Annotated in this window: 47 protein-coding genes; 9 read left to right on the top strand and 38 right to left on the bottom strand. The window is 45.7% G+C overall.

Going from position 1 to position 53,102, the window contains the following annotated elements; all coding sequences use genetic code 11:
- Window positions 1-184 precede the first annotated feature (184 nt).
- Together fadJ and fadI are read right to left on the bottom strand one after the other, a co-directional pair.
- Window positions 185-2,305 (bottom strand): fatty acid oxidation complex subunit alpha FadJ, encoded by a 2,121-nt coding sequence (gene fadJ / locus QTN94_RS10070; protein WP_331427567.1) that lies wholly within the window; start codon window positions 2,303-2,305, stop codon window positions 185-187.
- A complete protein-coding gene (gene fadI, locus QTN94_RS10065) occupies window positions 2,305-3,612 on the bottom strand; it encodes an acetyl-CoA C-acyltransferase FadI (RefSeq protein ID WP_331427566.1) in 1,308 nt (435 codons plus the stop codon). The genes fadJ and fadI overlap by 1 nt, the downstream gene beginning before the upstream one ends.
- Window positions 3,613-4,210: 598 nt before the next feature.
- On the opposite strand from fadI, the gene QTN94_RS10060 reads away from it, so the two are divergent.
- From QTN94_RS10060 to QTN94_RS10045, 4 genes are all read left to right on the top strand, one after another.
- Window positions 4,211-4,786 (top strand): sigma-70 family RNA polymerase sigma factor, encoded by a 576-nt coding sequence (locus tag QTN94_RS10060; protein WP_269377902.1) that lies wholly within the window; start codon window positions 4,211-4,213, stop codon window positions 4,784-4,786.
- Window positions 4,779-5,507 (top strand): DUF3379 domain-containing protein, encoded by a 729-nt coding sequence (locus QTN94_RS10055; protein WP_331427565.1) that lies wholly within the window; start codon window positions 4,779-4,781, stop codon window positions 5,505-5,507. Before QTN94_RS10060 ends, QTN94_RS10055 begins: the two co-directional genes overlap by 8 nt.
- A gap of 265 nt (window positions 5,508-5,772) precedes the next feature.
- Window positions 5,773-7,068: an outer membrane protein transport protein gene (locus QTN94_RS10050; protein WP_331427564.1), complete on the top strand. Its 1,296-nt coding sequence runs from the start codon at window positions 5,773-5,775 to the stop codon at window positions 7,066-7,068.
- 318 nt (window positions 7,069-7,386) lie between these two features.
- Window positions 7,387-8,694: an outer membrane protein transport protein gene (locus QTN94_RS10045; RefSeq protein ID WP_331427563.1), complete on the top strand. Its 1,308-nt coding sequence runs from the start codon at window positions 7,387-7,389 to the stop codon at window positions 8,692-8,694.
- 71 nt (window positions 8,695-8,765) lie between these two features.
- Here QTN94_RS10045 and QTN94_RS10040 read toward each other — a convergent pair whose 3' ends face one another.
- The 23 genes from QTN94_RS10040 to sixA all read right to left on the bottom strand — a co-directional run bounded on the left by QTN94_RS10040 (window position 8,766) and on the right by sixA (window position 30,049).
- Window positions 8,766-9,527, bottom strand: a complete 762-nt coding sequence (locus tag QTN94_RS10040) for an MlaA family lipoprotein (RefSeq protein WP_331427562.1) — start codon at window positions 9,525-9,527, stop codon at window positions 8,766-8,768.
- Between the two features lie 66 nt (window positions 9,528-9,593).
- The gene (gene ccmI / locus QTN94_RS10035) at window positions 9,594-10,811 is read right to left on the bottom strand and encodes a c-type cytochrome biogenesis protein CcmI (RefSeq protein ID WP_331416378.1); all 1,218 of its coding nucleotides are present in this window, start codon (window positions 10,809-10,811) and stop codon (window positions 9,594-9,596) included.
- Window positions 10,811-11,293: a cytochrome c-type biogenesis protein gene (locus tag QTN94_RS10030; RefSeq protein WP_269377806.1), complete on the bottom strand. Its 483-nt coding sequence runs from the start codon at window positions 11,291-11,293 to the stop codon at window positions 10,811-10,813. Before QTN94_RS10030 ends, ccmI begins: the two co-directional genes overlap by 1 nt.
- Window positions 11,290-11,844 carry a DsbE family thiol:disulfide interchange protein gene (locus QTN94_RS10025; protein WP_331416380.1) on the bottom strand — a complete coding sequence of 185 codons (555 nt, stop codon included), beginning with the start codon at window positions 11,842-11,844 and terminating at the stop codon, window positions 11,290-11,292. The genes QTN94_RS10030 and QTN94_RS10025 overlap by 4 nt, the downstream gene beginning before the upstream one ends.
- Window positions 11,844-13,802, bottom strand: a complete 1,959-nt coding sequence (locus QTN94_RS10020) for a heme lyase CcmF/NrfE family subunit (protein WP_331416381.1) — start codon at window positions 13,800-13,802, stop codon at window positions 11,844-11,846. The genes QTN94_RS10025 and QTN94_RS10020 overlap by 1 nt, the downstream gene beginning before the upstream one ends.
- Window positions 13,799-14,284 (bottom strand): cytochrome c maturation protein CcmE, encoded by a 486-nt coding sequence (gene ccmE / locus QTN94_RS10015; RefSeq protein ID WP_269377811.1) that lies wholly within the window; start codon window positions 14,282-14,284, stop codon window positions 13,799-13,801. The genes QTN94_RS10020 and ccmE overlap by 4 nt, the downstream gene beginning before the upstream one ends.
- The gene (gene ccmD, locus QTN94_RS10010) at window positions 14,281-14,487 is read right to left on the bottom strand and encodes a heme exporter protein CcmD (RefSeq protein ID WP_331416382.1); all 207 of its coding nucleotides are present in this window, start codon (window positions 14,485-14,487) and stop codon (window positions 14,281-14,283) included. Before ccmD ends, ccmE begins: the two co-directional genes overlap by 4 nt.
- Window positions 14,488-14,489: 2 nt before the next feature.
- Complete coding sequence (locus QTN94_RS10005; protein WP_331427561.1) at window positions 14,490-15,242, bottom strand: heme ABC transporter permease; 753 nt, start codon at window positions 15,240-15,242, stop codon at window positions 14,490-14,492.
- Between the two features lie 102 nt (window positions 15,243-15,344).
- The gene (gene ccmB / locus QTN94_RS10000; protein ID WP_331427560.1) at window positions 15,345-16,013 is read right to left on the bottom strand and encodes a heme exporter protein CcmB; all 669 of its coding nucleotides are present in this window, start codon (window positions 16,011-16,013) and stop codon (window positions 15,345-15,347) included.
- 2 nt (window positions 16,014-16,015) lie between these two features.
- Window positions 16,016-16,636 carry a cytochrome c biogenesis heme-transporting ATPase CcmA gene (gene ccmA / locus QTN94_RS09995; protein WP_269377817.1) on the bottom strand — a complete coding sequence of 207 codons (621 nt, stop codon included), beginning with the start codon at window positions 16,634-16,636 and terminating at the stop codon, window positions 16,016-16,018.
- 193 nt (window positions 16,637-16,829) lie between these two features.
- Window positions 16,830-17,324, bottom strand: coding sequence for a DUF2802 domain-containing protein (locus tag QTN94_RS09990; RefSeq protein WP_331416386.1), 495 nt, complete (start codon window positions 17,322-17,324; stop codon window positions 16,830-16,832).
- Window positions 17,324-17,818: a chemotaxis protein CheW gene (locus QTN94_RS09985; RefSeq protein ID WP_004413313.1), complete on the bottom strand. Its 495-nt coding sequence runs from the start codon at window positions 17,816-17,818 to the stop codon at window positions 17,324-17,326. Before QTN94_RS09985 ends, QTN94_RS09990 begins: the two co-directional genes overlap by 1 nt.
- A gap of 37 nt (window positions 17,819-17,855) precedes the next feature.
- Window positions 17,856-18,863, bottom strand: a complete 1,008-nt coding sequence (locus QTN94_RS09980) for a chemotaxis protein CheW (RefSeq protein WP_331427559.1) — start codon at window positions 18,861-18,863, stop codon at window positions 17,856-17,858.
- Window positions 18,856-19,632, bottom strand: a complete 777-nt coding sequence (locus QTN94_RS09975) for a ParA family protein (RefSeq protein ID WP_331427558.1) — start codon at window positions 19,630-19,632, stop codon at window positions 18,856-18,858. Before QTN94_RS09975 ends, QTN94_RS09980 begins: the two co-directional genes overlap by 8 nt.
- A 9-nt stretch (window positions 19,633-19,641) precedes the next feature.
- The gene (locus tag QTN94_RS09970) at window positions 19,642-20,760 is read right to left on the bottom strand and encodes a protein-glutamate methylesterase/protein-glutamine glutaminase (protein ID WP_331427557.1); all 1,119 of its coding nucleotides are present in this window, start codon (window positions 20,758-20,760) and stop codon (window positions 19,642-19,644) included.
- A 24-nt stretch (window positions 20,761-20,784) separates the two neighbouring features.
- Entirely contained in the window at window positions 20,785-22,980 is a 2,196-nt protein-coding gene (locus QTN94_RS09965; RefSeq protein WP_331427556.1) for a chemotaxis protein CheA, read from the bottom strand.
- 9 nt (window positions 22,981-22,989) lie between these two features.
- Window positions 22,990-23,709, bottom strand: a complete 720-nt coding sequence (locus QTN94_RS09960; protein WP_331416390.1) for a protein phosphatase CheZ — start codon at window positions 23,707-23,709, stop codon at window positions 22,990-22,992.
- 39 nt (window positions 23,710-23,748) lie between these two features.
- On the bottom strand, window positions 23,749-24,117 hold the full coding sequence (gene cheY / locus QTN94_RS09955; RefSeq protein ID WP_006879571.1) for a chemotaxis response regulator CheY: 369 nt from the start codon (window positions 24,115-24,117) through the stop codon (window positions 23,749-23,751).
- Window positions 24,118-24,162: 45 nt separating this feature from the next.
- Window positions 24,163-24,897: an RNA polymerase sigma factor FliA gene (locus QTN94_RS09950; RefSeq protein WP_331416391.1), complete on the bottom strand. Its 735-nt coding sequence runs from the start codon at window positions 24,895-24,897 to the stop codon at window positions 24,163-24,165.
- Window positions 24,890-25,777, bottom strand: a complete 888-nt coding sequence (locus QTN94_RS09945; protein WP_269377827.1) for a MinD/ParA family protein — start codon at window positions 25,775-25,777, stop codon at window positions 24,890-24,892. Before QTN94_RS09945 ends, QTN94_RS09950 begins: the two co-directional genes overlap by 8 nt.
- A gap of 13 nt (window positions 25,778-25,790) precedes the next feature.
- Entirely contained in the window at window positions 25,791-27,266 is a 1,476-nt protein-coding gene (flhF, locus tag QTN94_RS09940) for a flagellar biosynthesis protein FlhF (RefSeq protein ID WP_331416392.1), read from the bottom strand.
- A gap of 29 nt (window positions 27,267-27,295) precedes the next feature.
- Window positions 27,296-29,389, bottom strand: a complete 2,094-nt coding sequence (flhA, locus tag QTN94_RS09935) for a flagellar biosynthesis protein FlhA (protein ID WP_331427555.1) — start codon at window positions 29,387-29,389, stop codon at window positions 27,296-27,298.
- A 195-nt stretch (window positions 29,390-29,584) separates the two neighbouring features.
- Window positions 29,585-30,049: a phosphohistidine phosphatase SixA gene (gene sixA, locus QTN94_RS09930; RefSeq protein ID WP_331427554.1), complete on the bottom strand. Its 465-nt coding sequence runs from the start codon at window positions 30,047-30,049 to the stop codon at window positions 29,585-29,587.
- Window positions 30,050-30,361: 312 nt separating this feature from the next.
- Between sixA and QTN94_RS09925 the strand changes: the two genes are divergently transcribed.
- Window positions 30,362-33,136 carry an insulinase family protein gene (locus QTN94_RS09925; RefSeq protein ID WP_331427553.1) on the top strand — a complete coding sequence of 925 codons (2,775 nt, stop codon included), beginning with the start codon at window positions 30,362-30,364 and terminating at the stop codon, window positions 33,134-33,136.
- Here the strand turns inward: QTN94_RS09925 and QTN94_RS09920 are convergent.
- Window positions 33,128-33,727 (bottom strand): VOC family protein, encoded by a 600-nt coding sequence (locus QTN94_RS09920; protein ID WP_331427569.1) that lies wholly within the window; start codon window positions 33,725-33,727, stop codon window positions 33,128-33,130. The genes QTN94_RS09925 and QTN94_RS09920 overlap by 9 nt on opposite strands.
- Window positions 33,728-33,972: 245 nt before the next feature.
- Between QTN94_RS09920 and argS the strand changes: the two genes are divergently transcribed.
- Both argS and QTN94_RS09910 read left to right on the top strand, forming a co-directional pair.
- Window positions 33,973-35,706, top strand: coding sequence for an arginine--tRNA ligase (gene argS, locus QTN94_RS09915; RefSeq protein ID WP_331427552.1), 1,734 nt, complete (start codon window positions 33,973-33,975; stop codon window positions 35,704-35,706).
- A 146-nt stretch (window positions 35,707-35,852) separates the two neighbouring features.
- Window positions 35,853-36,281, top strand: a complete 429-nt coding sequence (locus QTN94_RS09910) for an HIT family protein (RefSeq protein WP_331416398.1) — start codon at window positions 35,853-35,855, stop codon at window positions 36,279-36,281.
- Window positions 36,282-36,351: 70 nt separating this feature from the next.
- Here QTN94_RS09910 and QTN94_RS09905 read toward each other — a convergent pair whose 3' ends face one another.
- From QTN94_RS09905 to znuA, 5 genes are all read right to left on the bottom strand, one after another.
- Window positions 36,352-36,582, bottom strand: a complete 231-nt coding sequence (locus QTN94_RS09905; RefSeq protein ID WP_331427551.1) for a FeoC-like transcriptional regulator — start codon at window positions 36,580-36,582, stop codon at window positions 36,352-36,354.
- Window positions 36,579-38,855, bottom strand: coding sequence for a Fe(2+) transporter permease subunit FeoB (gene feoB, locus QTN94_RS09900; protein WP_331427568.1), 2,277 nt, complete (start codon window positions 38,853-38,855; stop codon window positions 36,579-36,581). Before feoB ends, QTN94_RS09905 begins: the two co-directional genes overlap by 4 nt.
- Window positions 38,855-39,082, bottom strand: coding sequence for a FeoA family protein (locus tag QTN94_RS09895; protein ID WP_138973777.1), 228 nt, complete (start codon window positions 39,080-39,082; stop codon window positions 38,855-38,857). Before QTN94_RS09895 ends, feoB begins: the two co-directional genes overlap by 1 nt.
- 513 nt (window positions 39,083-39,595) lie before the next feature.
- Window positions 39,596-42,898 (bottom strand): helix-turn-helix domain-containing protein, encoded by a 3,303-nt coding sequence (locus QTN94_RS09890; RefSeq protein WP_331427550.1) that lies wholly within the window; start codon window positions 42,896-42,898, stop codon window positions 39,596-39,598.
- A gap of 205 nt (window positions 42,899-43,103) precedes the next feature.
- Window positions 43,104-43,982 (bottom strand): zinc ABC transporter substrate-binding protein ZnuA, encoded by an 879-nt coding sequence (znuA, locus tag QTN94_RS09885; protein ID WP_331427549.1) that lies wholly within the window; start codon window positions 43,980-43,982, stop codon window positions 43,104-43,106.
- Between the two features lie 81 nt (window positions 43,983-44,063).
- Between znuA and znuC the strand changes: the two genes are divergently transcribed.
- Complete coding sequence (znuC, locus tag QTN94_RS09880; protein ID WP_331427548.1) at window positions 44,064-44,849, top strand: zinc ABC transporter ATP-binding protein ZnuC; 786 nt, start codon at window positions 44,064-44,066, stop codon at window positions 44,847-44,849.
- Complete coding sequence (gene znuB / locus QTN94_RS09875; RefSeq protein ID WP_138973774.1) at window positions 44,842-45,627, top strand: zinc ABC transporter permease subunit ZnuB; 786 nt, start codon at window positions 44,842-44,844, stop codon at window positions 45,625-45,627. The genes znuC and znuB overlap by 8 nt, the downstream gene beginning before the upstream one ends.
- Before the next feature lie 127 nt (window positions 45,628-45,754).
- Here the strand turns inward: znuB and purF are convergent, their stop codons facing one another.
- The 7 genes from purF to QTN94_RS09840 all read right to left on the bottom strand — a co-directional run.
- A complete protein-coding gene (purF, locus tag QTN94_RS09870; RefSeq protein ID WP_331416403.1) occupies window positions 45,755-47,269 on the bottom strand; it encodes an amidophosphoribosyltransferase in 1,515 nt (504 codons plus the stop codon).
- A 35-nt stretch (window positions 47,270-47,304) separates the two neighbouring features.
- Window positions 47,305-47,796, bottom strand: coding sequence for a CvpA family protein (locus tag QTN94_RS09865; RefSeq protein WP_138973772.1), 492 nt, complete (start codon window positions 47,794-47,796; stop codon window positions 47,305-47,307).
- A gap of 63 nt (window positions 47,797-47,859) precedes the next feature.
- Window positions 47,860-48,399: an SPOR domain-containing protein gene (locus tag QTN94_RS09860; protein ID WP_331427547.1), complete on the bottom strand. Its 540-nt coding sequence runs from the start codon at window positions 48,397-48,399 to the stop codon at window positions 47,860-47,862.
- Window positions 48,400-49,665 (bottom strand): bifunctional tetrahydrofolate synthase/dihydrofolate synthase, encoded by a 1,266-nt coding sequence (gene folC, locus QTN94_RS09855; RefSeq protein WP_331427546.1) that lies wholly within the window; start codon window positions 49,663-49,665, stop codon window positions 48,400-48,402.
- A gap of 44 nt (window positions 49,666-49,709) precedes the next feature.
- Window positions 49,710-50,636, bottom strand: a complete 927-nt coding sequence (gene accD, locus QTN94_RS09850) for an acetyl-CoA carboxylase, carboxyltransferase subunit beta (protein ID WP_138973769.1) — start codon at window positions 50,634-50,636, stop codon at window positions 49,710-49,712.
- Between the two features lie 175 nt (window positions 50,637-50,811).
- Window positions 50,812-51,606, bottom strand: a complete 795-nt coding sequence (gene truA / locus QTN94_RS09845; RefSeq protein WP_331427545.1) for a tRNA pseudouridine(38-40) synthase TruA — start codon at window positions 51,604-51,606, stop codon at window positions 50,812-50,814.
- Between the two features lie 97 nt (window positions 51,607-51,703).
- Window positions 51,704-53,102: FimV/HubP family polar landmark protein (locus QTN94_RS09840; RefSeq protein ID WP_331427544.1), on the bottom strand; the 1,399-nt coding region annotated here is incomplete at its 5' end.

Here is a 53,102-nt window from a genome sequence, read left to right as displayed (position 1 = left end):
TTGATTGTATCTACTCATGTTATTTGTCCTCTTTGACTTCTGGAAAAATCAAAGACGCATTTAGCATGAGTAGTTTTACAGGCAAAGCCGAAACGGATGATAACCACCTACTGAAGTAGGTGGTTTAGGGCTGAAAATAAAAAAGGCGAACCTCTCGGTTCGCCTAGCGTAAATTTCTTGATAATCAGTAGAATGCTTGGTCAAGACCCGCTCGTGTGAGCAGCCCATCACACGGTGCAAAGCGATCGCCATATTTCTGTGCGTGTTCGTTCATGATTTCAACCAGCTTCTTAATGCCGATTTGATCCATGTAACGGAATGGACCACCTAAGAATGGAGGGAAACCAATGCCGAAGATCGCGCCGATGTCGCCATCTCTTGGACTACGGATGATGCCTTCATCAAGACAGCGCACCGCTTCATTGAGCATTGGTAACACGCAGCGTAGAGCCATCTCTCTTTCAGCCAGTTTGGATTCTGGCTTGAGTGCGAGCAATTTATACACCGATTTATCGACTTCTTTCTTCTTACCCTTATAGGTGTAGAAGCCTTTACCACTCTTACGCCCTTTACGGCCATCATTCAGTAGCTTGTCAAACACATCAGGCCCTTGGAAGCGCTCACCCAGCTCTTTGACCAATATAGGCATGATTTTAGCGCCAATATCGACACCAACTTCGTCAAGAAGTGTAATTGGGCCAACTGGGAAGCCGAAATTAAGCAGTGCTGTATCAAGCTGTTCAATAGGCTCACCAGCCATTAGAACTTGTGCAGCTTCGTTCATGTAAGGAGCGAGAATGCGGTTTACATAGAACCCTGCGCAGTCCTTAACAACGATCGGCGTTTTACCTTGCTTACGAGCGAACTCAACTACGCTAGAGATGGTTTCATCCGACGTCCCTTGATGAGGGATAACCTCTACCAAAGGCATCTTCTCTACTGGGCTAAAGTAGTGGAGACCAACAACATTTTCAGGTCGCGCCGCCTTCTGAGCAATTTGATGGATCGGCAATGAAGAAGTATTAGTGGCGAAAATGGTGCTATCTTTCGCGTTCTCTTCAACATCAGCAACCATCTGCTGCTTAAGTTGCAAATCTTCGAATACTGCTTCAATAACAATGTCAGTATGGTTGAATGTGGTGAAATCTGTACCACCAGACAACTGTAGCATCTTGTCCTGAAGCTGAGCTTTCGACAAAATCTTGCGTTTTCTCTGCTTTTCAAACAAGTTGTAGTTGTATTTTAGTGCGTTCAATACACCGTCGTTAGACACATCTTTAATACGTACCGGTACTTTTGCTTTGGCTACGCTTACGTGGCTAATACCAGCCCCCATTAAGCCACCACCCAGTACCGCCGCACGTTGTAGTTTTTTCGGTTCAGCGTCACTACCGTGCTCTTTTTTCATCTCTGTTGTGGCAAAGAATATTGAGCGCAGTGCTTTTGACTCTGGAGTCATAACCAGTTCACCAAAACGCTCAGCTTCTTTCTTCTGACCTTTCTCAAAGCCATTTTCTAGGCCAAAACGAATAACTTCTAGGATGGCGTCAGCAGCTGGGTAGTTGCCACGAGTCTTCGCGCGTGTTTTCTTTGCTGCCTGCTCAAAGATCACTTTACGGCCAAGACCCGTATTTGCCATCAACTTCTCTTTGGTTGACGCTTTACGTTTTGTCTTGCTTTTGCCTGTATGTTTCTCAACAAAGCTTTTTGCAACGTCTAACAGAACCGTCTTCGGCACAACGGCATCAGCGACACCTAGCTTCTTCGCCTTTTTCGCTCTTAACTGCTTACCCGTTAAGATCAAATCTAATGAAGGCAGCAAACCAATCAGGCGAGGTAAACGCTGAGTACCACCAGAACCTGGTAGCAAGCCAAGTTGTACTTCGGGTAGACCAAGGCGCGTTTTATCAGAATCGGTACAGACGCGATAATCACACGCCAACGCAAGTTCCAACCCCCCTCCCAAACACGGGCCATGAATCGCCGCCACTACCGGATAAGGTAGATCAACGAGCTGCTGAAACATTTGCTGACCTTTTTCAGCCAACGCTTGCGCCTCGGCCGCACTGGTGCACGCGTCCAACATGCGGACATCGGCACCCGCGATAAAGTTGTCTGGCTTGAGGGAGTGAACAATCAGACCTTTCAGTGACGACTGTTTTTCAGCCAACTGCGTGAATATTGACTCCATTTCTTCAGCAAACGCTGCTTGAAGTGTATTCATTTTTTCGCCCGGTACGTCGATAGCTAACCAAGCAATGCTTTGTTCATCAATTGATAAGTTAAATGCGGTTTGTTCACTCATTATTCTACCTCCAATACCATTGCCGCGCCCAAACCACCTGCAGCACAAGCGGTGTTAAGAGCAAGACCTCCACCACGACGTTGCAGTTCTCTCAAAGTTTGAGTAATCATACGTGCGCCTGTTGCAGCAAATGGGTGACCATAAGCAATTGAACCGCCAAGTACGTTGAACTTATCCATATCAATCTCACCGATTGCTTTAGATCGACCTAGCTTTTGTTGAGCAAATTTATCGCTGGCAAACATCTTCACATTGGATAGCGCTTGAGCTGCAAATGCTTCATGCATATCAATTAGGGTGAGATCAGAAAGCTGAATTCCTGCTCTATCGAGTGCCATTGGCGTCGCATAAGATGGCCCCATCAGCATGTCGCTTTCAACTCCAATTGCAGAGAAAGCATATGAGCGAATATAACCCATGATGTCTAAGCCAAGCTCCTTCGCTTTGCCTTCACGCATCAACATGATGGCGGCAGCACCGTCCGTTAGAGGGGTACTGTTCGCCGCTGTAACACTACCGTATTGGCGGTCAAAAGCGGGACGCAGCTTCGCGTAGCCTTCAATCGTAGAATCTTCACGGATATTGTTATCTTTCGCGATCCACTTTTTATAAGGTTCAGGGAAAGCGGTCATCACTTCACCGGCAATTTTTCCTTCATTCCAAGCTTGCGCAGCTAAGGTATGAGAGCGATGGGCAAGCTCATCCTGCGCCTGACGTGTAATACCATGAGATTTTGCCATTTGTTCGGCAGTCTGGCCCATAGACAAACCCGTCGAATATTCAGCAACGGCAGGCGGTACTGGCATCAAGTCTTTAAGAGAAAGTGTTTTTAGGATATTGAGCTTCTGGCTAAGCGTTTTGGTTTTGCTCAGAGCAAGTAGATTTGCAGCTAGCTTCTTAGACACACCAATTGGCAAGACAGATGAAGAGTCGGCACCACCAGCAATACCTACATCGATTGTGCCAGCCATAATGCTTTCGGCAACATTCACCGTAGACTGAAAGCTTGTCGCACATGCTCGAGTGACACTGTAAGCATCGGTATGGATGTGCATACCGGTACCCAATACAATTTCACGAGCGATATTGGGCGCTTCTGGCATTTGCACCACTTGGCCAAACACCACTTGCTCAATCAGCTTAGGATCGATTTCAGTGCGGGCCAGCATTTCGCTCACCACCATTTTGCCTAGGTCCACCGCTGGAACTTGGCTAAATTCTGTACTTTGACGTGCAAAAGGCGTTCGCAATCCTGCGACAATCGCCACGCGTTCTCCTGAGCGAGTTTTCACTTCCTGCTTGCCCATTGTTGCTCCTTAATAGATAGAGGTCTGACCAGAATCATTGTAACGAGATTGTTAATTCAATCAAACGCTCGTTTGAATAAACGTGACTCAAGCCAGATTCCACATTCACTGTGTTTAGATGAGACAATTAATACAGCATAGGTAGGTCGATAAGTCAGGGCCAAGTGAAATCAAAGCTAACAGCCATCTCTGACTAAGATTTTAGGCAAAAAAAACCACACAAAACTGTGTGGTTGGAATATATAAAAAGCAATTAACTTACGCCAATTGAAATAATCAGTTTCCTGATTAGGAGAAAGTAAAGTCAGCCTTCAAAAGGAAGTGTCATCTTGCTCAACTTATCGATGTAAACACCGACTAGATGACAGGTGTTACTATAACCGTTAGAGTTAGCTAGATTTTGAAGTAGATCAATTTTAGTTCGATTTCTATGTCGTTGGACTTATATATCTCCCAATATAGTTGTGAGGTCACGTCTAATCCGGCGATGAATAACACCAAACATGCGCAATTACGGTAAAAACGCAGTGGCCAGTAACCGCTCATTGGACATGATTGTGGCATGGATAAAACAAAAATAAGAAATCACATGGCAACAATGGAGGCACATGTGTCAATTATTCAATTTTTTGGAAAGAAAAAGTCCAAAGATCCGGTCAACTCGGATATGGACAAGCAAAGAAAATATGAAGCTCTTGTAAGAGCCTATCACCGTGACTTATATCGATACGCATATTGGCTGTGTAAAGATCCCACTATTTCTGAAGATTTGGTTCAGGAGACTTGCTTAAGAGCCTGGAAGTCACTCGATAGCTTACAAGATGAAAAAGCCGCTAAGTCTTGGCTCATTACGATTTTGAGACGAGAGAATGCGCGCCGCTTCGAACGTAAACAATTTGATCTGGTTGATATCGAAGATCATGGTAATGACGCCAAGACCTCTGATGATCCCCATCATCAAACTCAATGGGTTCAAGCACAAATAATGAAGCTTGAAGAAGAGTACCGCGAACCACTGTTTCTTCAAGTTGTTGGTGGATTTAGTGGCGAAGAAATCGGTGACATTCTTGGCCTTAATAAGAATACCGTTATGACACGCCTCTTTAGGGCACGCAATCAACTGAAAGAGTTATTAGATTCAGACAATACACAAAGGGGGCAGCAAAATGGATGAACTCGAATTCCGTCGACGCATTATGTCCGACCCTAAACAGCGAGATGAGTCAATTAATGCGGCTATCTCAGCAAGCGATCAAAACCGCCAATTTGCTGATGAGATTCTTGATCTTGATAAACGCATTGCAAAAGCAATGGCGGTTGAAGTTCCTGAAGATTTGGCTGATAGAATTTTGTTCAACCAAAGCTCTGCACTGGAAGACAAGATTGTTAGACCGAATTTCGCTCGCAAAGCGATGGCAATGGCCGCTTCAGTCGCCTTTGTTGCGGGCCTGCTCGTGGGACAACTAAACTGGGGTAATCTTATCATCACACCAGCGCAAGCTAGTCTGGCCAATACAGCGATTAAACACGTAATCGATGAAAAGCCGTTTGTCGCTAAGTTGGATGAACGCGTCGAGTCCTCACAGATCAACGCCAAGATGATACCTTTTGACCATCAACTGTCTGACACCTTCCCTTATCACGTTTATTACCTTAATCACTGTGGGTTCGGAAAATCAAACGCAGTGCACATGGTATTTCAAGGTGAAAAAGGCAAAGTCACGATGTTCTTAACAGGCATCGCATCAGATAAAGCAATCAACTTTGAAAAAGATGGTATGGCTGGGGTTGTCGAACCTATGGGAAAAAACAGTTTAATCCTTGTCGGTGAAGAGGGTGAAAACGTGGCTAAGATCGCTGAAAGTCTGTCAAATATCATCAAACCTCAAAATTAACAAACTGGCAACATTTTGTGACCTACATCATGGCTTGAGCAACGCGCTCAGGCCATTTTTTTAGCATAAAAGTAGAGCACTAACTCTAAAAAGGTGCATTTGTCAGTATTTTCCTGCCAGATAGCCATCATTTACACAATTTTATTGCCAAAGTACCTAATGGTCGGATTTCTATATCATATACTTGGGTCTAGTATCAGCCACCACTGAGCTTTTGCTCAAATAATATCGTCCACTAGAGACGAACCAAAAAGGAAAAGCAAAAATGAACAAGACGCGTCTGTTTAAAAAATCACTTTTAGCAGTGACTATCACAACCGCAACTCTAGCTTCGCAACACGCTCTCGCTGCAGGCTTCCAACTTAACGCTCAATCAGCAACAGGTATTGGCCGTGCATTTGCTGGTGATGCAGCAATTGCTGATAATGCTGCTGTTATGGCTCGTAACCCAGCTGCAATGGCTCTATTTGATAAAATGGAACTATCGCTAGGTTTCGAAAGCATTACTTCAATGATTGAAGTTAAAGATGTAAGCTACTGCGGTACTACTTGTCAGTTTGTACCTTCTCTTGCTCAAAACGCGAATTACGACGATGCAGGTGACACCTCTATTGCACCGAATATTCATCTAATCGTACCAGTAAATGAACAGTTTGCTTGGGGTGTGAATGCCTACACCAATTTTGGTACCAAAACTGAGTTTGACACTAACTACGTTGCCTCTGAGTTTGGCGGCCTTACTGATGTTAAAAGCTTTAACCTAGGTCTTGCTGGTTCATACCGCTTAGACGAACAATGGAGCTTCGGTATTGGTTTAGACCTGATCTACGGTGAAGGTACTATGAAACGTACTGCTAGCTCTAGCGTGGCAACTATCGGCGGTATGGATTTAGTAAATGTCGACAAAGCAGATGGTTGGGCTGTAGGTTTCAACGTTGGTGCTGTATACGAGCTTGATGAAAACAATCGTTTCGGTCTAGCTTACCACTACAGCCCTGAGTTCAAAGCACAAGATGATCGTGGTCAAGAAATTAACTTACCTTTACCTGACATTGCTGAATTCTCTGGTTACCACAAGATCGAAGATACAAAGTTTGCTGTGCATTACAGCATTCAATACATTGGCTGGAAAGACTTCGACCAAATCGAATTCCGCAACCTACAAGGTTCTCCTTTAGGCTCAAGCTATGATAAGCCTTACCAATGGCAAGATGGTTGGCACTACGCTATTGGTGGTACTTATTACCTAAACAACGATTGGACTCTACGCACAGGTTATATGTATGACACGAGCGCTCAAGATAGCCTAACGTCAATCTCTGTACCTGATTCAGATCGTCAATGGTTATCGGCGGGTTTCACTTACCACATTGACTCATCGTCCAATGTAGACTTTGGTTTCACTTACCTGATGGGTGATGACGTAAACGTAACTGAAGGCACACCTAACCCTACTTACGATCCAACAAACCCTACGAGCCCACAATATTTATCTACTCTAACTGCAACAACACATGCAGACGCAATATTGTTGGGTCTACAATACAGCCGCAGCTTCTAATTTAAGCTAACGCACTAATACCAAGGGTCAGTAATTACTGGCCCTTTTTATTGCGTTAAATTCCCCTTCCAGCAATACTTTATCAATTAACCACGCCGATTTAAGCTTACACCTGTATCCGAAAAACGTTTGTCTACAACACATGTGTTCGCTGAGTTTTAGAAACACACTCTTAACATCCAGCATTTTCATCTACCTACGCATTATAGTTAGCATTTAACTCTAAAATCCATCTGTACATTGTTTTTAATTTTTAAAGTAATAACTCTAACCCTATGATCGCTCGACTGATATCAAATCAACTCAGCGAACATTACAATGAAAATGAATAAGACTCTCCTATCTATCGCAGTGGCGGGTAGCCTATTATCAACATCAGCGGCAGTAAACGCAGCAGGCTTCCAGTTAGCAGAATACTCAGCGACAGGCCTTGGTCGCGCATACGCTGGTGAAGCAGCAATGGCTGACAACGCAAGTGCACAGTGGCGTAACCCAGCCATGCTGACGTATCTAGAAGGTACTCAGGTTTCTACTGGTGCGATCTATGTAAATCCAAACATTGATGTTAACAGCAGTGTTGATGGTTCTAAGTCTGCTAGCCCTTTGCTACCAACTTCAAATGCTTCGTCATCTGACTTTGCACACGATGCAGTCATTCCTAATCTATACATTTCACACCGTTACTCTGATGAAATTGCAGTAGGCTTTGCACTAGGCACCAACTATGGCATGGAAACTAACCTAGGTGATGGTTTTGCTGGCTCTCACTTTGGTAACGAAGCGAGTGTTATGACTATGGAAGCCAACCTAAATGTTGCATACAAACTCAATGAGCAATGGAGCTTTGGTGGTGGTCTTCGCTATGTCATGGGTGAAGGTAGTTTTGGCGCGAAAGCACCTGAATACAACGTACTTTCTGTACCTCAAGGGACGACTCTCAAGTACATGGAAGGTGACGACACTGCATTCGGTTGGCAAGCAGGCACCGCATGGCAAATTAATGATAATCACCGTATAGGCTTCGCATATAAATCAGCCGTTAAACTAAACCTTGAAGGTTACGCCACAGGTTTAGGCTTTACTCCTGCTTTAGCTACCGCACGAGACAACGGTTCTATGAACCTAGAACTGCCTGCAACAGCTGAACTGGCAAGTTACCATCAACTAAATGATAAACTTGCCATCCACGCAAGCATCAATTGGACTGATTGGAGCAGCTTCGAGAAGCTTGAAGCTGAGCTTAATACTTACGGTACCAAGATGGTGAAGGAAGAAAACTGGGAAGATAACTACCGTTTCGCACTAGGTGCAACCTACATGATGAACTCTAAGTTAGCACTGCGCGCGGGTGCAGCATACGATACATCAGCGGTAAGTGATCAAAACCGTACAATCACAATCCCAGAGACAGATCGTACATGGTTAAGCCTTGGTGCTAGTTACGAAGTAACAAAGCAGTTCACTCTAGATGGTGGTCTAACTTACATTCTTGCTAAAAACGCTCCTATTAAAGAGTCACGTGGTTATGAGTCAGACAACGCTGCGCAGATGGTCGCGGGAGAGTTTGTTGGTGAAGTGAGCGGTAGCATCTGGCTAATCGGTGTACAAGCGAACTACACGTTCTAACCATTAGAAATATCTAGTAAAAAGGGCTTGGTCGATGACCAAGCCCTTTTTTATCAACAATATCCAGCGTTTTAGTACTCTTCGAGATACTCATCCAAAAACGCTTCTTGATCCTCATCGTAATCATCTGTCACGACTTCAGCTTTGAAGTTCTGACGCTGAATATAGCCATCACGAGTCAATGCATACGGGTCAGGCGAGTTGTCAAGCAGCTCTTCTTGGTTAATGAGCACTGCACGAGTCTCCATTCCTTCTAACGCCCATTTACCTAGCCCAGCCCAGATATTAAGAAAGGACAAAGGTACATACATACCATCGACAACATCTGTCGCTTCACGAACAGTCCATGGGCCGTAACCCGGAACCATAACGTAAGGGCCATTCCCTACCCCGTAATGACCCACTGCGTCACTGAACGCTTTTTCATTATGGTCAGTGATGCCCGCCTCTGATGCGATATCGATTAAACCCGCTAAGCCAAACGTGGTGTTAATCCAAAAGCGGTTAAAGTGGTCAAGCGCTTTGCTGCCATTACCCATCAACAGATTGTTAATCATGCTAGAGGGTTCATCGAGGTTGCCTAAAAAGTTACGGATGCCACTGCGAATCGGAGTTGGCACGTAATTTACGTAGGCCAAAGAGACAGGTCGTACGAAATATGGGTCTAGATAATCATAGTTAATGGTCCACATTGAACGGTTGAAACCTTCAATAGGATCATAGGCTTGTTGCTGGCTTAAGCCTTGCTCATCATCGGGAGGCGTGCTGGCACATCCTGACAAAGCTAACACTGCGCATAGTAAAATCCCTAACCGCGAGTTGATACTCTTCATTATTATAATTTCCATAAAAAAGGCCGGTGAAAACACCGGCCTACTGCAATGAATAACCTACAGCTATTAATACTGATTATTAATCATAACTTCAACTGGTTCACCCATTTTAACGGCTTCGCTCTCACCAAACCAGTCCCCTTCTTTCGTTGCAACGTTTCCATCACTATCGATGCGCACGCGAACCATTAAAGAATCAAGGGAAGAGAGCTTTCTGTCTTGGAGCATACTGTTACCATCGTCCAACACTACCGTTCTTGGGAAAGTGCCTAATGGGTAACGAGCAGCGGCGACCGGCATTGGTGAACCATCGGCAGAATGCACAGACACAATCAATGATGAGTTCGGATCAGCGTTCACACCAGCACCAAGCGAAATGCTTACCGCAACAGACTTGCCAGTACCAGCTTGTTGACCCATCTGCTTTTGTGCATTTTCGATACTTCTGCTTAGCATTTCATAACGGCTGTCTTCAGGACCAATCATCTGTTGCATAATGCTCCAATAACGAACCGCAGCAGCAAAATCTTTACGCTCGAATGAGTCAAACGCCAGTAAGGAGAAGACGCGCAAATCGACGTAATCTTGCTGAACAAGCTTACCGAGTATATTGCGTGCTTTATCCTGATCGACATCATCCTGTGAAAGCATCAACGCTTGCGCGTAACCGAGCATGATGTCGGTATTCTGAGCTTCGAGGTTGTACGCTTTTTTCATCGCACCAATCGCCGTATCGATATCTCGGTTCGCCAATGCGATACGTCCCAACAGCAGCCAGCCAGTAGAATCATCTGGTTGGTAATGTAGGCGGGTACGCAATGCTAACGTCAAATCAGCCATCTCGTCATCACTTAACGCTGTGCCTTCAGGAGACATCAGTTTCTTAGACAAGGCGGGTAAGTTAGCACTAACTTGCTGCCACTGCATAACGTCTTGCGAAGCACCGAACTTAAAGTAAAGGCCATAAGAGAGACCGATAACCAATAAGGCTGAAGGCACAATAACGGCCAGCGCAGAGGTGTTACTCTCCTGCTGTTTGACGTTATCTGCTGGAATATCGTCCAACAATGATTGCTTAAGATCTTCAATCAAGTCTTGCTGGTTGTCGACCAAACCTTCATCGGTTTCTTCTTCCAGCTCTTCAAGACGATCTTTATAAAACGCTTTGTTGAGTTCATCACGCAATTCAGCATCGTTGTTGTTCTTTCTTTTAATGAAAGGCATGGCAATCATGACAATGCTGATTGCAATAAGAATGACTGAAGCTATCCAAAATAGTGTCATTACTGCTTGTCTCCATCATTCTTTTCATTAAGCAGAGCCTTTAGGCGTGCTTCTTTATCGGCATCCCACTGCTGGCTATCGGCTTTTGTGTTGGTCTTGGTTTTGCGGCTTCTAATAAGAATGAAACCAAAACCAAACATTACCACGGCAATTGGACCTAACCACAAGATTGAAGTCGCGATTGTAAACGGCGGGTTGTAAGTGACGAAATTACCATAGCGAGCAATCATATAATCGATAATGTCTTGCTTTGATTTACCTTCTTTGGTCATTTCATAGACTTTTTGACGTAAATCGACAGCCAATTCGGCATTCGAATCCGCGATGGTATTGTTTTGGCATTTAGGACAACGAAGCGTGCCTCCAAGCTCTTTAAATTGCTGCTCTTGTTCCAATGTATCAAACTCATACACTTCAATTGCAGCATGGGCAGTCAGCGCAAACAGCAAACTGGTCGCGATAGCGAGTATCCACTTTTTCATTGCTTCGCCTCCGCCAACATTGCTTCATACATTGGCTTAAGCTTCTCATTCCAGTTACGCGTATTCACATCGCCAACATGGCGGTAGCGAATAATGCCATTTGCATCAATTAGGAATGTTTCAGGAGCACCGTAAACACCAAGATCTAACCCAAGCATACCGTTGCCATCGAACAAGCTGATCAAATACGGATTGCCTAAATCATTCAGCCAGCCGACCGCTTTTTCTCGATCATCTTTATAGTTCATACCAATAATCTTGACGCCTTGAGACGCCAGTTCATTCAGGTATTGGTGCTCTGCATAACAAGTAGGGCACCAAGTCGCCCATACGTTAAGTAGTAGCGGCTCACCTTTAAAGATTGCCTGATCATAAAGTTTACCCGGCTCAGCTAGGTCTTCTAACTTGAACTTAGGCACCTCTTTGCCAACTAAAACAGATTCCAGTTTAGTTGGGTCATCACCATGTTGGTTTTTTACTAGCTGGATGGCAAAGACTGCCACCAAGCCCAAGAACGCCACTAGGGGAATAAACAGAAACTTCTTATTCATTATGCCTCCTGCTTCTTCGCACTCTTTCTAAAGCGGTAACGTTTATCACTGATCGCAATTGCTCCACCAAGAGCCATCAATAACGAACCAGCCCAAATCCAGCGAACAAACGGTTTGTAGTAAATACGTACCGCCCAAGACTTGTTATCGTCTAAGCGTTCACCCATCGCTATGTAAAGATCTCGCGTGATTCCACGATCGATCGCCGCTTCAGTCATCATAGAGCGTGCGGTGGTATAGAATCGTTTCTCAGCATGTAAGGTGTTGATGTACTTGCCATCGCGAGTAATTTCAAAGTCAGCAATGTAACCATCGTAGTTAGGACCATCTTTGTCGCGTAGACCTTGGAAGTAGAAGTCATAACCTTGTATTTCAAAGTGTTCGCCTGGCGCAAGCCTTACGTCACGCTCGATGCTGTAGTTTTGCACCATCGCAATACCAATCACAGTAACGGCTAAACCAAGGTGACCAAGCATCATCGCCCAGTGGCTGCGTTGCAGTTTCTTCACCCCTTCGACAAACGAATGACGATGTGTCGCGCGTTGGTGAAGTTCGTAACCGTGTAGACACAGGATCCACAAAGACATGACCCAACCTAGGTAAGCCATAAACTGGAAACGTTCTGATAGAAGAACAACAAACACAGCAGCAAAGACCAGTGATACCACACCCGACACGAGCATCGGTTTAACTAGCCCAGACAAGTTGTCACGCTTCCAGCGGATCAGAGGACCGATACCTAACAGGAACGCAAATGGAATCATTAACCAAGCAAACAACATGTCAAAGAATGGCGCACCGATCGATACTGAACCTAATCCAAGCTGTTTGTGAACGAGTGGCAGTAACGTACCAACAAGTACGACAACTAGCGCCGCAATAAGCAGCACATTATTCGCAAGCAGAGCATTCTCGCGAGATACAAGTTCAAAGTTACCACGGACACGCACTGATGCCCCTTTCACTGCGAACAGTAGCAGCGAACCGCCAATCACAAAGACTAAGAAGCCTAGAATAAACATACCGCGAGCGGGATCGGATGCAAACGCATGTACCGAAACCAAGATGCCCGAACGAACTAAGAAGGTGCCAAGCAGACTCAATGAAAACGCTGAGATTGCAAGCAGTACAGTCCACGCTTTAAAGGTCCCGCGTTTCTCTGTCACAGCCAGTGAGTGCATTAACGCCGTACCCGCTAGCCATGGCATAAATGACGCATTTTCTACTGGATCCCAGAACCACCAGCCGCCCCAGCCAAGTTCGTAGTACGCCCACCAAGAACCTAGTGCGATGCCTAGCGTCAAAAATAGCCATGCGGCTGTAGTCCAAGGACGAGACCAACGCGCCCAAGCCGTGTCAAGACGACCTGTCATTAGCGATGCAATTGCAAATGAGAAGGCAACCGAGAAGCCTACATAACCCATGTATAGCATTGGTGGGTGAATGATTAAGCCAGGGTCTTGCAGAAGTGGATTCAAGTCACGGCCATCCACAGGGAAAAATGGCAATGTACGTAAGAACGGGTTAGATGTCAGAATAATAAACAGTAGGAAACCCACAGTAATCATTCCCATCACCGCTAAAACGCGCGCCACTGATTCTTGAGGCATCCCGCGACTGAACGAAGCCACTGCGACTGTCCAACCAGCTTGAATTAATACCCAAAGTAGAAGCGAGCCTTCATGAGCACCCCATGCTGCCGTCAGACGGTAGTACCATGGTAGCTGGCTGTTGGAGTTGCTGGCTACATAGTTAAGCGTAAAGTCATTGGTATAAAATGCCCACAGCAATACACCAAATGAAACGGAGAGAAGTAAGAACATGCCCCAAGACAGAGGTCTGGCGCTGTTCATCAATAGAATGTTGTTACGTGATGCCCCAGCCAATGGCAAAATACTTAGCAAGACAGCTAATGCCAACGAGACAATTAGGGCAAAATGTCCAATTTCAGCAATCATTGATCGCTTCCTTGTTTTTGTTGTTCAGTGTATTGAAGTGGCTCATGCGTTTTCTTCATTGCTTCCGCAATTTCAGGTGGCATGTACTCTTCGTCGTGCTTAGCGAGAACTTCAAATGCTTCGATAGTCGTCGCATCTTTCAGTACACCTTGTGCAACAATGCCCTGCCCTTCACGGAAGAGATCTGGCAGGATACCGTCGTACAGAATCGTTACCTTAGGGCCTACATCATGCAAATCGAATGAAACGCGCAGAGATTCTGCATCACGTTTCACTGACCCTACGACAACCATGCCACCAATACGGAGACGCTGGCCGACTTCAGGTTTAGTGCCGTCGGGTTTACCATTAACAAGTTCAGTCGGTGTATAGAAAAGATCCATATTCTGATTAAGTGCGTACAGCATCAAACCTATGGTTGCACTGATACCAACAAAGATCGCGACAACAATGCCGAGTCTCTTTTTACGTCTTGGGTTCATAGTGTGTTCTCCAAATTTTTAGCTGCTTCTATACGAGCTTGTCTATCCACTTTTGCTTGAACTTCATTAAGTAGCGAACGGCCACGACGCAGGCTGACAACCAGTAAAATCAGCATGGCACCAAACGTCACACCAAACGCTGTCCACACATATCCTGCATAGCCACCCATAGCAAAGAAGTCACTCAAAGATTCAAAATGCATTTTTAACTCCCTCTCTGAGATTTATCCGCCGCCAGCTTCACCACCCAAGGACGATGGGTCTCTTTGCTTATGATCTCGTTACGTAAGCGGATCATAGCCAGTGAACCAAAGAAGAAGGCAAAACCGAAAATGTTCAGTAATAGCGGCCAAAGCATATCGTTAGAAATCGATGGCTTTTCAAATTTTGTAATCGTTGCGCCTTGGTGAAGCGTGTTCCACCATTCTACTGAGAAGTGAATGATAGGCAGATTGACGACACCAACGATGGCAAGAATGCCCGCAGCCTTAGCCGCTGTTTTCTGGTCATCGAATGCATGGTAAAGAGCAATCACACCTAGGTACAAAAATAGCAGGATCAGTTCAGCGGTAAGTCGTGCATCCCATACCCACCAAGTCCCCCACATCGGCTTACCCCAAATTGCGCCAGTGATCAGAGCAATGAAGGTATACACTGCACCGATTGGTGCCATGGCCGATGCTGCCATATCCGATAAACGTACTTGCCAAACAATGCCGATGAATGCGGCTATCGCCATCGACATGTAGACACCCATAGACCAAATCGCGGCTGGTACGTGAATATAAATAATTCGGAAACTATCACCTTGCTGGTAATCAGAAGGTGCGTAGGCAAGCCCCCATACAGTACCGACAGATAAACATAGCAGTGCTAGTACAGAGAACCATGGCAAGAGCTTACCGCATAACTGATAAGCTGACTCAGGCTTGGCATAAGGATGGAGCCATTTCCACATTGTTGATCTCACTCTTACTTCAGGTTTGTCTAACTATTTGTTAAACAATTATTAGTTTTGTAATTTATATAAAGGGGAAAACTCGTGCTTGATCGAAATCATCTAATTTACACTTACTCGAAGTGCGGCACTGATTGCAAACGGGGTTAGCGTCATTGCTCCGATAAACATCGCGCCTAATATTGCTAATTGACCGTTGTACGCCATTCCCAATGAAGCGGCATCAATCGCTGATGTCGCAAAAATAAGGATCGGAATATAGAGAGGAAGAACCAATAAGCTCAACAAAACCCCTCCTTTTTGTAACCCCACCGTTAACGCCACACCAATCGCGCCGATAAAGCTCAATGTTGGCGTACCGACCAACAAGGTTAAAACAACCGCTGACCAAGTGTTGAAATCCAACGACAAGAGAACAGACAACAACGGGCTAATCAATATCAGAGGCAACCCTGTCAATAGCCAATGGGCAACCACTTTAGATATCACTACGATAGGCAATGGGACAGGCATTAGCATCATTTGTTCCAATGCACCGTCTTGGAAATCATCACGGAATAATCGCTCGAGTGAAAGAAGAGCAGAAAGTAAGGCTGCAACCCAAACAATACCTGCGGCTATACGGGCTAATAAATTTGGCTCAGGACCAATACTGAGAGGAAATAGAGTAATCACGATAATAAAAAACCACAGCGGGTTAAAAATATCGGCTTGTCGGCGAAAAGCGATAAGAAGCTCACGTCTGATAATGCTATTAATAGTGCCAAACATGGTTAATCACCCAATTTAATTTTTCTAAGTTTTGGGTTGTCTGCGAACATGTCTTGGTGGGTGGTAAGCATAACAATGCCGCCACTTTCCGCATGCTGCAAAAACAGTGATTCAAGCACCTTTACGCCCTGCTTGTCTATTGCAGTGAGTGGTTCATCCAGAATCCAAAGTTTATGATCGCTTAACCACAATCTTGCTAACGCTACGCGTCGTTGTTGTCCGGCAGAAAGCTGACCGACAGGAACATCTTCACGCCCAGCCAGACCCACTTTTGTTAACGCGTTATAAATTGTGTTTTTGTCATAAGGTTGACGTGAATGAATGCTTAGATAAAAACGTAGATTTTCGTAGGCAGTAAGCTCGCGTTTCACCCCAGTCTGGTGACCGAGAAAGAGTAAATCCTGGTGAAATAGATCCCGACTCGATTCAATCTCTTCACCATTCCAGCTTATGCTGCCGTTATCGCGATCACCAAGTCCGGTAATAATACGAAGCAGCGTGGTTTTGCCTGTACCATTTCTTCCTTCAACTTGAACTAACTCTCCGGAATTAATCGTAAAAGACAAAGATTCAAAGAGAACTCTTTCGTCTCTTATCGCTGTCAATTGAGATACTTCTAACATTTGTGGGATCACTAGATAAACTACGAAGGTGTATCTTACCACACCCTTTTCATCTCAAAACAGAATTAGACCTATACGAATCACGAAACTAAGTAAGAATCTGTTAATAATTAAGCATAACTCTTAGTAAATACCACTAAATGGTTACAAACACACATAAAAAAAGTGCCCTTAGGCACTTTTTCGTTTTTTGTTATCGTCTGCTACTGCGCTTTCGTTCCGCTGTTTTTCGTCTTTCGGGACTGCTTTCTAGCGGTGGTACCTTTTCCTTGCCGGCGATTTTATTTTGTAGCGACATCATAAGTTCCGCTTCGGCTTTCGGCAGTTCACACTCTTCAATCAACTCGTTGACGTCAGCACCGAGTTGAACCATCTTACTCGCCCGAGAATACAGGCGACCATCATTGTCCGCTTGCTCTAGTTCGGTAATACGCTCGTTTAAATGCTGAATGATATCCTGCTGCTCACTGACACGTTGCCCAAGTCCTACCACAACGGATCTTACTTCCAACAACTGTTTATTGGTTTTTTGCAGCTCTTTATCTAAATGGCGGTTTTGTTGACGAAGATGCTCAGACGAGCGCGTTTGTCCACGCTTTAGTCGTAATAACGCTAAGCCTAAAAACAACAATATTAAGGCTATCGCTCCGGCAATCACCGGAGCACTGGTCATCCAACTCGTATCCATTATAGGTGAGCCATCTCATCCCATTCTTCATCGGTCAGTAGCTTGTTAAGGTCTACTAGGATAAGCAGCTTGCCATCACGGTTGCTGACACCTTGGATGAATTTAGCACTTTCATCTGTACCAACGCTTGGCGTAGTGTCAATTTCAGATGAACGCAAGTAAACAACTTCAGCCACGCTATCAACCAGAATACCGATGACTTGATGCTCAGATTCGATAACGATAATACGTGTATTATCCGTGATCTCGCCTTCCATCAAACCAAAGCGTGAGCGGGTATCAATAACTGTTACAACGTTACCACGTAGATTAATAATACCTAACACGTAATCAGGTGCACCTGGTACTGGCGCGATTTCAGTGTAACGCAGTACTTCACGTACTTGCATTACATTGATGCCGTAGGTTTCTTCTTCTAGTTGGAACGTCACCCACTGAAGCACTTCGTCGTTAGACTGCTCTTTTCTTACTTCTACTTCATTAGTTTGAGACATACCTTATCCTCTCTAAGCCTAAATCGGCATAAATGTTCTAACTATCTAGTGCTTTGACATCAAGCCCTGCATTAAGCATAGCTATCAATGCTTCAACATGGACCAAAGCACACATTTTTTCTTTAACCATTCCAGCAAGCCATGGGCGTTTACCCGCGGTTTCTCGCCAGCGTACCATCTCAGGGTTCAATGACTCGGTACCCATCAACTCAGTGGATGCCAAGCCCCACATGCTCTCACCGAGCATGACTATGTACTGATATTTTTCTTTGTGACTATCGTCTTTGAGCTTTTCAGCCATCACCCATTTTGCTGTATCCACAACATCAAGCTGAGCTTCACGACTGGTCTGAAGGCCTAAATACCAGTCTGGGCGACCGATAAGATGGTTCAGTTCAGCAATGCGGTGGATACCGCCAAGTTCATCAAGTGGAACGGCAAAAGTGACATTATTCACGTCAAAATACAGAACCTGAAAATCGCTTTCCCGCTGAGTCGAATGCCAAGTGCCTAATCCATGATTGCCAGACTGTGTTTCAAGTTGAGGTTCAACGTCAGCGACGGTTTCAACATCCACTTGTGGCTGTTCAATTTCTACTTGAGGAGCGTCAAACTCTTGCTCAACAACAATGTCGGGCTCGGCAACAGTTTCAACCGCAACCTCTTCGATGTCCCACTCTTGAACTTCTTCGATCTGTGGCTTGGTTTGTACTTGAGCGATGTTGAGCGTATTTTTCTCCATCACTTCTTCAAGTTCTAACTCAGCGACAGGGTTGGTCGATTCAAGCTGTTTAAGCAGACGCTCGACATCATCTAACTTTGGTACTTCAATTTCCTCTGTTGGAAGACGGTAGTAACTCTTTTCTTCCACAGACTGAACTAACGGTTCTAACTCTATTGGCTCTAAATCAGGTTCAGGGACAACGGATAGTATTGATTCCTGCGTATCAATTTGTTGCTCGTCGCCTTCCATACTCTCTTCAAGAAGAGCAGAGAAGTAATCATCTAGCGCTTGTTCGCTTGAGAGCGATGAGTGGTTAGTCATCGATGGCCAACCTCTCTAGATGAATGAGCAACTGCTTGTAAGCAAACACGCCACGGCTACCTGAAGCAAAGTGCGACACCGGTAAGTGTTTTAAACTGGCATCTCTGAACTTAGTGTCTATCGGTACTGCCGATGACCAAACCTGACTTGGGTAATCTTTCTTCAACTGCTGTAGCGTCTGAAGTGAGGCGCGGGTACGTTTGTCATACATGGTCGGAACTATGGTGACCTTGAATGACTTATTGCGTGACTTTTGCATAATCGCCAGCGTACGTACCATGCGCTCTAGCCCTTTCATCGCTAGGAATTCAGTTTGCACCGGGATCAAAATACGATCACTTGCCGCAAGCGCATTGACCATCATAACGCCAAGAATCGGTGGGCAATCTATCAACACATAGTCATAGTGTCTTCTGATTGCCAATAACGCACGCTTGAGAATCAATCCCATACCACTTCTGTTGCCCATCACACGATCTAATGTCGCCAAAGACATGTGCGCTGGGATCAAATCGATACCTTCAATATCGGATCTCATCACTAACGGCATCACACTTTGCTCGGTGTACTCTTTTAGCTGAAACAGATCAAACAAGCTTGAGGCAACGGTGTCTGAATCGTAACCAAGGTAAGTGGTTAAAGACCCATGAGGGTCTGTATCAACTAAGAGAACTCGCTTACCTTGTTTACTAAGCAAACCAGCCAGCGTAATGGTGGTCGTCGTTTTACCAACCCCCCCTTTTTGGTTTGCTATGCTCCATACAATCATGAATGACCTCTATGCTAGACCGACTTCGACTAACATACGCTCAGCAATTCGATCCAGCGGTAAATCTTCGGTAGAGATCCCCGCTTTTGCAACGGCTTGTGGCATGCCATAAACAACACAGCTTTCTTCATCTTGAGCCCAGATTGTCGCGCCTGCACTTTTCAGCATTCGTGCACCTTCTCGACCATCCGCACCCATCCCAGTCAACACCATTGACAGAACTTGGTTAGAGTAAATCTTAGCTGCGCTACCAAAGGTGACGTCCACACATGGTTTGTAGTTCATGCGGTCACCACCATCAATGACACGTAACTTGGCGGATCCAGGACGACCTTCAATCATCATCTGCTTACCACCTGGCGCCAAATAAGCGACACCCGGTTTTAATACATCGCCATCTTCCGCTTCTTTCACTTGAATCTTACATAGCGAGTTCAATCGGCTAGCAAAAGCGGCAGTAAATGTCGCTGGCATATGCTGAATGAGAACAATGGGATGAGGATAATTGCCAGGTAATTGTGTCAATATTTTTTGTAGCGCGACAGGGCCACCCGTGGAGGTGCCTATCGCCGTCAATTGATACTTCTTACCGCTCGCTTTAAATCGGGTTGCAACCGATGGTCTTGCCGCTGGCGTCGGAGCTGGACGAAGTGGTGTACGTCCTGTTGCCGGAGCCGGAGCTGTCGGCTTCGTCACCGCTGGTCTAACAACCGCACGTCGCATTGAAGCACGTTTAGAAGCAATCTGAATGACGCGCTGTTGTAGCAAGGAGACGGCTTCGTCACGGTTACGCGCAATGTCTTCAAACTTTTTAGGTAAAAAGTCTAACGCTCCCGCTTCAAGCGCATCTAACGTTGCCTTCGCACCGTCATGAGTCAGCGATGAAAACATTAAGATAGGTACAGGACACTTAGCCATAATATCTCGAACGGCGGTGATGCCGTCCATGACCGGCATCTCTATATCCATCGTTATGACATCTGGCTTGATAGTTAACGCTTTTTCAACCGCTTCCTTACCGTTAGTGGCAACATCGATGACCTCCAACCTTGCCTCAGCGTTAATTATTTCACTCACGCGACGACGGAAGAAACTCGAATCATCAACTACTAATACTTTGATCGCCATATTTGTCCTTCTATATCTCGCGATTTAGATTCGCGAAGCAGCGGCATACTGCTTAAGCAAATCTGGTACATCTAGAATAAGTGCAATGTGACCGTCACTTGTGATTGTCGCACCCGCCATACCCGGCGTTCCTTGTAGAAGATTATCTAGAGGTTTAATCACGACTTCTTCTTGACCTATCAAGGTGTCGACGACAAAACCAACACGCTGGCTACCAATTTGCACAATAACCACATGACCATGGCCTTTACGCAGTTCAACTTTACCCGCTCGAGGTGCCAGCCAATTTTGTAGATAGAACAGTGGAATAGATTTCTCACGAACGATGATTGTCAACTGACCATCAACAACGTTTGTACGGCTCAGGTCTAAATGGAAAATTTCATTCACACTCGCTAACGGTAGTGCAAACGGGTGACCCGCAACGCCTACCATTAGAGTTGGTAGAATCGCCAGTGTTAACGGTACCTTGATAGTGATCTTGGTGCCTTTGCCCATTTCTGAGTCAATATCGATAGAGCCATTGAGGGTATTGATCGCCGTTTTCACTACGTCCATACCTACACCACGACCCGAGATATCGGAGATTTGCTCCTTACTCGAGAAACCAGGCATAAAGATGAGGTTGAAACACTCTTTATCCGTCAATCGTGATGCTGCGTCTTCGTCCATCATTCCGCGTTTAACGGCGATGCCACGAAGTTTATCAGGGTCCATACCACTACCATCGTCAACGATAGCCAGTTCAATATGGTCACCTTCTTGAGATGCAGATAGGATCACTTTACCTGTTCTTGGTTTTCCTGAAGCAACGCGCGCTTCTGGCATTTCAATGCCGTGGTCAACTGAGTTTCTCACCAAGTGAATCAATGGGTCCGCTAGCGCTTCAACAAGGTTTTTATCAAGATCTGTCTCTTCTCCACGCATCTCTAACGTGATGTCTTTGTTCAAGCTACGTGCTAAGTCGCGGACAACGCGTGGAAAACGGCCAAATACTTTTTTGATTGGCTGCATACGCGTTTTCATGACCGCGCCCTGCAGGTCAGCAGTCACTACGTCTAGGTTTGCTACCGCTTTAGACATCTCTTCGTCGTTGCTATTCAAGCCTAAGCTGAGCAGTCGGTTACGTACCAATACCAATTCACCCACCATGTTCATGATGATGTCTAGTGTCGAGGTATCAACACGGACGGTCGCTTCTGCCTGAGGCTTTTTAGCTTGAGTCGCCGGAACTGGGGCTTCTTTCTTCGTTGGCGGTTTAGGTTGTTCTTTTGGCGCAGTCGCTACCGCTGGTTGTGGCGCCGCAGCTGGTTTGACAGGGGCAGCCGGTGCAGGGTTAGCGGCAGCAGGCTTAGTCGCCGCATCTAGCTCTTCAATTGACGGGCCTTTGCCTGAACCATGAAGATCGTCAAGAAGTCTCTCAAACTCTTCATCAGTCATTAGATCGCTATCGCCAGCCATAGATGGGGCTGCTGGCGCAGGCGGCGGGGTCGGAGCTTCACTCTCTCCTGGCGCTTTACCTACACCGTGTAATTCATCGAGCAGTTTCTCAAATTCATCATCGGTGATATCACCACTCATATCTGCACTCACCGCAGGAGGTGGCGTCGCTGGTGCGGCTGGTTTGCTGGCAGATGTGCCAGGAGCACTTCCTGCACCGTGAAGCTCATCTAGCAGTCTTTCGAATTCGTCTTGAGTAATTTCATCAATAGATCCCGCAGAGACGTCAGCTTTAGGTGCCGATGTTTCAATGACGGGCTCAGGGATAACAGGCTCGGCTTGAACGGTTTCTTCAATAACAGGGGGAGCGGAGACTGCTTCATCAGCGGATGCAGGCTTGCTTAAGCGATGCAATTCATCCAACAGATCTTGTTCTGCACGTGGCAACGGTTCTCTATCTTGTACAGCTCGGAACTGTTCATTGACCGTATCCAGCGCTTTAAGCATTGTATCCATAAGGCTAGCATCAACGTGACGCTGGCCATTACGCAGGATATCGAACACGTTTTCTGCACCGTGACAAGTATCAACGAGTTCAGTCAACGACAGGAACCCGGCACCACCTTTAACAGTATGGAAACCACGGAAAATGGCATTTAATAGATCTTTATCTTCAGGATTATTTTCTAGTTCAACCAACTGCTCTGAGAGTAGTTCTAGAATTTCTCCCGCTTCGACTAAAAAGTCCTGAAGAATGTCTTCGTCTAAATCGTAGCTCATATGTTACCTCTAAAACCCAAGACTTGAGAGTAAGTCGTCGACTTCGTCTTGTGATGAAACCGCATCATCCCTTTCTTGAGGATTAAGGATAGGTCCCTCAGGGTCTGTCGATGCTTTGTTCTTGTTATGTGCACTTTGTTCCAACTGACTAGAACCAAACGCAGTCAGGATTTCGACTAATCTACCTTCAACTTCGTTGACTAAGGTAATCACACGTCGAATGATCTGCCCGGTTAGATCTTGAAAGTCTTGAGCCATTAGAATCTCTGTTAGCTGTCCCCTAAGTTCAGAGCTATCACCTTCCACTTCCCCTAACAGGTCGTCGATTCGGTGACACAGAGCTTTAAATTCGGCGAGCTCTATTCGACCATGCATAAGTTCATTCCATTGAGGACGAACTTGCAGAAGCCCATTATGCAGGTTGTCCGCGATGGGTAGACAACGGTCTACTGCATCCATGGTTTTATTCGCGGCAACTTCGGTCTTATCAATGACGTATTGGAGGCGATCCCTTGCATCTGGGATTTCGTCATTGGCGATCTCGCTCATTCGCTCATCAACGCTAAAGTGTTTAATTGACTCATGTAAGTCACGAGTCAATTCCCCAATTTCTTGTAGCATCGGATTTGAGATGTTTTCGTATATGCCTTTAACAAGAAGATCCGCTTCTTGTTGTTGACCATCTTCTAATAGCTCGACGAGCTGCTTTGCCTGTTCTAATGAAATCATTCTGAATTGGCCTTTCACGCTATTCAGTCAATACCTTGACTATAAGCGCTCAAAAATCTTATCTAGTTTTTCTTTTAATGTAGCAGCAGTAAACGGTTTAACGATGTAGCCGTTAACGCCCGCTTGAGCAGCTTCAATGATTTGCTCACGTTTAGCTTCCGCCGTGATCATCAACACTGGTAAGTGTTTTAGCTCATCGTCAGCTCGAATATGCTTTAGAAGGTCAATACCTTGCATACCTGGCATATTCCAGTCTGTCACGACAAAGTCGAACTCACCTTTTTTTAACATAGGTAACGCCGTTAAGCCGTCATCCGCTTCTTGGGTATTATTGAAACCCAAATCACGAAGTAGGTTCTTAACGATACGGCGCATTGTTGAGAAGTCATCAACAATAAGGATCTTCATGTTTTTATTCAAAATTGCCTCCACTGAGTTCGAGATCAGTGATTTTTACTCATTATTTGTCCATGCACTCAACTTTGTGCGTAGACGCTGCATTGATTGGCTTAGTATTTGGCTAACGCGTGACTCGCTAACACCAATTACTTCACCGATCTCTTTTAAGTTTAACTCTTCATCGTAATAAAGCGAAAGTACTAAAGCTTCTCTCTCTGGTAGAGATTTAATCGAGTCTATCAAGGCCTTGCGGAAATATTCATCAGCGACACCCTGAAAAGGTGCATTCTCTTCGTCACTATCATCGGAAGTAATGACGTCTTCTGAAACTCCAAGGTCTTCAATCCCGACCAAACGTGAACAGTTAATATCCGTTAATATCGTATGGTATTGCTCTAGGCTAATGCCCATGTGCTGAGCGACTTCTGTATCGCTGGGGTCACGGTTTAATTGCCCTTCTAACTCTGCAATGGCTTGGCTTACTTCTCGGTTGTGCTTATGCACTGACCGAGGAACCCAGTCTCCACGGCGAATATCGTCGAGCATCGCACCGCGAATTCGGATACCCGCATAAGTTTCAAAGCTCGCCCCTTTACTACCGTCGTAGTTTTTCTGGGCTTCGAGCAATCCGATCATACCCGCTTGAATAAGGTCTTCTACCTGCACACTTGGCGGTAATCGCCCTAGCAAATGATGAGCAATACGTTTCACCAACACCGAGTATTTCTCTAAAAATACCCGCTGACTGTTTTGGTTTGCGTACTGTTCATAGGTCAACGCCTTATTCACCAAATGGTTCCTCTAACATCTCTGGTCTATTCAGTAAGCGTTCGACAAAAAACTCAAGATGTCCACTCGGTGTTTTCGGAATTGGCCAAGTTAGTGCTTTGCTTGCCAATGAGCCGATTGCTAATGCCGCTGGAGATCTTGGAAATGCGTCGACAACAATCTTTTGCTTTTTCACTGCTTGTCTAACTTTATCATCCAACGGAATACATGCTACGAGCTCAAGGCTCACATTCAAGAATCGCTCTGTGACCAAGGTCAACTTTGCGAACAATTCTCTTCCTTCTCGGTAGCTTCTGACCATATTTGCAACAATTTTAAATCGTTGTACCTGATGGTCTTTGCTCAATAGTTTAATTAAAGCATAAGCATCAGTGATCGATGTGGGTTCATCACAAACAACCACAACCACATCTTGCGCTGCACGAGAAAAGCTGACAACCATATCGGAAATACCTGCTGCGGTGTCAATTAGTAGCACGTCCATTTCATCTTCCAAGCTACCAAATGCTCGGATCAGTCCAATATGTTGTGCGTGCGACAACTCTGTCATCGATTGGGTACCGGAGGTTGCTGGAATAATTTTAATTCCATGCGGTCCTTCTACAATCGCATCTTTGAGTTCGCATTCACCAGCAAGAACGTGGCCAAGGTTTTTCTTAGGTCGAATGCCAAGCATTACGTCGACATTAGCCAGACCAAGGTCCGCATCGAGTACCATGACTTTCTTACCTTGGCGAGCCATCGAAATAGCCATTCCCAACGTTACATTTGATTTACCAACACCGCCTTTACCACCCGTCACTGAAATGACCTTTGTTAAAGAAGGCTGCGTTAAACGGCGCAATCCGCTAGCTTGGTCTTGTATCATATTCTTCGTCATAATCGTCCGCCGCCTAGAACCTCTCCGCTTCACTATTCCAGTAGTGAGGTTCATCATCTGTCGACTTCTCAAGTAATTCATTTGCTTTAGCGACCATATATTTTGGTTGCGCTATAACAATGTCTTCAGGCACTCGTTGTCCATTCGCGATATAAGCCACTGGCAGCGCGTTTTGCACTGTGACACTGACAAACTCACCTAAACTCAGTGACTCATCTAGCTTAGTCATAATGCATCCAGACAACGGGATACGTTTAAAGTGATCAATCGTTTCCTGCAGTACTTTTCGCTGTGCAGTAGCAGGTAAAACTAGGTAGCTGTGGATCATCTCTCCACTCTCATGCATCAAGGTGTCTAATTGTTCCGACAGTCTTACATCACGCTGACCCATACCCGCCGTATCAACAAGAATTAGGCGACGATTTCTTAACTGATATATTACATCGGCTAACTCTTTGGAATCTTTAGCGACTTTTACTGGACATCCCATAATTCTTCCATAAATCGCAAGTTGCTCATGCGCACCAATACGGTAAGTATCCGTTGAAACCAACGCAACGTTATCTGCGCCGTATTCCATCGCGGCTCGCGCAGCTAGCTTGGCCACTGTGGTTGTTTTGCCGACACCTGTTGGACCTAACAGAGCAACAACGCCTCCTCGTTTAAGGATATCTTGCTTAGCAATAGGAATTTGATCGGACACTAGCCCCAGTAACGCCTTCCATGCCTTGGTTGGTGGCGTATCTTCTGGGATATAGCAAGCTAACTGGTCAGCAAGATCAGATGACACGCCCATGCGTTCAAGACGTTTGATCAACATAGCACGCAAAGGTTCTCTACGTTCGACCTCTTGCCACATAAGTCCCGAAACCTGATGTTCTAAAAGACGACGAATAGAGGTCATCTCTTCTTTCATCTCTTCTAGGTCTTCGTTGGCGACGACGCTTTCAGGCTGTCGGGAACGCTCATAACGAGTTGGATCGAGCTTTGCCGCTGGCTTTTGAATTCTGCGGTCTTCAGCAATCAATCTTGCTAAAGGCGAATCTTGCTGAATTTGAACATTTTCGCGATCACCATAACGCGCTGCATTTTGACGTTGTAGCAGCGCCGATAGGGAGTCTGGATTGCTCTCCTCATCACGACCATCCGTTGCCGATTTACCATTGCTGTATTGTTTTAGCATGCTAGCAAAACGCTTGGTCATGGATCGACCAGAATCTGCTTGCGATTGGAGGCTGACTCGGTCTTCATCTAACGTTCTATTCGAAGCAGGCAAACTCGCCGGAGCCTGACGAACGGGTGTATGCCGTGGATTCGAGTTGTAGCTGTTACTAGAACGATTCGCTCCATCGCCATCAACCGCGGCGACGATTTCTACTCCACCCGCGACTTTTTTGTTCGACATGATTACCGCATCATCACCAAGTTCTCCTTTGACTTGGAGCAGGGCTGTGCGCATGTCTTTGGCAAAAAATCGTTTAATTTTCAAATTATATTCCGTATATCAACGCATTAGAACTAGTTGCCGACAGCTTGAACAATGCGAATTTGTTTCTCGTCAGGGATTTCTTGATAAGAGAGTACTCTTAACGAAGGAATCGTATTTTTGACAAATTTGGCTAATGTAGAGCGTAGTACACCTGATGTCAGAAGGACTGCTGGCTCGCCTTTAAGTTCTTGCTCTTGTGTTGCATGACTTAAAGAAGATTGTAGTCGTTCTGCGAGACCTGGCTCAATTCCTGCGGATTCTCCTCCAGACGCCTGCATGGTCTGATGCAAGAGTTGTTCCAGCTCAGGAATAAGGGTAATTACGGGCAACTCTGGCTCTATGCCATTGATTTCCTGAACAATTAGTCGCTTAAGCGCAATACGAACAGCAGCGGTCAGGATGTCAGGTTCTTGACTCTTACTTGAGTATTCGGACAAGGTTTGAACTATGGTTCGGATGTCCCTGATCGGTACCGCCTCATTGAGTAGATTTTGCAGCACTTTTACGACAACACCCAATTGAAGCTGGTCTGGTACAAAACTCTCCACCAGCTTAGGCGTGCTGCGTCCGAGCATTTCGAGAAGATTCTGCACTTCTTCGTGACCAATGAGCTGAGATGCATTATTGGTGAGTAGTTGACTCAAGTGAGTCGCCAGTACGGTTGACGAATCGACAACGGTATATCCGAGCGCCTGTGCATGCTCTCGTTGCTCTTCACGAATCCAAACCGCTTCGAGGCCGAACGCTGGGTCAATCGTCGGCTCTCCGTCAATCATTCCATAAACTTGGCCAGGGTTGATTGCCAGTTCCATATCCGGTCTGATTTCTGCTTCACCTACCGCGACACCCATAAGGGTAATTCGATAGCTGTTCGGTGTCAGCTCAAGGTTGTCACGAATATGTACTGCTGGGATTAAGAAACCAAAATCTTGAGAGAGTTTTTTTCTTACCCCTTTAACTCGTTCTAACAGCTCACCACCTTGGTCTCGGTCAACAAGCGGGATCAAACGATAGCCGACTTCAAGCCCAACAATATCGACGGGCTGAACGTCATCCCATGACAGTTCCTTAGGCGTTGGCGAGTCTTGTTCGGTCGTGGTTGGAAGTGATGTTTTTTCCGCAGCGCGTTTCTGCTTGTAATTAATCCAGTATGCGCCGCCCGCAGCCAACGATGCCAATAACAGGAAAGCAAAGTGCGGCATTCCCGGTACAATCCCCATCACACCAAGAATACCAGCGGTGATCATTAGTGCTTTAGGGTTGTCGAACATCTGGAACACGACCTGTTGGCCCATGTCTTCATCGGTATTTTGGCGCGTCACCATAATCGCCGCTCCGATAGAGAGCAATAGCGACGGTATTTGAGCAACCAAACCATCACCGATCGTCAGTAGCGTATAGATTTCTATCGCTTCGCCAAAGCCAAGTCCGTATTGCACCATACCAATCGACAAACCGCCGATGATGTTGATGAATAAGATCAAGATACCCGCTATCGCATCACCTTTAACAAATTTTGACGCACCGTCCATCGAACCATAGAAGTCTGCTTCTTTGGTGACTTCCTGACGTCTTGTTCTTGCTTGGTCTTGGTCAATCAGGCCTGCATTAAGATCGGCGTCGATTGCCATTTGTTTACCCGGTAACGCGTCCAAGGTAAAGCGAGCACTAACTTCTGAAATACGTCCCGCACCTTTAGTAACAACCATAAAGTTAATGATCATCAAAATGAGGAACACCACCAAACCGACCGCATAGTTACCACCGATAACGACACTACCAAACGCTTCAATGACGCTACCTGCGGCGCCAGCACCTTCGTGACCATAGAGTAGAACAACACGAGTTGAAGCTACGTTAAGAGCAAGCCTCAAGAGGGTTGCAATCAGCAGTACGGTAGGAAAAGCAGCAAAATCGAGCGGTCTGCGGGTGTAAACCGTCACCAGTAGTACCACCATGGCCAACGCGATGTTGAATGTGAAAAACAAGTCGAGCAGGAAGGCAGGAATTGGCAATATAACCATCGCCAACGTAGACAAAACCATGACTGGTGCGCCAATCGCTGGCATAGCACGTTGTGGAATCGAAGGCAGCTTGTCAGCAAACGGCAGGGAAAACTTCATAGTTAGGTAGCTACAATATTAGATAAAAAGAACAATTTGGTTTGACTATGCAATATCCAGTCCATTAATCCTGTCAAATTTATGGCTGAGGAATGGGCAACGAAACACCTACAAGGTTGACGCGAAGAGACGTTAGGCATACACAACGACCAAATTCAAAAAAACTGGGCTGTAGTACGCCACAAACGAACTGAACTATGGGTGGATATTAAACGTCAACTCGCCAGTTAATTTCTGCGGCGAGTAGTCAATAGACACGAGACCCGATGTCGGAAACATTGGCGGAATCATATCCGTAACAAACTCAGCGGTTAGATAACCAACGAGAGGAAGGTGCGAAACAATCAGAACACTCTCCAATTTGTCTAGTTCAACCAATGCAGCAACGTAATCGGCTACCTGTTCAGAATCACCGTAAGGGGTGATGTCTGGGCATGTTTCTACATGATCAGTTGTGAAGCAAGCTGAGATTTCTTGCCAAGTTTGCTGCGCTCTAATGTAAGGGCTTACAAGTACTCGATCAAAGTGAGCAAAACCTTTATCCGCACAGACTCGGGCTACCGCTAGAGATGCACTTCTGCCGCGCTCCGTCAGCTCTCGTTGCTCATCACTTTCAGCAAAATGTTCCGCTTCTCCATGACGCATAATGAAAATTTTCATGGCTTATTCCTAATGCTATCCCCGCATTACACATCGATGCGGTTATTGTTATGTGGCTGCTTGTATGGCAGCTTGATTTATTATTGTGTGACGATGTTTCTTAGCCACGATAGTTTGTTGAGCTATGAATAATTATATCAACTCCAAGATGAAAGACTCTGACTTTCTTAACACTCTTTAAAGTCAGATCATTCTATTTCTATCACTCATTTTGCTCATATTTCTCAAACAGATAGTTTGCAGTCAGCGGTATCCGAGTCATAATTACCCTATCGCTCATAGTAGCATCGCTTAATTTCCGGAGAATGTATCGTGCACATTAGTCCAAATGATACCAATCAATACCGTTACTTAACTCTGACTAATGGCATTCGAGTATTATTGATCCACGATAACTGTGCGCAGAAATCCGCAGCGGCATTAGCAGTCAATGTTGGTCACTTCGACGACCCCGTCGAACGAGAAGGGTTGGCGCATTATCTCGAACACATGCTATTTCTCGGCACAGAAAAATACCCGAAAGTTGGCGAATTCCAAAGTTATATTAACCAGCATGGCGGCAGCAACAATGCTTGGACGGGAACGGAACATACGTGTTTCTTTTTTGACGTTTCACCCAATGCCTTTGCAACCAGTCTCGATAGGTTCAGTCAATTTTTTACCGCCCCGCTATTTAATCCGGAAGCCTTGGACAAAGAGCGCCAAGCCGTTGAATCAGAGTACAAACTCAAGTTAAATGACGATTCTCGCCGTCTTTATCAAGTTCAAAAGGAGTTGGTCAATCCCGAGCATCCCTTTAGTAAATTTTCGGTGGGTAACCTCGAAACTCTGGGGGATAGAGAGGGCAAATCAATTCGAGATGAGATCGTCGCTTTTCATTTCGAGCAGTATTCAGCCGATTTGATGACGCTAGCCATCACGGGGCCTCAAGGTCTCGACCAACTCGAATCTTGGTGTATTGAAAAATTCACAGCCATTCCGAATCATAAACTCGTCAATAAAGAGATTACCGCTCCTTATTGCCAAGAGGATTCGACGGGCATCTTGGTTCACATTGAACCGATAAAAGAGATACGCAAACTCATACTGACGTTCCCAATGCCAAGCATGGATCAGTATTACCAATCTAAACCCCTCTCCTATTTCGCCCATTTATTGGGTTACGAAGGCAGTGGTAGCCTAATGATGGCTCTCAAAGAGCAAGGTTGGATTACCTCTTTATCAGCCGGTGGCGGTACCAGTGGTAGTAACTATCGCGAGTTTTCAGTGAGTTGTGCGTTAACGCCAAAAGGACTCGATCATACCGACGACATTATCCAAGCGGTATTCAGTTACCTTGCACTGATTAAGGAACATGGGATGGCAGAGTGGCGCTACCTTGAGAAACAGGCCGTTCTTGAGTCCGCCTTCCGTTTCCAAGAACCGACTCGACCGCTCGATTTAGTCAGCCATTTAGTGATAAACATGCAGCACTATCGTGAGCAGGATGTGATCTATGGTGACTTCATGATGAATCACTATGATCCTGAGCTTCTGACCTCACTGTTTGACTATTTTACGCCTGAGAATTTACGAGCGACTCTCGTCGCAAAGGGTTATGACTACCCAAATAGAGCAAAATGGTATTTTACGCCCTACGGTGTTACGCCACTCTCAGCCGAACAAAAAGCGTTTTTCAGAGAAAACAGCAGCCTAAGCTTTGCTCTACCGGATAAAAACCCATTTATTTGCTTTGATTTAGATCCGAAGCCGTTAGAGACACCGCACGAAACGCCACAGGTGCTGGAAGAGCTACCCGGGTTCAAACTCTGGCACCTGCAAGACACGGAATTTCGTGTGCCTAAAGGGGTCATCTACATTGCGATAGACAGCCCTCATGCGGTCGCCAATCCACGTAACATTGTTAAAACGCGCCTTTGCGTCGAGATGTTCCTCGATAGCCTAGCAACCAACACATACCAAGCTGAGATCGCGGGTATGGGCTACAACATGTATGCCCATCAAGGTGGCGTAACACTCACCATTTCTGGTTTTAGTCAAAAGCAGCCTGAATTGATGAGATTGATCCTCAGTCGCTTCGCTCAACGGGACTTTAGCGAAACTCGCTTTGACAACATAAAACAACAGCTTTTAAGAAACTGGTTAAATTCGGCTCAAGATCGCCCTATATCGCAACTATTCAATGCATTAACTGGCATTTTGCAGCCAAACAATCCCCCCTATGCTGTTCTGGTAGAAGCGTTGGAAACCATCAATGTCGATGAACTGTCTAGTTTCGTTGATTCGATTCTGGCTGAGCTGCATGTTGAAATGTTTGTCTATGGGGATTGGACCAAGGCAGACGCTTTGTCCCTCGGTACGACGTTAAAAGATGCTTTGAGAGTCCAAAATCAGCAGTATGAAGAAGCGCTGAGACCATTGGTCATGTTAGGCAAGAATGGCTCATTCCAACGAGAAGTGTTTTGTGACCAAGAGGATTCAGCCACCGTTCTTTACTACCAATGCGACGACACCAGCCCTCGCAGCATTGCACTTTATTCACTTGCAAATCACTTGATGTCTGCGACCTTCTTCCATGAAATTCGCACGAAGCAGCAGCTAGGATATATGGTTGGGACGGGCAACCTGCCACTTAATCGCCATCCAGGTATCGCGCTATATGTGCAATCACCCAATGCAGCGCCTGCGGAACTGATTCGTTCCATTGATGAGTTCCTCAATGCATTTTACATGGTGTTGTTAGAACTCAATGAATATCAATGGCATAGCAGCAAGCGAGGCTTATGGAACCAGATAGCTATGCCTGACACAACACTGCGCGGTCGCGCTCAGCGACTATGGGTAGCGATTGGCAATAAAGATATTGAATTCAATCAAAGAGACTTAGTCCTTGATGAGTTGAAGAGACTAACCAGAACAGACATGATTCGGTTCGTGGTCAATGAACTCAAACCAAGAACCGCAAATAGGCTCATAATGCACACACAAGGTAATGCGCATCATGAGTCCGAGAAGCTAGACTTAGGCCTAGAGATTGGTTCGATCGAAGAGTTTCAACTCAGGCCTAAAGATGTCGAGTTAGGCTGATTGTTCAGACTCAACAATGCTCTTTAATGAATGCGGGTGTAACTTGATGCACACCCCTTGATATTTGAATGCTACTGTTGGGTTATTTAAGCGCTCCCCCTCGCCTTTCGGGCTTGAGAGTTTCACTTTCACGCCCTTATCTGCAAGGCTGTCCCAAGCAAGACTTAGTTGAGGAAATTGTTGCTGAATATCGGCTAAGTACTCTTCCGCTGTCGTTGCTTGTGACGGAATCACAAACTCTACATGTTCCCAGCTCTGCTCAGGATACGTCTTACCCTCAGCAGGATATGGCAGTTCCAAACACTCAATCGTCCAATCTAAACCTTTCACAGGTGTATCAAACTGAATCACGATGATCGGACGACCATTAATCTCAGCTTCAGAGATAACTTTTCCCTCTTTTTGCCACTCTTGATGTGCTAATTCGGCTAACTCGCGGTCGTTAATACGTAACGCGATATGATCCGCTTGGAAAGGCGCAAGATTTATATGCAAGATATCGCTTAAACTCTGAATTTTATGCATAAATTTTTCGAGGTTCAGTTTCATCTGCGCAGGCATTAATTGCGCGTTTTTCAGCTGCTGTGACATTTTTGGGTATCCAATGCGTTGATTTTCCCCCAATACTAACAAGATCGTCAGGAAAAGTAGAAAATTTCCCAGTTCACTCCCTATAAGCGCAGCAATAAAGTTGGTATTATGTGCGCCAAATTTATGAACTAGATCGAGATATGCATTCATTCCACTCAGTGGATATTATCCAGTGATTGTGCGTTAAACATCCGGATAACTAAGAATGCATAGCCAACCAATTCCCAGAATTGAAGGAAGCGCGTGTGAATATCCAAGCACTTATTAATGACAAAGTATCTCAGGCTCTTGAAGCCGCTGGCGCACCTGCAGGAAGTCCTGCGGCTGTTCGCCAATCTGCAAAACCTCAGTTTGGTGATTACCAAGCAAACGGCGTAATGGGCGTTGCAAAAAAACTTGGTACTAACCCACGCGAGTTTGCACAGAAAGTATTGGATGTTCTGGATCTTGAAGGTATCGCGAGCAAGACTGAAATCGCTGGTCCTGGTTTTATTAACATTTTCCTAAGCGAAGATTTTCTGGCTAAGCAAGCTGACGCAGCACTAGCGGATAGCCGTCTTGGTGTTGCTGCTGAAGCGCAACAGACTATTGTTGCCGACTACTCTGCGCCTAACGTTGCTAAAGAGATGCACGTTGGCCACCTACGTTCAACCATCATCGGTGATGCTGTTGTTCGTACACTAGAATTCCTAGGTCACAAAGTTATTCGCGCTAACCATATCGGTGACTGGGGTACTCAGTTCGGTATGCTTATCGCTAACCTTGAGCGTGTTCAGAAAGACGCGGGCGAAGTGTCAATGGAACTTGCTGACCTAGAAGCGTTCTACCGTGAATCTAAGAAACTGTACGATGAAGACGAAGAGTTCGCAGTTAAGGCTCGTAACTACGTAGTTAAACTACAAAGTGGTGATGAATTCTGCGGCGAAATGTGGAAGAAACTGGTTGATATCACAATGATTCAGAACCAGCGTAACTACGACCGCCTAAACGTATCACTGACTCGTGATGACGTAATGGGTGAAAGTATGTACAACGACATGCTTCCTGGCATCGTTGCAGACCTAAAAGAAAAAGGTTTGGCTGTCGAAGATGACGGCGCACAAGTTGTATTCCTAGAAGAGTACAAAAACAAAGATGGCGACCCAATGGGCGTTATCATCCAAAAACGCGATGGCGGCTTCCTATATACCACTACCGACATTGCATGTGCTAAATACCGCTACGAAGAGCTTGGTGCGGACCGCGTGCTTTACTTCATCGACTCTCGTCAGCATCAACACCTAATGCAAGCTTGGACGATCGTTCGCAAAGCCGGTTACGTACCTGAAGAGGTCACTCTAGAGCACCACGCGTTTGGCATGATGCTGGGTAAAGATGGTAAGCCATTTAAGACTCGTGCCGGTGGTACTGTTCGCCTTGCTGACCTCCTTGATGAAGCAGAAGAGCGTGCAGCGAACCTGATTGAATCGAAAAACCCTGACCTAGCAGAAGAAGAGAAGCAAAAAATTTCTACGACTGTTGCAATGGCGGCTGTTAAGTATGCAGACCTTTCTAAGCACCGTACTACAGACTACGTGTTTGACTGGGACAACATGCTAGCGTTTGAAGGCAACACTGCGCCTTACATGCAATATGCTTACACTCGTGTATCTTCGATCTTCGCTAAAGCAGGCATCTCTATGGATGACCTAGGCGGCGAAATCAAAGTCACCGACGAGAAAGAGAAAGCCCTGATCGCGAAACTCCTTCAGTTTGATGAAGCGGTGCAGTCAGTTGCTCGAGAAGGTCAACCACATATCATGTGTAGCTACCTGTTCGAACTAGCGGGTCAGTTCTCTAGTTTCTACGAGGCATGTCCAATTCTTAACACTGAAGACGAATCTGTTAAACAGAGCCGTCTGAAGCTAGCCGCATTAACGGCTAAGACAATTAAGCAAGGTCTATCGCTACTAGGTATCGAAACTCTAGAACGTATGTAAGAGTTTCGAGTTTCGAGTTTCGAGTTTCGAGTTTCGAGTTTCGAGTTTCGAGTTTCGAATAAATTTGAAAGGTTGACGTGAAAGCGTCAACCTTTTGTTTTATCTGACGTATACTGATGTCGTTAACACAATATCGGACAATAACAATGAGCTTCGAACTTCATCCTCAACTGGCAAAGGACACCACAGTCATTGGTCACTTTCCTCTGTGTGTGGCACTTTTACATCGCGACAATGCCGTACCTTGGGTTATTTTGGTGCCTAAACGCGCCCATCTCAAAGAACTGCATCACCTCCCGATGCAAGAACAACAGCAGTTTCTATTAGAATCTCAAGCCGTTAGCCAAGCTTTGGAGGCAACGTTTCAGCCGGATAAACTCAACTTGGGTGCATTGGGAAACATAGTACCTCAACTGCATATCCATCATATCGCCCGTTTTAAAGAGGATGTTGCTTGGCCTGGCCCGCTTTGGGGGAACACTTCTGGTCAGTTTCGCAGCGAAGAAGAGCAAGCAGATCTGCAAACACGCATCGGCAATGTATTATCACTAAGTAGCTTGTTCCAGCGCGGTTAAACGTTCAAATCGTTTCGAATACAAAAAAACCGTTCGCTATGAACGGTTTTTTATTGTCACTCAGTATCGTCTACATGGTCACAGTCAAAGCGAGCGCATTAGGATCCACTTTCGTATACCTAACCCTCATAACATGCTTCGCCGCGTTAGTATCAACAAGGCGAGAAATCACCCCTTTACGAATCCAAACAGATAGCATGGCGTCAACACCATCTTTACTTAATCCGAACTTTTTTGCCAGTTCGTGTTGGGAGACACTGCCCTGCTGATCAATAAACTGCTTTAACTCTGCCAGTATCATGCAATTTGCACCTCTAACTGTTGTACTTGCTTCTTACCCACAACTTTTAGCGCTCGGTAGGTAACAAAGCCAGCCAAAATAATCGCTGAGATCCATGCTGCGCTCATGACCGGATGATCGCTAAAGTGTGTCACTTGGTAATAAAGAGCAGCGCTACCATAAGCAAGTCCCATGGTCCAAACAGCAATAAAACGAGCATACTTCACCCCAAACTCACGAACGTATGCGCCCATGGCAGCAACACATGGAGTGTAAAGCAGGATAAAGATAAGATAAGCAAACGCTGCATTACCGGACACAAAGTGTCCTTTTAAGTTACCAAAGATAGACACATCCACCTCTTGTTCTTCTGCAACTGCATTGCTGTCAGACAAATCGCCAACTTCAATACCTAATGGGTCTGAGAAGCTCAGTCCAGCAAGATTTTCGGGAATCGACATCACGGCTTCCTCAAGGCTAGCCATCAAGTCGTATTCACCCGCTTCTTCATTGCTTGGCGCATATAGGCTGTTCAGCGTACCGACCACGGCCTCTTTTGCAAAAATGCCAGTAATGATACCAACGGTTGCAGGCCAGTTGTCTTGTTCGATGCCAATTGGCGCAAAGACTGGCGTGACTACTTTTGATACGGTAGATAGCAGCGAATTTTCACTGTCTTGGTTGCCGAAGCTTCCATCCGTACCAACTGAGTTTAGGAAGCTTAGAATTGTGACAACAACCACGATGGTTTTCCCCGCCCCCATAACGAAACGCTTCAACTTCTGCCACGTTTTAATCACCACATTACGTATTGTTGGCAATTCGTAATCAGGCATTTCCATCACCAAGCTGTCACTCGAACCTGGGTAGAGGGTGTTTTTAAGCACAAGTCCGGTAATAACTGCCGCGACAATACCTAATAGATATAGTGAAAACACCACGTTTTGACCGCTTTCAGGGAAGAATGCCGCGGCAAAAAGTGCATATACGGGCAGACGAGCACCACATGACATAAACGGCGCCATTGATGCCGCTAGCTTACGCTCACGTTCCTGATCGAGGGTACGGGTTGCCATAATAGACGGTACATTACAGCCGAAGCCAAGCACCAAAGGCACAAATGCCTTACCCGGCAAACCTATTTTTTGCATCACTTTATCAAGTACGAATGCTGCTCGAGACATGTAGCCCGAGCTCTCTAGCACAGCGAGGAACAGATAGAGACAGGCGATGACTGGGACAAAGGTCGCTACGGTTTGCACACCGCCACCTACGCCGTCAGCAATCAACGTCACTAACCAAACCGGCAAGTGATCATCAAGCAAGTAATGCCCACCATCAACCAGTAGTGCGCCAACGCCAATATCAAAGAAATCAATGAAAGCACTACCAATGTTGATCGAGAACATGAACATTAAGTACATAACAACAAAGAAGAAAGGAACGCCGATCCATTTATTCAAAATAACCTTGTCGACTCGCTCAGTGAAGCTATGACTTAATTTACCTTCACTACGGCGCACCTTCTGGCATTGCTGATGAAGAAACGTATATTTTACGTCCGCCACCAACAAGTCGATATCCAGCTCAGCTTTGCGCTGCTCTGCAACTATGGTCTCGCGGCTAAGTTGTGGTAATGAGTTGAGCACCAACAGATCGTTTTCAAGCGCTCGAATGGCCAACGCTCGAGCAGAGACTTCTGTTTGGTCTGCAAACATCGGCTCTAGACTCGCAATGGACGCTTCAAATGCTTCGCCGTAGTTAAGACGAAGTTCGTCAAGGGCGACGCCCTGAATGAGCGCTTTATGGAGACGTTCTTTGAGAGACTGAACTTGTGATTTATTGTTGGCAGAAATCGCAAACACCGGACAACCGAGCACTTTTTCTAGCGCTTTCAAATCTATCGTTTGTCGTTCACGCTTTAACGCATCCATTTTATTTAGCACAACAATCATCGGGCGACCCAACTCGCGCAGCTGCAATGTCATATACAGACTACGTTCGAGGCTAGTCGCATCAACGACGTTAATAATCAGGTCGGCTGGGTGGGTTAGAACCGCGCGAGACGCAATTGACTCATCAATACTGTTGCCATCATTACCACTATCAAGCGCATATATACCTGGCAAGTCCGTGAGAAGAAAATCGTCGCTAGAATGGGAATACTTACCTGTTTTTTTCTCAACAGTTACACCCGCCCAGTTTCCCACTTGCTGCTTGGCACCAGTCAATCCATTAAACAGGGTGGTTTTTCCGCTATTTGGGTTACCGACCGTTAGGATTTTATACTCCATCATTCCACCTCCACTGCGATTGCGTCTGCAATCTTGGTGCGTACCGCTAGAGAGACACCACGGACTTCAACTTGCAGTGGGTCACCCATTGGCGCCTTACGTATTAAGGTAATCTCTGTCTTAGGAAGTAACCCCATAACCATCAGCTTTTTTCTTACGTCGTTGGAAAGCTCAGAAAAACCTTTGATGGTTGCTTTTTGCCCTTGTTGTAATTGTGAGAGTTTCATAAACAGGCCGTCTATATATAAATGAGAAATATTTTTATTACCGATCTCAATACTATCTCTCATACATGTAACAGATCTTGTCTGAAATCAATGTTTTCAAGTATAGCGATGTTCAAAACGTCAAAAAAACTAACGTTAATTTCGTCAAAACTCACCATTTCCTACACCGCCACGACTTAAGTCATTCTTCCCACACATACCGAACGGCATATAAAACATTGATAAACAATAATTTAACAAAGCTGTCGTTTTTATCATGGAAGATGGCGTTAATTTTATAAGTAAAATAAGTCGGAGTGGATATAGTTACTCATGTCGAGGGGCCATCCCAAAGACAACATTGAATTCCAGAGGTGACGCATAAAGCGTCACTCCGGCAGCAAGCGAAGGTGTCATTGACACCCGTGGTATAGTCCCCCGGCTATGCCACGATATTTTTTTTCTTCGGCTTCTTCTAGCCCGCATTCCACCACTACCAGCTACTCGTACTTTCACCAATGTTAATCTGATGGTTTAAAAGCGTTCTTGCTCTTCAATAAACTGAGTTGGAGACATGCCAAATCGATGTTTAAATCTTTGGCTAAAGTAAGAAGGGTCATTAAAACCACATTCAAAAGCGACATCAGATACCTTTTCACCAGCAAGTAAGCGACGGCATGCATTGTCCAATCGAACTTCGGTCAGATATTCTGTAAACGTTTTTTCTAAAGTGGATTTAAAGCGTCTCTGTAGGCTACGTTCGGATAAGAACAGCATTTTAGCTGCGGATGAAGTGCTGAAATCAGGATCAGCATAGTGGGTACTCACGAGGAGAATGACCTTTTCAAACCAAGGATCGTTATCCTGAAATTCGATATCATCGTCAGTAACGATTGAGTTTTCTGCGAAGGCTTCACTGGCGTTCCACGTCATTTCAAGCAGATTACGCTCCTCAGAAGAGTGGATAACCAACTTACCGCCACTCTTTTCGACCAGAGAGTGAATATTCTGCATCATTGTTGAAGTGGTATTACTGCCCTCTATCGCTTTGCCTTGGTCTAGCATAGAAAATGCCACCTGACCTTTCCTCAACATTAACTGAATCATCACTGTTTGGTTTCGGTAGCAACGCTGAACAATACCATCGAACAACAAGTTAAAGATTTCATCAAGATTAAACGTATCGACGCTAACGTACAGATCTGTATCCGCCTCAATCTGAACGGTAACTCCCGCCTTTAGCAACTCGTCTTGCCAGCCGCGCAGCACCGATTCAACGATAAGTGTCAGGTTATAAACTGGAAGCGCTTGTCCATTAGTCGAGCGCACATTGACCAGCAGTTCTAATTCTCTATTCAAGAAAGCAAGCAATCGAGGATCGCTGTTGTCATTTTTTGCCTGTGCTTCGAGTCTATCTTTTAACGTACTCACGGATTGAGTAAAAATCAGTTTTCTTACCTGCAACTGCTTACGTAGCTGTTGGTTGTTACTGAGCAAGATACGACTTTGATGGCGCATTTGATTGGTTTTGAGTGCGACCTGAGCTTTTAGTGCTCGGTTTGCTTTTGACATCACTCTTGAACGCCAATACGCAGTTGATGCCAACAATAAAATGCCGAGCACTATATAGCCTACGATGGCATACACGCTCAAAAACCATGGTGGTTCCACCGTAAACTGGTAGCGGGCACTGCGACTTTGTAATGTGCCGTTATGCAATGCCCTTACCTCCAACTGATAGCTTCCGGGCATCATATGTTCCATGGTTAAGGTACTGCCATCGAGCATCTGCCAATCTGAATCATCATTGAGACGATATTCAAGCGTTACATCATTGGCTCTCGGCATCACACCAAATTGAAAAAACACCGACTCACTGTAACTCAACTGGAGCGGATCACTTTCCGTATTCGCCAACGAATAGAGTTTTTGATTGCGCTTGATTTGACTAAATACCACCTGAATTTCCGGCAGCTTGCTGGCGATAAGCTGGTTGGTGTCCACTTTGACCAAACTGGTTCGTGAGCCAAGCAGAAGTACACGCTCACTATCCGTGCTGTAGCTACAAAATCCAGGAAGGAACTCATTGCTGATCAAGCCAAACGGCTCACCGTAATGCTGTATTAAGCTGCCATTGTTCGCGTATTTTGATAGCCCGCCCGATGAAGTGAGCCAAATACCTTGCTCGGTTTTTAACAAACACTTGGGAGTTACATGACCATCAACCATTGTAATTGGCTGAACTTGCTCTTTATATAAGTTCAAGCGATACAGGCCATATCGACCTGCGACCCATAATTGATTATCCTCGACTTGCTCAACATCAATGACCTCGCCATAGGGAATACTTTCCCCAACAAAACGAACCTGACCATCTTTTAGAAGGTAGATGCCATGCTCAGTACCTAGGCTCAGATAACCTTGAGATGTCTCATAAATGTGTGTGAGCTGAGCAGGCAGAAACTTTTCGATCATCCACTCAGAACCAAACTGGATCAATTGCTCACTAGCGGTGTTATAGCTCCACAACTGGTTGCTGCTTGCTCCCCAAACGGTATTGTCTCGACCCATTTCGATGAAGCGAACACTCGTTTGTTTTAGGAACGGAGGTAAGTTGTCAACAATGACCTCTCCACTTCCTGCATCGATACAAACAATGCCTTTATCCGTCGCAAGCCATAAGACGCCATTTCTCTCTTCGAGATCATAGACAACGCCTTGATATAGTAGGTCGCGTGTCCCTGCGCTAGAAAGCTCAACACGATAGACGTTCTTATTGGTTAACATCCAGTAACCATCACGACTCTTACTGCGCAGGAGCTTGGTTACCTTTTCTTTGCTGTCACTGAACGATAGATATTGGTGTGGGTAACGCTCAAAATTGTCCGAAAATTGGGAGAAATAACGGACTCCCCTATCAGTCGCAATCCAAATACCACCAGCATTGTCATTAAGAAGAGAATAAATTTTTTCCCCCGCTAACCCATTTCCTGCCCACACTCCCTGCTCAAAACGACGAATTTCACCTGTTACAAAGTCATAGACAAACAGCCCATTTTTGGTACCTATCCAGTACTCTTGCGCCGTCTCTGCGATACTTAATACGTGATTCCCTGCAATCCGCTGGATCGGCTGCTGGGGCTGATCAGGATCAAAAATCAAAATGCCGTCTAGCGAGCCGATCACCAGCTCATCGCGTACTTCTGAATAGTGCAGCTTCTCTACGTAATAGCTAGCAGAGCTTGATATGTGTTCGTAAACGTCTCCATTCGACAAGTAAACCCCCGCATTGGTCGCAATCACCCAACGAGACTTAATAAACGCCGCATCATTAATCGTGATCTTCGCTGACTGGTTGTATTGGTACAACTGCATCAACGAAAAGGTTTGAAACTCACCGCTATCAACATGGTAGGTGTAAAAGTGGCTCTCATCAGCTAACCAGATGTAGCGTTTTGTGGCACCAATTCGAAGTATTTCGGTTCCTGGGGTTAAGCTGAATACCAGCTCTTTTTCTCGATTGGGTACGGTGCGATAGATTTCATTCTGAAAAAATGTCCAGAAGGCATTGTCAACGAAAGCGACCTGCTCGGTATCCTCGTCAAGTGCTGAGCCCATCTCAGGGGTAATCGCCTGACCATCAAAAAATAAGATTTGATTGCGCACATCTTGCAGCCATATCCCTCCGCCTTGAGCTGTGAATAGCTGTTTCGCCGCAAACACTTTTCCCTGAGTCTGCATAGGCAACGGATAGAAAACCGTGGGAGAGAAATTGGATGCTAGCGAAACTCCCGAAAACAGCAGTAGTAGCAACAGTATCGACGAGAGTTTATTCAATTGGCTTATCCCTAGCAGCAAGAATCAATAGGCTAACATTGGACGTTCAGCACAAGGCATGAACTTTGATTTATTTTGTGCCAATAATTATCGGAAATTTATCAAGATTAACAAGCGCGTATGGCAAAAAACTCGTGACTTTTCCAATCAGTTCACAGATGCCAATCAAGCCAAAGAGAATCGCTCTCTTTGGCTTTCGATAAAGTTAACGCTGCAAGCAGTGGCTGAAGCTATCCGCCAAGTTCTGTTTTAAGATAAAGTAGCCACCAGAAACGGCTTGAACATCGCTGCCAATGGGATCAAGGACACCTACTTTTGCATTGCTGCCTCTGGTCACAGACTCTACCACTGCGGGTGTGAACTGAGGTTCAGAAAATACACATTTCGCCTGCTCACTGGCTAATGCTTTACGAATTGAGATCAACGTTTTGGCACCCGGTTTGCGATCAGGGCTGACCGTAAAAAACCCCAACTGATTGAGAGCAAAATCTTGTTCAAAGTAACCATAGGCATCGTGGAAAACAAAATACCCATCCTGTTTGATAGGAGTAAGTTGCTTTTCGATCGCTTGCTGCTGAGCAGCCAGTTTGTCTTCAAATACTTTTAGATTATCAGCGTAGACTTGAGCGTTAGCAGCATCCATCCCTGCTAACATATCCGCAATAGCCTTTGCAACTTGCATCGTGGGTTTATAACCCAGCCAAAAATGGGGGTCATGACTGCCGTGGTCGTGACCATCATGATCATGATGATCACCTTGATATTCTCTCAGTTCTAGACCTTCAATTTTGCTCAGTGTGAGGACATTGCTCTGCCCTTCTACCACCTTACTCAGAAAGGGTTCTAGATCTTTTCCGAACCAAATAATCACATCAGCATTGCGAATGCGCTTCACGTCTGACGGACGCAGAGCATAGTCGTGTGGTGAAGTATTAGACGCCAAGATAACCTCTGGAGATGAGGTATTTTGCATGATTTCAATGGCAATCAGTTGAATGGGTTTAATACTAGTTAACACTTGTGTTGCGTTAGCCACAGAGTGGCTTGCAAACCAAAGTGTACAGGCGATTAGAAAACGTTTCATAGCTAGCGAGATTACAGACTGGTTTAAAGGAATGACAAATGTTACATTATAACAATAAACAATTGCAAATGAGTTCCATTCATGCCGACATTGGTCGAACTTACTGATATCTGCGTTCAATTCGAAGACCGAACCGTCCTCGACAAGGTAAGTCTACGCCTCAACAGAGGCGAAATTACTACACTTATCGGACCTAATGGCGCGGGAAAGTCGACACTGGTAAAAGTCTTACTCGGACTACAGCGCCGATATAGCGGTACTTTATCCAAAGCCAAGGGAATCAAAATTGGCTACGTACCACAAAAACTTAAACTCAATGACACCCTACCACTTACCGTAGAACGTTTTCTGCGTTTGGCTGGCAAGTACAGCCGACAAGAGCTCAATGATGCCCTTAAATTAGTCGGCACTGAGCATTTGGCGAAGAGTAATATGCATTCGTTGTCTGGCGGAGAGAATCAACGCGTCTTGCTTGCGCGAGCATTGCTACAAAGACCTGATTTGTTGGTTCTCGACGAACCAGCCCAAGGTGTTGATGTTCAGGGTCAGATCGATTTGTATGATTTGATCGATACTATTCGCCACCGCTTTAACTGTGCCGTGTTTATGGTCTCCCATGACCTGCACCTAGTCATGGCAAAAACCGATGATGTTATCTGTTTACATCATCATATTTGCTGTTCTGGCGCACCCGCAGACATCGCTCAGCACCCAAGCTATATTGCGCTGTTTGGACATACCCAGCAACAATCTCTTGCGTTCTATCACCATCAGCATGACCACCATCATCATGACTTAGCAGGTCAACCCGTAGCCGGTGAAGGCGCTCAATGTTCCCATCATACACACGGCCATCATCATGATTGAGTTTTTGCTACCTTCCATACTTGCAGGCTTAGGGATCGCAGCGATCGCAGGCCCGCTAGGTTCATTTGTTGTTTGGCGTCGCATGGCTTATTTCGGTGACACGCTCGCTCACGCCTCGTTGATGGGGCTTGCCTTGGGCTTTTTACTGGACGTCAATCTCTACTTAGCCTTAACGGTTTGCTGCCTTGCCTTGGCAATCCTGTTGGTAACACTTCAGCGTCAGCAGCAAGTCGCTACTGACACTTTGCTGGGCATTCTCGCCCACAGTTCGTTATCACTTGGTCTGGTTGCTGTAAGTTTCTTGGATAACGTCCGAATTGATTTAATGAGCTATCTCTTTGGTGATCTGTTAGCGGTAACAGCGCAAGACCTCGCATATATTTATCTCGGCGTTATCGTCGTTGCTACTGTATTGGGCTTTTTCTGGCGCTCGTTGCTCTCAACCACCGTCAATGAGGACCTTGCCGCTGTCGAGGGACACAACGTCGATCTAATGCGTTTGATTCTGATGTTAATGGTCGGTTTAGTGATCGCAATTGGTATGAAGTTTGTTGGCGCCCTGATCATGACTTCACTGTTGATCATCCCAGCGGCGACGGCTCGTCGATTTGCCAAAGCACCAGAACAGATGGCCTTGTTCGCATCACTGATTGGCTCTATTGCTGTTTTACTTGGTCTAACTCTATCATGGCACTACGACACTCCAGCAGGCCCTTCTGTCGTGATCAGCGCTACCGCGATGTTTATGTTAAGCCAACTAATGCGTGTGAGAAGTTAAACGCTTGAAGAATTCAATAAATAAGGGTTGGCGCTTGGCGCCAACCCTTATTTATTTGGAGTAAAGAACGAGAAAACTTGAGTTGCTTACGCAACATTCAAGCTCTCCCATAGGGCGTAGCGCCCTCTTAAGCGCCTTCGTTATGCAGTTCTAGGTTCGCTAAATCTAGCTGAATCTCACGCTGAGTCTTTGCATCATCACCACGCAGTGATTCAAGGAAATCAAGGTAGTTCTGATCGATATCACCCGTCACGTATTCACCATTGAATACTGACGTTTCAAACTTAGCGATGTCGCTGTTACCCATACCAACTGCTGCGACAAGATCCTCCAGTGTTTGGAAAATCAGTTCATCAGCACCAATCTGTTTACAGATTGAATCGTTGTCACGACCATGCGCGATGAGTTCGCTTGCACTCGGCATATCGATGCCGTAAACATTCGGGAAACGGATTTCTGGTGCCGCTGAAACCATAAAGACTTTCTTCGCACCGGAATCACGCGCCATCTCGATAATCTGCTCTGATGTGGTACCACGTACGATAGAGTCATCAACCAGCAATACATTCTTATCTTTAAATTCTGAGCGGATTGCGTTGAGCTTACGACGCACAGATTTCTTACGCTGCTGTTGACCAGGCATGATAAAGGTACGGCCGACGTAACGGTTCTTCACAAAGCCTTGGCGGTAAGGAATGTCGATCGCTTGTGCGATTTGCAGCGCGATATCACAAGAAGTTTCTGGGATAGGGATAACCACATCAATATCCAGATGGCTGTATTCATCGCGGATACGCTCACCCAATTTCTTACCCATTTCAACGCGCGCGCTATATACCGAGATTTTATCGATAAACGAATCTGGTCGAGCAAAGTAAACAAATTCAAAAATACATGGGTTAAGGACTGGGTTGTCAGCACATTGCTTAGTATGAAGTTGACCATCGAAAGTAACATAGATTGCTTCACCCGGTGCGATATCGCGGATGAAGTCAAACCCAACCGCATCCAACGCCACTGACTCAGAGGCAACCATGTATTCTGTACTACCACCGATTTCACGTTTTCCAAGGCATAGAGGGCGAATGCCGTTTGGATCACGAAATGCCACCATACCATGACCGATAATCATTGCTGTTACCGCGTACGCACCACGAATAGCTCGGTGCACATTGGTCACTGCACGGAACACGTCTTCCGCTGCAACATTTCCTTTTACGGTATCAATCTCGTGTGCAAGCACGTTGAGCAACACTTCTGAGTCGGAAGTCGTGTTCACATGACGACGATCTTTCTCAAACAATTTCTCACGTATTTCTGCTGCATTGGTCAAGTTACCATTGTGTGCCAGAGTGATACCAAATGGCGAGTTCACGTAGAAAGGCTGTGCTTCTGACGCGCTCGAACTACCCGCCGTTGGATAACGAACATGGCCAATACCCACGCTACCTTGCAGTCTTTGCATATGTTTGGCTTCAAACACATCCTTAACTAAACCGTTCGCCTTACGCAGACGAAAACGATTGCTTTCTATGGTACAAATACCCGCGGCATCTTGGCCACGGTGCTGCAATACCGTCAATGCATCATAGATAGACTGGTTTACAGGCGTAGTGCCCACGATTCCAACAATACCACACATGTCTTAACCCTCGATTTTCGACAATGGCTGGCGCGTTATACCGCGCCAGATAAGAAACTAGACGTTGCTTGCAAGTGTTCAAAGAAAGGGGCAATGACGCGGCTAAATTCCGGCACCAATTGAGATCCTTTCCACCACTCAGAGTCTGGAAACGATGTAAACGCATCCATAAAAAATAGTGCTGCTGACACAATCAGAACGCCACGTAGACCGCCAAAAACGACACCTAACACTCTGTCTGTACCCGACAACCCTGTTTTCTGTACTAGCTGGGCAATCACATAGTTAACGATTGCACCAACCACAAGCGTAGCAATAAACAAGGCTGCAATTGCGGCTCCATTTCGAATCATCTCATCTTGAATATTGGTGAAGTACACCGCCAACTTGGCGTAATACTGACTGGCGATAAAAAAAGCGCCAAACCAAATAACCAATGAGAGTGCTTCTTTAGCGAAACCACGCACTAAACTGATCAAAGCCGACAGGCCGACCACACCTAAAATGACAATATCTAACGGATTCATTCTGTACTTACATCTTAAGTTCGCGCGCATTTTAACAGAAAAAACGCTGACGCAAACGTTTTCTTATGGGTTTAGCGGTTTAAATTTGAGCAATTGACCTTTTGAACCGGTAATTTTTTCCAGTTCTAGGATCTGACGCTCCAATTTACTCTTAGACACATCTGGGCCGATAATAATTCGTGTAAAACCATTTTCCGGCTTAGTATGCGCTTGGTAGCCTCGCTTCTGTAGGTCCTTAACCAAGTTGTTCGCATTGTCGGCATTTTTGAGCGCCATAAGCTGAACAATCCATGCAGTATCTTGATACTCATTGCGCTCAGGTATTTCTTTCACGGCAACGGGTAACGGCTTATCTTCAGCGACACCATCAGAGCCCGTTTCGACGACCTCGACAGGGGTTTGAGGAAGGCTTTGCGAATCATCAACAGGATCAAGGACTTCGAAGCTTTCAAGCTCACTATCCAACTCGGGCTTGAGAGGAATACTCGCTATCTCTTCCTTGTAATGGGTTTTCTTGCCGTCTAGTACATCCGGCAAAACGATGACACCAACAGCTACTAAGATGATGGTACCGACTAGACGATTTTGAAACTTGCTTGCCATTTATTCTCCTTTGTTCTGCCAATGCTCGAGGACTTCTCCAACCGTATGGAAAGAGCCCACAACTAGGATGACATCTTGCGCCTTTGCTTTTGTCAGTGCAGATTCAAATGCTGCAACTGGCGCATCAAAATAGGCAATCCCCTTTGGTAGGTACTGGCATAGCTCCTGCGCCGAAGCAGCACGAGGCCCCGTCAGTGACGCAGGGTACCAATAAGAGGCAACCGGCATCAACGCTTCTAGAGTCGCTTTAATATCCTTATCATGCAGCATCGCTACCACAGTGTGAATCGTCTTATTCTGATATTGCTCTGCAACACGAGAAACGAGATATTGTGCCGAATGCGGATTATGCGCTACATCAAGCAGTATGGTTGGCTCATCACTTAGAATTTGCATTCGACCAGGCAATTGAGCGTTTTGCAGACCATTGACGATGTTTACATCACTCAGCTCAAGGTTTGCTGTTGCAAGTGCCATTAGTGCTGTAGCGGCGTTTTGTAGTGGTAAACCCGGTACTGGTAGATCATCTAACTGATAAGAGCCATGTACCCAGCGCCATGTGTTTAGATCCGTCACCTGGTAGTCGTACTGAATCCCAACCTGATACAGCTCAGCGCCGATATCATCTGCATGCGCTGCAACGGTTGCAGGTGCTTTTGGTTGCCCACAGATAGCGGGCTTTCCGCTGCGATAGATGCCTGCTTTTTCGTAACCGATAACATTGATGTCGTCACCCAGCCAATCTACATGGTCAATGGCCAAGCTGGTGATAATCGATACATCATGATCAACCACGTTGGTGGCGTCTAAACGCCCGCCTAGCCCAACTTCAAGTAACACAATATCGACTTTCTCAGTTTGGAACAGACGCAAAGCTGCAAGCGTCCCATACTCAAATAGGCTTAAGCTCACTTCACCACGCTGCTTCTCGATGAAATCAAATGCTTGAGCATGTTTTTCATCGGATAGATCCTGACCATTGATACGAACGCGTTCGTTGTAACGAATAAGATGTGGAGAGCTATACACGCCAACAGAATAACCCGCATCTAATAGAATCGCTTCCATCAATGCGCAGGTTGATCCCTTGCCGTTAGTTCCGGCAACCGTAATCACGGTCGGTACAGGTTTGGTAAGATTTGCTGCTTTGGCAACAGTTTGGACACGGTCCAGACCGAGGTCGATCGCAGAGGTATGAATGTTTGATAAATAATCAAGCCACATCGATAGTGGAGATGTGGCTTGAGGAATTTGGCTTAGACTCATCTAACTTTAACCAATAAATTGTGGTTGCTTGTTAGTGAGTTACTTTACCCTTTTTCGTCCGCTTCTGGTACAGAATAAGCAGCTTCATTTGGTGAATCGTTAACAGAAACCACCAATGGTGATGGTTTATTGTTCATCTTCGCCATTAAGCCACCGATACGCTGACGCATTTCGCGGCGATCAACGATCATATCAATTGCACCATGATCAAGCAGGAACTCACTACGCTGGAAACCTTCTGGTAGGTCTTCACGTACCGTTTGCTCGATAACTCGACGGCCAGCAAAACCGATCAATGCTTTTGGCTCACCAATATTGATATCACCAAGCATCGCTAAACTTGCCGAAACACCACCCATAGTTGGGTCAGTCATTACCGATACAAATGGAAGACCTTTCGCTGACAGACGCTCTAGCGCAGCACTGGTTTTCGCCATTTGCATTAGAGACATTAATGCCTCTTGCATGCGCGCGCCGCCACTGGCAGAAAAACAAACTAAACCACAGTTGTTCTCCATTGCCGCTTCAGCTGCACGAACAAAACGAGCACCAACCACTGAACCCATTGAACCGCCCATGAATGAGAAGTCAAATGCACAAGCTACGATAGGCTGACCTAATAGTTCGCCTTTCATTACAACCAGCGCGTCTTTCTCACCGCTGCTCTTCTGAGCTGCTGAAATGCGGTCTTTATACTTTTTCGAGTCTTTGAACTTCAGTTTATCTTGCGGCTCAAGTTCGTCAGCAATCTCTACACGATTATTTTCGTCTAGGAATGTTTCAAGGCGACGACGTGCTCTCATACGCATGTGATGATCACATTTCGGACATACTTCTAGGTTACGCTCTAGTTCAGCGTGGTAAAGCACCTGCTCACATGAAGTACATTTGGTCCAAACCCCTTCAGGAATAGACGCTTTACGTGAACTAACAATGTTGCTTTTTTCTAAAATCTTTTCAAGCCAACTCATGGAAGACCTTTTCTCTCTACTCCTGCGCTCAATGCGAAGGATACAAATTCTGAATTTACGCGTGAGGATTAAAGCATATTAAATGCCAAGTGTAGACAAAAAACTGGTTGTACCTATTTCCTGACTCAATTTCTCACACACTAAAGACCTGATTCATTCGACAATTTATCACGAATTAGTTCAGATTATCAGGCAAAAATAGTGGCCCAATCGGCACTCTTGGTAATTCAAACCCATCAGGGTAATCAACGTCAACGAGGTACAGACCTTCCGCTTTCGCCGTCGCTCCCGCCAACTTGCGATCCTTGGCTGCAAGCAACCACTCGATCCACTGCGGCTCCTGCTCTCCTCGACCAACACAAATCAAACTTCCAGTGATATTGCGCACCATATGATGAACAAATGCGTTCGCTTTGATGTCAATAACAACATACTGACCATGACGCGACACATTAATGTGCATCATGTTTCGCCATGGGCTGCGAGATTGGCAATGTGTCGCTCTAAAGGAGGTAAAGTCGTTTTCGCCTAACAGATACTGTGCGGCTTGATGCATCTTCTTTTCATCAAGCTCACCGTGATAGTGGCTCACACCCGAAGACAATATACCCGGACGCAGTGCGCTGTTGAAAATGATATAGCGGTAGCGGCGTGCTGTAGCGGAAAAACGGGCATGAAACTCGTCCGGTACCTCTTTAGCCCAACGTACTGCGATATCATCGGGTAAGTTAGCGTTGGCTCCCATTGTCCAAGCCACCATTTTACGTGTTGCGGTTGTATCAAAATGGACAACTTGACCTGTCCCATGAACACCTGCATCGGTCCGTCCTGCACACTGGACTTCAATTGGATGGTTAGCAACGATACTTAATGCGTGTTCTAACTTCTCTTGAACACTATTCACTTCTCTTTGGCGCTGCCAGCCATAGTATTGAGTACCATTGTATTCGATGCCTAAAGCAATTCTCATCGGGATGTTCTCACAGGATTGATTGACCTAAGAATGGGGCGGGAAGTATATACCAAAAAATAAGGGGGCTAAACTGCCCCCTTAGTCATTTCACCAATTAGCGATTGTTTATCGCATCAATCAAACTCTTCGCTTCACGTCGAATTTCATCACTGCCGTCAACTATTGCTTCTTCAAGCAATTTAATTGCGCCCTGTGAATCACTCATTTCGATGTAGATTTTGGCTAAATCTAGTTTACCCGCGGCCTCGGAGTTCGCATCGACATCAGTGTGATCGCCGATATCACCAATAACATCAGGAAAATCATGTAGACCAACATCAAGTTTGAGTTCGTCATCGATCTCTTGCTGCTCTTCTGACTCGACTTCCGCCATCAATTCGTCGATGGTGCGGAATGTATGCTCCTGAGGATTAAACTCGTCAAGGTCTGGTTGATCTTCCCAATCCTCGTCCAGTGCCTGCTCAAGGGTATTGTCGACAGACCAGATATCTTTTTCATCATCAGGGATTTCGTCCGAAATCGTAGCCTGCTGCTCTGGAGAAAGACTAAAACCATTCCAGTCTTCACCAATTTCAAGCATCGCGTCGATATCCATGCCTGCACTGTCAGAAGTCACCGCATCAATCGGCTTGTCAAATGAGAATCCACCGTGTGGCTGATCATCTTCCGCCAGCAGCTCATCAAAGGCTTTTTCATCAAACTGCTGATGTGCCATATCCTGTGCATCAACACGCGCAGCGCTTTCTGCTGGTATTTCTTCGAGATCTGGCAGTTCAACGGGTTCAAGTGCAAAGTCATCATGCTGCTCTGAGAGATCTTCAGCCGATGAATCCAGATCCGCTAACGCCTCTTCTTCACCATACTCAGGCAAATCAAGTGCATCAAACTCAATCGCTTGCTCGCCAACAGGCTCTTCAAATGGCGGTTCAGTCACTGGCGCTTCCGATACATTCAGTGCAGCAAGCGCTTCTTCCTCACCAAACTGAGGTAAATCGAAATCATCCAGATCAATGTTTTCATCATCTACTTGCGGAGCTTGATGAACACTTTCCGATTCGAGTTCAACATCAGCAATGGCTTCTTCTTCACCGAATTCTGGTCGCTCAAGGGAATCAATCTCTTGCTCTTCAGCAGGCTGTTGAAGTTGTTCTTCGCTTGCCAGACCGTCCGATTCACTCATCTCAGCTAACGCTTCTTCCTCGCCAAATTCTGGCAATTCAAAGTCGTCCAGTTCGATGTTTTCATCATCCACTTGTGGTGATTGATAAAGCTTCTCTGATGCAAGTTCTGAGTCCGCTAATGCCTCTTCCTCACCAAACTCTGGCAAGTCTAGGTCATCCAACTCGAACGTTTCATCTTCTGCTTGTGGCTCTGCAAGCTCTTGTGCAGGTTCAAGCTCTGCATCCGCTAATGCGTCTTCTTCACTGTATTCCGGCAGCTCAAGCTCATCGAACGCCATGGCTGGCTCTTCCAGCGACGGCTCTTCAACAGAC

Origin of the sequence: Vibrio sp. M250220, assembly GCF_036533795.1 — a bacterium.
Lineage (GTDB): Bacteria > Pseudomonadota > Gammaproteobacteria > Enterobacterales > Vibrionaceae > Vibrio.
This window is presented reverse-complemented; position numbering and strand designations above follow the sequence as displayed.

Coding starts and splice junctions, on each gene's coding strand:
- fadJ (WP_331427567.1), bottom strand. CDS start 2,305: ATGAGTGAACAAACCGCATTTAACTTATCAATTGATGAACAAAGCATT.
- fadI (WP_331427566.1), bottom strand. CDS start 3,612: ATGGGCAAGCAGGAAGTGAAAACTCGCTCAGGAGAACGCGTGGCGATT.
- QTN94_RS10060 (WP_269377902.1), top strand. CDS start 4,211: ATGGAGGCACATGTGTCAATTATTCAATTTTTTGGAAAGAAAAAGTCC.
- QTN94_RS10055 (WP_331427565.1), top strand. CDS start 4,779: ATGGATGAACTCGAATTCCGTCGACGCATTATGTCCGACCCTAAACAG.
- QTN94_RS10050 (WP_331427564.1), top strand. CDS start 5,773: ATGAACAAGACGCGTCTGTTTAAAAAATCACTTTTAGCAGTGACTATC.
- QTN94_RS10045 (WP_331427563.1), top strand. CDS start 7,387: ATGAAAATGAATAAGACTCTCCTATCTATCGCAGTGGCGGGTAGCCTA.
- QTN94_RS10040 (WP_331427562.1), bottom strand. CDS start 9,527: ATGAAGAGTATCAACTCGCGGTTAGGGATTTTACTATGCGCAGTGTTA.
- ccmI (WP_331416378.1), bottom strand. CDS start 10,811: ATGACACTATTTTGGATAGCTTCAGTCATTCTTATTGCAATCAGCATT.
- QTN94_RS10030 (WP_269377806.1), bottom strand. CDS start 11,293: ATGAAAAAGTGGATACTCGCTATCGCGACCAGTTTGCTGTTTGCGCTG.
- QTN94_RS10025 (WP_331416380.1), bottom strand. CDS start 11,844: ATGAATAAGAAGTTTCTGTTTATTCCCCTAGTGGCGTTCTTGGGCTTG.
- QTN94_RS10020 (WP_331416381.1), bottom strand. CDS start 13,802: ATGATTGCTGAAATTGGACATTTTGCCCTAATTGTCTCGTTGGCATTA.
- ccmE (WP_269377811.1), bottom strand. CDS start 14,284: ATGAACCCAAGACGTAAAAAGAGACTCGGCATTGTTGTCGCGATCTTT.
- ccmD (WP_331416382.1), bottom strand. CDS start 14,487: ATGCATTTTGAATCTTTGAGTGACTTCTTTGCTATGGGTGGCTATGCA.
- QTN94_RS10005 (WP_331427561.1), bottom strand. CDS start 15,242: ATGTGGAAATGGCTCCATCCTTATGCCAAGCCTGAGTCAGCTTATCAG.
- ccmB (WP_331427560.1), bottom strand. CDS start 16,013: ATGTTTGGCACTATTAATAGCATTATCAGACGTGAGCTTCTTATCGCT.
- ccmA (WP_269377817.1), bottom strand. CDS start 16,636: ATGTTAGAAGTATCTCAATTGACAGCGATAAGAGACGAAAGAGTTCTC.
- QTN94_RS09990 (WP_331416386.1), bottom strand. CDS start 17,324: ATGGATACGAGTTGGATGACCAGTGCTCCGGTGATTGCCGGAGCGATA.
- QTN94_RS09985 (WP_004413313.1), bottom strand. CDS start 17,818: ATGTCTCAAACTAATGAAGTAGAAGTAAGAAAAGAGCAGTCTAACGAC.
- QTN94_RS09980 (WP_331427559.1), bottom strand. CDS start 18,863: ATGACTAACCACTCATCGCTCTCAAGCGAACAAGCGCTAGATGATTAC.
- QTN94_RS09975 (WP_331427558.1), bottom strand. CDS start 19,632: ATGATTGTATGGAGCATAGCAAACCAAAAAGGGGGGGTTGGTAAAACG.
- QTN94_RS09970 (WP_331427557.1), bottom strand. CDS start 20,760: ATGGCGATCAAAGTATTAGTAGTTGATGATTCGAGTTTCTTCCGTCGT.
- QTN94_RS09965 (WP_331427556.1), bottom strand. CDS start 22,980: ATGAGCTACGATTTAGACGAAGACATTCTTCAGGACTTTTTAGTCGAA.
- QTN94_RS09960 (WP_331416390.1), bottom strand. CDS start 23,709: ATGATTTCATTAGAACAGGCAAAGCAGCTCGTCGAGCTATTAGAAGAT.
- cheY (WP_006879571.1), bottom strand. CDS start 24,117: ATGAAGATCCTTATTGTTGATGACTTCTCAACAATGCGCCGTATCGTT.
- QTN94_RS09945 (WP_269377827.1), bottom strand. CDS start 25,777: ATGACGAAGAATATGATACAAGACCAAGCTAGCGGATTGCGCCGTTTA.
- flhA (WP_331427555.1), bottom strand. CDS start 29,389: ATGAAGTTTTCCCTGCCGTTTGCTGACAAGCTGCCTTCGATTCCACAA.
- sixA (WP_331427554.1), bottom strand. CDS start 30,049: ATGAAAATTTTCATTATGCGTCATGGAGAAGCGGAACATTTTGCTGAA.
- QTN94_RS09920 (WP_331427569.1), bottom strand. CDS start 33,727: ATGTCACAGCAGCTGAAAAACGCGCAATTAATGCCTGCGCAGATGAAA.
- QTN94_RS09910 (WP_331416398.1), top strand. CDS start 35,853: ATGAGCTTCGAACTTCATCCTCAACTGGCAAAGGACACCACAGTCATT.
- QTN94_RS09905 (WP_331427551.1), bottom strand. CDS start 36,582: ATGATACTGGCAGAGTTAAAGCAGTTTATTGATCAGCAGGGCAGTGTC.
- feoB (WP_331427568.1), bottom strand. CDS start 38,855: ATGGAGTATAAAATCCTAACGGTCGGTAACCCAAATAGCGGAAAAACC.
- QTN94_RS09895 (WP_138973777.1), bottom strand. CDS start 39,082: ATGAAACTCTCACAATTACAACAAGGGCAAAAAGCAACCATCAAAGGT.
- znuA (WP_331427549.1), bottom strand. CDS start 43,982: ATGAAACGTTTTCTAATCGCCTGTACACTTTGGTTTGCAAGCCACTCT.
- znuC (WP_331427548.1), top strand. CDS start 44,064: ATGCCGACATTGGTCGAACTTACTGATATCTGCGTTCAATTCGAAGAC.
- znuB (WP_138973774.1), top strand. CDS start 44,842: ATGATTGAGTTTTTGCTACCTTCCATACTTGCAGGCTTAGGGATCGCA.
- purF (WP_331416403.1), bottom strand. CDS start 47,269: ATGTGTGGTATTGTTGGAATCGTGGGCACTACGCCTGTAAACCAGTCT.
- QTN94_RS09865 (WP_138973772.1), bottom strand. CDS start 47,796: ATGAATCCGTTAGATATTGTCATTTTAGGTGTGGTCGGCCTGTCGGCT.
- QTN94_RS09860 (WP_331427547.1), bottom strand. CDS start 48,399: ATGGCAAGCAAGTTTCAAAATCGTCTAGTCGGTACCATCATCTTAGTA.
- folC (WP_331427546.1), bottom strand. CDS start 49,665: ATGAGTCTAAGCCAAATTCCTCAAGCCACATCTCCACTATCGATGTGG.
- accD (WP_138973769.1), bottom strand. CDS start 50,636: ATGAGTTGGCTTGAAAAGATTTTAGAAAAAAGCAACATTGTTAGTTCA.
- truA (WP_331427545.1), bottom strand. CDS start 51,606: ATGAGAATTGCTTTAGGCATCGAATACAATGGTACTCAATACTATGGC.